The sequence below is a fragment of the Hydrogenophaga sp. genome, from assembly GCF_025699295.1.
Lineage (GTDB): Bacteria > Pseudomonadota > Gammaproteobacteria > Burkholderiales > Burkholderiaceae_C > Hydrogenophaga.
This window is the reverse complement of sequence record NZ_JAILWB010000022.1, coordinates 1-57,671: the sequence shown is the minus strand read 5'-3', so window position 1 is coordinate 57,671 and position 57,671 is coordinate 1. Positions and strand designations below refer to the sequence as shown.

Genomic DNA, 57,671 nt, shown 5'->3' with positions numbered 1-57,671 from the left:
CATGGGCGAATTGTTCAACCAGGCCAACAATGGCCAGCCAGTGAGCTTCGATCCGGCGCAGTTGCTCGAGATCCAGAACGGTTACCTCAAGGAGGTGGCGGGCTTGTGGAATCAGGGGCCGAACGTGAAACCCGCGGGTGATCGCCGTTTTGCCTCGGACGCCTGGGCCAGCAACCCCGTGGCGGCCTTTGCCGCCGCGGCCTACCTGCTCAACGCGCGCACACTCATGTCCCTGGCCGACGCGGTGCAGGGCGACGCCAAGACCCGGTCGCGCGTGCGCTTCGCCGTGCAGCAGTGGATCGACGCGAGCGCGCCGAGCAACTTCCTCGCCTTCAACGCCGAGGCGCAGCAAAAGGCCATCGATACCCAGGGCGAGAGCATCGCCAAAGGCGTGGCCAACCTGCTGCACGACATCAAGCAGGGCCATGTGTCCATGACCGACGAGAGCGTGTTCGAAGTTGGCAGGAACGTTGCAACCACCGAAGGCGCGGTGGTGTTCGAGAACGAACTGTTCCAGCTCATCGAGTACAAACCCCTCACCGCCAAGGTGTACGAGCGGCCCTTCCTGCTGGTGCCGCCGTGCATCAACAAGTTCTACATTCTCGATCTGCAGCCCGAGAACTCGCTGATCCGCTACTGCGTGGAGCAGGGCCACCGCACCTTTGTGGTGAGCTGGCGCAACCCCGATGAATCGCTGGCGAACAAGACCTGGGACGAATACATCGAGGACGCGGTGATAAAGGCCATCGCGGTCACGCAGGACATCACCAGCGCCGAGACCATCAACGCACTGGGGTTCTGCGTCGGCGGCACCATGCTGGGCACGGCGCTGGCGGTGCTGGCTGCTCGGGGCGAGGAGCCCGTGCACAGCGCCACCCTGCTCACCACGCTCCTCGATTTCAGTGACACGGGCATCCTCGATGTGTTCATTGACGAGAACTTCGTCAAGTACCGCGAGATGCAGTTCGCCCAGGGTGGGCTGATGCCCGGACGCGACCTGGCCACCACCTTCAGCTTTCTGCGTCCGAACGACCTTGTGTGGAACTACGTCGTGGGCAACTACCTCAAGGGCGAGACACCGCCGCCGTTCGATCTGCTGTACTGGAATTCCGACAGCACCAATCTGCCGGGCCCGTACTACGCCTGGTACCTGCGCCAGATGTATCTGGAGAACAACCTGATCAAGCCCGGCAAGGTAAAGGTCTGCGGCGAGAAGATCGACTTCCGCAAGGTCAAGCTACCGGTCTACATCTATGGCTCGCGCGAGGACCACATCGTGCCTATTGGTGGCGCCTACGGCAGCACGCAGGTATTCCCGGGCAAGAAGCGCTTCGTGATGGGTGCCTCGGGGCACATCGCTGGCGTGATCAACCCCGCGAGCAAGGGCAAGCGCAGCCACTGGATCGGCCCGGCCGGCAAATTCCCCGCCGACGTGAAGGACTGGATAGCCAGTGCCACCGAACACCCGGGCAGCTGGTGGACCGACTGGTCCGCCTGGCTCAAGCCGCTGGCGGGCAAGCAGATCGCCGCGCCCAAGACCTATGGCAGGGGCAAGGCCTATGCCGCGATCGAGCCCGCGCCGGGTCGGTACGTGAAAGCAAAAGCCTAGGCATCACTCAAGGATTTCCGTTCGGGCTGAGCCTGTCGAAGCCTCACCAGCACCGCTGGATGCCCTTCGACAGGCTCAGGGCGAACGGGAGAAACGGCTCATCATCAAGGAGAACCCCATGGAAGACATCGTCATCGTTTCAGCCGCCCGCACCGCCGTGGGCAAATTCGGCGGCTCGCTCGCCAAAACGCCCGCCACCGAACTGGGCAGCATCGTCATCAAGGAGCTGCTGGCGCGAAGCGGCCTGCCGGCCGATGCCATTGGTGAAGTGATCATGGGCCAGGTGCTGGCCGCGGGCGTGGGCCAGAATCCGGCGCGCCAGGCCATGATGAAGGCCGGTCTGGCCAAGGAAACGCCCGCGCTCACCATCAACGCCGTGTGCGGCTCGGGGCTCAAGGCCGTGATGCTGGCGGCGCAGGCCGTGGCCTGGGGCGACAGCGAGATCGTGATCGCCGGGGGCCAGGAGAACATGAGCGCCGCGCCGCACGTGCTCAACGGCAGCCGCGACGGCCAGCGCATGGGCGACTGGAAGATGACCGACACCATGATCGTTGACGGCCTGTGGGACGTCTACAACCAGTACCACATGGGCATCACGGCCGAGAACGTGGCCAAGGAACATGGCATCAGCCGCGACGCGCAGGATGCGCTCGCCCTGGGCAGCCAGCAGAAGGCCAGCGCCGCGCAGGACGCGGGCAAGTTCAAGGACGAGATCGTGGGCGTGAGCATTCCGCAGCGCAAGGGCGACCCCGTGGTGTTCGACGCCGACGAGTTCATCAACAAGAAGACCAGCGCCGAAGCACTGGCGGGCCTGCGCCCGGCCTTTGACAAGGCCGGCTCGGTCACGGCCGGCAATGCTTCTGGCATCAACGACGGCGCCGCCGGCGTGGTGGTGATGACCGCGAAGAAGGCGGCATCGCTGGGGCTCACGCCGCTGGCACGCATTGCCGCCTTTGGCACCAGCGGCCTGGACCCGGCCACCATGGGCATGGGCCCGGTGCCTGCATCGAAGAAGGCACTGGCGCGCGCGGGCTGGAAGGCCAGCGACGTGGATCTGTTCGAACTCAACGAAGCCTTCGCCGCTCAGGCCTGCGCCGTCAACAAGGCGCTGGACATCGACCCGACCAAGGTCAACGTCAACGGGGGCGCGATCGCCATCGGGCACCCGATCGGTGCATCCGGCTGCCGGATTCTGGTGACGCTGCTGCACGAGATGCAGCGCAGTGGTGCGAAGAAGGGTCTTGCCGCCCTGTGTATCGGTGGTGGCATGGGGGTTTCCCTCGCGGTCGAACGCTGAAATCACGGTTAAATCAAAACGGACTGCCGGAGGGGAGGGCCTTCCGGTCGCCACATCGCCCAAGAGGCACAAGGAGCACAGGAAAATGAGCAAGAAAGTCGCGTACGTCACCGGCGGCATGGGTGGCATCGGCACGGCCATCTGCCAGCGGCTGCACAAGGAAGGTTTCACGGTCATCGCGGGCTGCGGCCCCACGCGCGACTTCAAGAAGTGGCTGGACGAGCAGAAGGCGCAGGGTTACAGCTTCCACGCCTCAGTCGGCAACGTCGGCGACTGGGATTCCACCGTCGAGGCCTTCACCAAGACCAAGGCCGAGCACGGCACCATCGACGTGCTGGTGAACAACGCGGGCATCACGCGCGACCGCATGTTCCTGAAGATGTCCCGCGAGGACTGGGATGCGGTCATCGAGACCAACCTGAACTCCATGTTCAACGTGACCAAGCAGGTCGTGGCCGACATGGTGGAAAAGGGCTGGGGCCGCATCATCAACATCTCGTCGGTCAACGGTGAGAAGGGCCAGGCGGGCCAGACCAACTACTCGGCCGCCAAGGCCGGCATGCACGGCTTCTCGATGGCGCTGGCACAGGAACTCGCCACCAAGGGCGTGACGGTCAACACCGTGAGCCCGGGCTACATCGGCACCGACATGGTCAAGGCCATCCGCCCCGACGTGCTCGAGAAGATCGTGGCCACGGTGCCGGTCAAGCGCCTGGGCGAGCCCAGCGAGATCGCGTCCATCATCGCCTGGCTCGCCAGCGAAGAGGGCGGCTACGCCACCGGCGCGGACTTCTCCGTCAACGGCGGCCTGCACATGGGGTGAGCGCTTCGGTGCCTGCGGGCACTGCGCCTCCCGGAAACCCGCTGCGGCGGGTTTTTTTCTGCGCGCTGGGATAATCGCGGCATGTCCCTGACCTCATCCACCCCGTCCCCCTGGCGCCTGTCCGTGGCGCCGATGATGGACTGGACCGATCGGCATTGCCGCTACCTGCACCGCCTGCTCTCGAAGCACACGCTGCTGTACACCGAGATGGTGACCACCGGCGCGCTCATGCACGGCAGCGTGCAGCGCCACCTGCGCTTCAACGCCGAGGAGCATCCGGTGGCGCTGCAGCTCGGTGGCAGCGACGCGAAGGAGCTGGCCGAGGCGGCGCGCATGGGCGAGCAGTGGGGCTACGACGAAATCAACCTGAACTGCGGTTGCCCGAGCGACCGCGTGCAGCGCGGGGCTTTTGGTGCCTGCCTGATGGCCGAGCCCCGGACCGTGGCCGAGGGCGTGAAGGCGATGGTGGATGCGGTGTCCATCCCGGTGACGGTCAAGCACCGCATCGGCATCGACCGCGTGGAGAGCTACGACTTCGTGCGCGATTTCGTGGGCACGGTGAGCGAGGCCGGCTGCAGCGTGTTCATGGTGCACGCGCGCAACGCCTGGCTCGATGGCCTGTCACCCAAGGAGAACCGCGAGGTGCCGCCGCTGCGCTACGAGCTGGCGCACCGGCTCAAGCAGGACTTTCCCGCGCTCACTTTCGCCATCAACGGCGGCTTCACCACCAACGCCCAGATCGCCGAACAGCTGCGGCTGGTCGATGGCGTGATGGTGGGGCGCGAGGCGTACCACAACCCCTGGTTGCTCACCACCTGGGACGAAGCCTTCTTCGGCGCAGCGCCCTCCACCATGACGCGTGAAGCCGTGGAAGAGCAGATGGTGAGCTACATGGAACGCGCTTTCCTGGAAGACGGTTGCCCCTGGTATGCCATTGCGCGCCACATGCTGGGCCTGCGCCATGGCTTGCGCGGTGCGCGGCGCTGGCGCCAGATCTGGAGCGACCACCGCCTCAAGCCGCTGCCACCGCGCGAGGTGTGGGCCATGGCGCAGGCGAATGTAGGTCTGGAAGCAGAAGCGGCCTGAAAATCCAGGGGCGTCAAGGGCCGGCTCCGCCGGCCCAAGACGCCGACCCCCCTTCCCAGCGCCGCAGGTGCGCCAGAGAGGGGGAAGCCGCAAAGCGGCGCAGGGGGGAGTCCCTACCTCAAGCCGCCGCTTCCAGGCCGTTCTGGAAATGTTCGCGCATGCGCTGCACGGTGAGCGCAGGGTTGCGCTGGGCCAGCGCAGCGACGATGGCGCGGTGCTCGGCCAGTGATTCCTGGATGCGCCCGCTCTTGAGTAGCGAGTTGTGGCGGTTGAGCTTCATGACCTTGCGCAGGTCGGCCACCATCTGCTCGCGCCAGCGGTTGCGCGCGAGTTCGAGCACGCGCATGTGGAACTGTTCATTCAGCGAGAAAAACCGGTCGCGGTCATCGACGGCGGCTTCCAGTTCATCGTGCAGGGCCTGCAGCGTGCCGATCTCATCGGCCGTGGCGCGCTCGGCCACCACACCGGCGGCGTCGGCCTCCAGCAGGGCGAGCAGGTGGTAGACGTCGGCCAGGTCCTTCTCGGACACCTCGGTGACGTAGGCGCCGCGCCGCATCTTCATCGTCACCAGGCCCTCGGCAGCCAGCACCTTGAGCGCTTCGCGCAGGGGTGTGCGGCTGATGCCGTATTCCTCGGCAATCTTGAGTTCGTCGATCCAGCTGCCGGGCTCCAGCTCGCGGCGGAAGATGCGCTGACGCAGCAGTTCGGCCACCTCTTCATACAGGGCGCGGGGCGCGAGTGACTGGGCAGACATGGTCGGTATGGGGACAATCAATGGGCGGCAGACCCGGCCGATTGTATCGCAGTCGGAATATTTTGCATCAATAATTATGAATGATGTAAAATGCCAGAGGTTTCAGAACCCGCCAACCGATCCATTGCCATGAGCCAGAAACAGCCCGAATTCGTCCCCGCCACCCTGGAAGACTGGGTCCGTGCCGCCCGCAATTCCGCGCCCGGTGGGGATGTGGGCGCGCTGGACTGGGTCACGCCCGACGGCATCCGCGTCAAGCCGCTCTACACCGCCGAAGACACGGCCGGGCTGCCGCACGCGAACACCTTGCCCGGGTTCGAGCCCTTCATCCGGGGCCCGCAGGCCACCATGTACGCGGTGCGCCCGTGGACGATCCGCCAGTACGCGGGCTTCTCCACCGCCGAGGAAAGCAATGCCTTCTATCGCAAGGCGCTGGCCGCCGGCGGGCAGGGTGTCAGCGTGGCCTTCGACCTGGCCACCCACCGCGGCTATGACAGTGACCACCCGCGCGTAACCGGCGACGTGGGCAAGGCCGGCGTGGCCATCGACAGCGTGGAGGACATGAAGATCCTGTTCGACCAGATCCCGCTGGACAAGGTCAGCGTGTCCATGACCATGAACGGCGCGGTGCTGCCGGTGCTCGCGGGCTACGTGGTGGCGGCCGAGGAGCAGGGCGTGGGGCAGGACCAGCTCAGCGGAACGATCCAGAACGACATCCTCAAGGAGTTCATGGTCCGCAACACCTACATCTTCCCGCCCGAGCCGTCGATGAAGATCATCGGCGACATCATCGAGTACACGGCGAAGCACATGCCGAAGTTCAACTCGATCAGCATCAGTGGCTACCACATGCAGGAAGCCGGCGCCAACCAGGCGCTGGAACTGGCCTTCACGCTGGCCGATGGCAAGGAGTACGTGAAGACGGCGATCGCCAAGGGCATGGACGTGGACGGTTTCGCCGGGCGCCTCTCGTTCTTCTGGGCGATCGGCATGAACTTCTACCTGGAGATCGCCAAGATGCGGGCCGCTCGCGTCTTGTGGTGTCGCATCATGAAGGGCTTCAACGCAAAGAACCCCAAGAGCCTGATGCTGCGCACCCACTGCCAGACCTCGGGCTGGAGCCTTACCGAGCAGGACCCCTACAACAATGTGGTGCGCACGGCCATCGAGGCCATGGCGGCGGTGTTCGGCGGCACGCAGTCGCTGCACACCAACTCGTTCGACGAAGCCATCGCGCTGCCCACCGAGTTCAGCGCGCGCATTGCGCGCAACACGCAGCTCATCATCCAGGAAGAGACCCATATCACGAATGTGGTCGACCCCTGGGCCGGCAGCTACATGATGGAGAGTCTCACGCAGGAAATGGCCGACAAGGCCTGGGCCATCATCGAAGAGGTCGAGGCCATGGGCGGCATGACCAAGGCGGTGGACAGCGGCTGGGCCAAGCTCAAGATCGAGGCGGCCGCGGCCGAGAAACAGGCGCGCATCGATTCGGGCAAGGACGTGATCGTCGGCGTCAACAAGTACAAGCTCGCGAGCGAAGACCCGATCGAGGCGCGCGACATCGACAACGTGGCCGTGCGCGAGGGGCAGATCGCGCGCCTGAAGCAGATCCGGGCCACGCGCGATGCGGCGAAGGTGGCCGCTGCGCTGCAGGCTCTCACCGATGCCGCCGACAGCGGCGAAGGCAACCTGCTCGATCTGTCGATCCAGGCCATGCGCCTGCGCGCCACCGTGGGCGAGGTGAGCGACGCGCTGGAAAAGGTTTACGGGCGCCACCGCGCCGATACGCAAAAGGTGACCGGTGTGTACGCAGCTGCCTACGATTCCGCCGAGGGCTGGGAAGCCCTAAAGACCGAAATCAACGCCTTTGCCGAACAGCAGGGTCGCCGCCCGCGGGTGATGATCAGCAAGCTCGGCCAGGACGGCCACGACCGCGGCGCCAAGGTGGTGGCAACAGCCTTTGCCGACCTGGGTTTCGACGTCGACATGGGCCCGCTGTTCCAGACGCCCGAGGAGTGCGCGCGCCAGGCGATCGAGAACGACGTGCACGCGGTGGGCGTCTCCACACTGGCCGCTGGCCACAAGACTCTGGTTCCGGCCATCATTGCCGAGCTGAAGAGGCAGGGCGCGGACGACATCATCGTCTTCGTCGGCGGTGTGATCCCGCGCCAGGATTACGAGATGCTGTACGAAGCCGGCGTGAAGGGCATCTACGGCCCGGGCACGCCGATTCCGGCGAGCGCCAAGGACGTGCTGGAGCAGATTCGCAAGGCGTTGGGCGCGGCCTGACACGGCGATTCGAATGCATGCCGCGCCGACACATTCACGCCTCGCCCGAGGTATGCACCGTTCGGGTCGAACCCTTCCCCTGTTCGGGCTGAGCCTGTCGAAGCCCTCACCCGCACCGTTCGCGTGAAACCCTTCCACGTCTACCTTCTGCGGTGCCGAGATGGCACCTACTACGCCGGGCACACCGACGAGTTGGAGGCACGTCTGTTGCAGCACCAGATCGGCGACTCCGGATACACCGCCACGCGCAAGCCGGTCGAGTTGGTGTGGCAAGGTGAGTTCGAGACGCGGGAAGAGGCATTGGCTTTCGAGCAGCGGATCAAAGGCTGGTCGAGGGCGCAAAAGGAAGCGTTGATTGCCGGGGACTGGGAACGGGTTCAGGCGTTGGCCCGTTCGAAGCAGGGCCTGGAGGGGCTTCGACCAGCTCAGCCCGAACGGGAAGTTGTTGCGCCCGAGTCAGCCCGAACCGCTCGTCCTGTTCCTATCGAAGGACTTGTTCACGACATCGTGCATGGCCAGGCGATGCCCCAGCGCCGCGCCATGGCCAAGGCCATCACGCTGTTCGAATCCACCCGCGCAGACCACCGCGCGCAGGGCGACGAGTTGCTTACCGCCTTGCTGCCGCACACCGGCAAGGCGTTCCGCCTGGGCATCAGCGGCGTGCCTGGCGTGGGCAAGAGCACCTTCATCGAGGCGCTGGGTCTGTACCTCATCGAGCAGGGCCATCGCGTGGCGGTGCTTACGGTCGATCCATCCAGCACGGTGTCGGGTGGCTCCATCCTGGGTGACAAGACACGGATGGAAAAGCTCTCGGTGCACGAGCAGGCCTACATCCGCCCCAGCCCGAGCAGCGGCACGCTGGGCGGTGTGGCCGAGAAGACGCGCGAGGCCATGCTGGTGTGCGAGGCGGCGGGGTACGACATCGTGATCGTCGAAACCGTGGGCGTGGGCCAGAGCGAAACGGCCGTCAGCGGCATGACCGACATGTTCGTGCTGATGCAGCTGCCCAACGCGGGTGACGACCTGCAGGCGATCAAGAAGGGCGTGATGGAGCTGGCCGATCTGGTTGTCATCAACAAGGCCGACCTGGACCCGGACGCTGCCACCCGCGCACGCGCGCAGATCACCTCGTCATTGCGCTTGCTGGGCCTGCAGGGCCACCCCGAACACGCCCACCACAACGAAACCATCTGGCACCCGCAGGTGATCCAGCTCAGTGCGCTGCTCGGGCGCGGGGTGGACGCCTTCTGGGCCGAAGTCTCCCGGTTCCGGAGGCTGCAGACCGGCAACGGCAGGCTTGCCGCACAGCGCCAGCAGCAGGCCCGCGCCTGGATGTGGGAGCGCATCGACGCCGGCCTGAAGCAACGATTCCGCGCGCATTCCCAGGTGCGCGGCCAACTCGACGGCGTCACGCAGCAGGTGCTCGCGGGGCAGTTGCCTGCTTCCACCGCGGCACGCCGCCTGCTCGACCTTTTTGACTGAAACCGCATCCCTTCTGGAGCACACGACCATGCAGGACATCCTGGAACAACTTGAGAAGAAGCGCGCCGCCGCCCGCCTGGGTGGCGGCGAGAAGCGCATCGCCGCACAGCACGCCAAGGGCAAGCTGAGCGCGCGCGAGCGCCTGGAGGTGCTGCTGGACGAAGGCACCTTCGAGGAATGGGACATGTTCGTCGAGCACCGCTGCACCGATTTCGGCATGCAGGACAACAAGATCCCGGGCGATGGCGTCGTCACCGGCTACGGCATGATCAACGGCCGCCTGGTGTTCGTCTTCAGCCAGGACTTCACCGTGTTCGGTGGCGCACTTTCAGAGGCACACGCCGAGAAGATCTGCAAGGTGATGGACCAGGCGATGAAGGTCGGTGCGCCGGTGATCGGCCTGAACGACTCGGGAGGCGCCCGCATCCAGGAAGGCGTGGCCTCGCTCGGCGGGTATGCCGACGTGTTCCAGCGCAACGTGATGGCCAGCGGCGTGGTGCCGCAGATCAGCATGATCATGGGCCCCAGCGCCGGCGGCGCGGTGTATTCGCCTGCCATGACCGATTTCATCTTCATGGTCAAGGACTCGAGCTACATGTTCGTGACCGGGCCCGAGGTGGTGAAGACCGTGACGCACGAGGAGGTGACGTCCGAAGAGCTGGGCGGTGCCATCACGCACACCACCCGAAGCGGCGTGGCCGACCTGGCCTTTGAGAACGACGTGGAGGCGTTGCTGATGCTGCGCCGGCTCTACAACTACCTGCCACTGAGCAACCGGGAAAAGGCGCCCGTTCGCCCCAGCGGAGACCCGATCGACCGCATGGAGTTGAGTCTGGACACGCTGGTGCCCGAGAATCCGAACAAGCCCTATGACATGAAGGAGCTGATCGTCAAGACGGTGGACGACGGCGATTTTTTCGAACTGCAACCCGAGTACGCGAAGAACATCCTGATCGGGTTTGCCCGCATGAACGGGCAGACGGTCGGCATCGTGGCCAACCAGCCGCTGGTGCTGGCGGGCTGCCTGGACATCAAGTCGAGCATCAAGGCGGCGCGCTTCGTGCGCTTCTGCGACGCCTTCAACATCCCGGTGGTCACCTTCGTCGACGTGCCCGGTTTCATGCCCGGCACCTCGCAGGAATACGGCGGCATCATCAAGCACGGCGCCAAGCTGCTCTATGCGTACGCCGAATGCACCGTGCCCAAGATCACCGTGATCACGCGCAAGGCCTACGGCGGCGCCTACGACGTGATGAGTTCCAAGCACCTGCGCGGCGACGTGAACTTTGCCTGGCCCAACGCCGAGATCGCCGTGATGGGCGCCAAGGGCGCGGTGGAGATCATCTTCCGCGAGGAGAAGAAGGACCCGGCCAAGCTCGCGCAGCGGGAGGCGGAGTACAAGGCCCGTTTTGCCAACCCGTTCGTGGCCGGCGCGCGCGGCTTCATCGACGACGTGATCCTGCCGCACGAGACACGCAAGCGCATCTGCCGTTCACTGGTGATGCTGAAGGACAAGAAGCTTGAGAACCCGTGGCGCAAGCACGGAAACATTCCGCTGTGAAAGAGTCCACCCCCGCGCCGCGCTTCGCGCGTCACCCCCTCAAGGGGGCAGTGCCAGCGGCCCGGCAAAGCCGGTTCCGCGGCACTTCTGGAATGTCGCGCCGGACGTGTTCCGGCATTGAATGCAAAGGACGTTGAAATGTTCAAGAAGATCCTGATTGCCAACCGCGGCGAGATCGCCTGCCGCGTCATCGCCACCGCGAAGAAGCTGGGCATCGCCACCGTGGCGGTGTACTCCGACGCCGACAAGGAAGCGCGCCACGTGCAGATGGCCGACGAGGCCGTGCGCCTGGGTCCGCCACCCTCGCGCGAGAGCTACCTGCTGGGCGACGCCATCATTGCGGCCGCCAGAGAGAAGGGCGCCGAGGCCATCCATCCGGGCTACGGCTTCCTCTCCGAGAATGAAGACTTTGCGCGCAAGGTGGAGGAGGCTGGCCTGGTCTTCATCGGTCCCAAGCATTATTCGATTGCGGCCATGGGCGACAAGATCGCGTCCAAGAAGCTGGCGAACGAGGCCCGGGTCAGCACCATTCCGGGCCACAACGAGCCGATCCAGTCGCCCGAAGAGGCAGTGACCATCGCGCAAAAAATCGGCTATCCCGTGATGATCAAGGCCAGCGCAGGCGGCGGCGGAAAAGGCTTGCGCGTGGCCTTCAGCGACAGGGAGTGCCATGAGGGCTTCACGAGCTGCCGCAACGAAGCACGCAACAGCTTCGGCGACGACCGCGTCTTCATGGAGAAGTTTGTCCAGGAGCCGCGCCACATCGAGATCCAGGTGCTGGGCGACTCGCACGGCAACGTGATCTACCTGAACGAGCGCGAGTGCTCGATCCAGCGCCGCCACCAGAAGGTGATCGAAGAGGCACCGTCGCCCTTCATCAGCGAGGCCACCCGCAAGGCCATGGGAGAGCAGGCCGTGGCCCTTGCCAAGGCCGTGAAGTACCAGAGCGCGGGCACGGTGGAGTTTGTGGTCGGCAAGGACCAGGACTTCTATTTCCTGGAGATGAACACCCGCCTGCAGGTGGAGCACCCGGTCACCGAATGCATCACCGGGCTGGACCTGGTGGAGCTGATGATCCGCGTGGCCGCTGGCGAGCCGTTGCCGTTGACACAGGCCGGGGTAAAGCGCGAGGGCTGGGCGATCGAATGCCGCATCAACGCCGAGGATCCGTTCCGCAACTTCCTGCCCAGCACGGGGCGGCTGGTGCGCTTCACGCCGCCGCCGCAGTCCATGTGGCAGGCCAACACAGTGGATCGCCTGGGCGTTCGTGTGGACACCGGCGTGCAGGACGGTGGCGAAATCCCGATGTACTACGACTCGATGATCGCCAAGCTCATCGTGCATGGCAAAGACCGCAACGAGGCGATTGCGAAGATGCGCGAAGCCCTCAACGGTTTCGTGATCCGTGGCGTGCAGAGCAACATTCCGTTCCAGGCGGCCTTGCTGGCGCACCCCCGCTTCGTTGCGGGCGACTTCAATACCGGCTTCATCGCCGAGCACTACGCGCAGGGTTTCCGTGCCGAGGACGTGCCGCATGACGACCCCGACTTCCTGGTGGCGCTGGCGGCCTTCGTGCGGCGCAAGAGCCGTGAGCGCGCGGCCGGTCTGAGCGGTCAATTGCCCGGATACGGTGTAAAGGTGGGACACGACTACACCGTGATCGTGCTGGACAAGGCCGGTGAACACCGGCAAGTGCGCGTGCACGTGGACGAGATCCTGGGTCAGATTGGCGCGGCGGTGGTCAGCGTCGGCGACCGGCGCTACGGCATCCAGAGTCCCTCCCGGCTGAACGACGTGGTGATCAACGGCGAGTGCAACGGCAGGCCATTTACGGCGCAACTCGAACGCGGCACGCCACGCAATCCACTGGCGCTGGTGGTGCAGCACAACGGCACGCGCATCGAAGCCATGGTGGTTTCGCCCCGCATGGCCGAGCTGCATGCGCTCATGCCGTTCAAGGCACCTCCGGACATGAGCCGATACGTGCTCTCGCCCATGCCCGGCCTGCTGGTGGACGTGGCGGTGCAGGTGGGGCAGAAGGTGCAGGCCGGTGAACGCGTCGCGGTGATCGAGGCCATGAAAATGGAGAACGTGCTGTTCGCGGCGGCCGATGGTGTCGTGGCCAAGGTGCTGGCGGGCAAGGGCGAGTCACTGGTGGTGGATCAGCCCATCGTCGAGTTCGAATGAAGGGGTTGGCGGGCTCGCTGGCCGTTGCACTCGCTGACGCGACAAGCCGGCCGTACTCGGTTACCCTGCGGACTCCACGGCTTCATGGAGCGGCGCACATGGCAGACGAACGCGGTCAGGGTCCCAGTGGTCTGGCTTTTGCGCTGGCCTGGGTGCGAAACCCCAGGCGGATGGGGGCCATTGCGCCCGCATCCAGAGCCCTCGCTCAGGCCATTGCTGGCGAAGTGGCCCGCGTCGGGCCCGAGTTGCTGGTGGAGGTCGGCGCTGGCACTGGTGCCATCACCCAGGAACTGGCGGTGGTGGGGCCGCCGCCCGATCGTTTCTTTGTGGTCGAGCGCGACCTGGGGCTGGTGCGACACCTTCGTGAGCGCTTTGCTGGTGCCGAGGTGCTGCACGCCTGTGCCACCCGGCTTGACCTGCTGCCACTGCCGCCGGCGGCCTCGGTGATGCTGGTGTCTTCGCTGCCGCTGATGTCCATGCCGCGCCAAGAGGGTCGCCATTGCGTCACGGCCATGCTGGCTCTGCTGGAACGCATGCCCAACGCGCGGTTGCTGCAGTACACCTATGCCGCGCGCCATGTGCGGCCCTTCGATCAACTGCCCACCGGCTGGCGCTGGCGGCGCGTCTCCACCGTCTGGGCCAACCTGCCGCCAGCGACCGTCTGGTCGCTCGAACCGGCGGCCCACTTCACCCAAGGCATTCACTGAACATGACTGTTTCCTCCCGCCCCTTCCGTGTGCTCGGCGTGCAGCAGATCGCCATTGGTGGCCTGGACAAGCAACGGTTGCAGACCCTCTGGGTCGACATGCTGGGCCTGGAACTCTCCGGCAGCTTCCGCAGCGAGCGCGAGAACGTGGACGAGGACATCTGCGCCATCGGCAGCGGGCCGTTCAAGGTCGAGGTCGACCTGATGCAGCCGCTGGACCCGCAGAAGAAACCTGCGGTGCACGCCACGCCACTCAACCATGTCGGGTTGTGGATCGATGATTTGCCCGCGGCGGTGGACTGGCTCACGGCCCGTGGTGTGCGTTTCGCGCCGGGGGGCATACGACAGGGTGCGTCAGGTTTCGACATCACCTTCCTGCATCCCAAGGCGAGCGACGAGTTTCCGATCGCGGGAGAGGGTGTGCTGATCGAGCTGGTGCAGGCTCCAGCCGAAGTGGTGAAGGCTTTTTCCCGTCTGGCCGGCGCGACCGCCTGAACGCCGCCGCCTGGGGCGAAGACCGGAGGAGGGCGCCTTTTCGGGCCTTGTTCGGCCCACTGGCGTGCCGGCGGAGAACGTAATCTTGTGGCATGAGAGGGCCGTGCCTGCCGGCGTGGCCCGCGTTCCCTTGTTGCAGGAGTTCGCCATGCACCCGTTCCCTGGCCAGCCATCGAAAGAAGCCCCCAGCGCGTCCGCCTGGCGCGAACGCCACATGGCGCCCGCCTGGCCCGTCGAACTGCTGGAGCCGTTCTGTCTGCGCATGTCGAGCCGGGGCATGTGCGTGAGCCGCGCGTTGATGATCTGCGACCGGCGCTACGCGCTGGAGCAGCTTTCCCACGCCCACAACATGGCCGACGACACCCTGCGCCTGATGGCCGTGCAGTTGTTCCGGCATTTCGAGGCCAACCAGTCGGGCATCACCGGAATGCACTGAAACAGGGTTCTCCCGGCTCAAGGTGCGAGCTGCAAGGCCGATAGCCCGTTGTAGATTTACAGGAGCAGTTCAGTCATGTCCGCACTTCATCCTTTGTCGGCCGGCATCTGGCTGATGCGGCGCCTGCGTCTGCGTGCCAAGCTGGGCCTCCTGGCGGCGGCTGCCGTGCTCCCGCCCGCCATCACATGGGGGTTCCTTGAACAGCAGACCGTTGGCGCCACCTGGGTAACCCTGGTGGGGCTGGGCTGCCTGGCCTATCTCATGCTGTGCTTCTATGCCAGCTTCCAGCGCGATTTCCGCCAGGTGCTTGCTGCGATGGAACAGACCGCTTCAGGCAATCTGAGGTCGACGGTGCAGTCGCATGGGGGCGACGAACTGGCCGACCTGGCTCGGTTGCTGGACCGCACCAATGGCCAGCTTTCCTCGATGGTGGCCGAGGTGCGCAGCAACTCGGCGCTGGTGGCGCACGCTGGCAAGAGCCTGGCCGCGGGCAACCGGGATCTGGCCGATCGCACCGAGCAACAGGCAGCCAATCTGGAGCAGACCGCGGCCAGCGTGCACGAGCTCTCGGGCACGGTGCGACAGAATGCCCACACAGCGGGTGAATCTGATCAGCAGGCCGCGCAGGTGCGCGATGTGGCGGAGTCGGGTGCGCAGTCCATGGGGCGGGCGGTGGAGTCGGTCGAAGGCATCCAGAAGAGCGCCCAGCAGATGAACGACATCATCGGTGTGATCGACAGCATCGCCTTCCAGACCAACATCCTGGCGCTCAACGCCGCGGTGGAAGCCGCGCGTGCTGGCGAGCAAGGGCGCGGCTTCGCCGTGGTGGCCAACGAGGTGCGCACGCTGGCGCAACGCTCGTCCGCCTCGGCCCGGGAGATCCGCGAACTCATCGAGGCGTCCCGCAGCCAGGTGGAGGCGAGCGTGGGCCAGATCCGCACGGCAGGCAACAGCATGAGCCAGATCGTCTCCGGTGTGCGCAGTGTGGCGGCCAACATGTCTCTCATATCCGCTTCCAGTGCCGAGCAGAGCACCGGCCTGAGCGAGATTTCATCGGCCGTGACCCAGCTCGATCAGATCACCCAGCGCAATGCGCAGATGGTGGAACGTGCGGTGACTCAGGCCGAGCAGCTCGAACAGCGCGCGGCGCATCTTTCCCGGGCGGTGTCGTCCTTCGCGCTTCAGCAGGGCACGGCCGAAGAGGCCATGGAGCTGGTGAGTCGTGCGCGGGCGATGCGCGGGCAGCGGGCTCGCGAGACCTTTGTGCGCGACATCACCAACCCTTCGAACGGCTTCCATGACCGCGACATGTATGTGTTCGCGCTCGATGGTGCGGGGGTCTACCGCGCGTTTGGAGGCAAGCCCGAAAAGGTCGGCAGCCGCGTGCAGGACATTCCCGGCGTGGACGGGCAGGCATTGCTCGACGCCATCGTCGCGCAGGCCGAGCTGGGTGACGGCTGGGTCGAATACGACATTGCCAATCCTGTCAGCGGTGCGATCCAGGCCAAGATGTCCTACGTGGTGAAGGTCGACGACCTGTACGTCGGCTGCGGCGTCTACAAGACAGTGGCTGCGCGCCAGCCCGCCTGATTTCAGGGGTCAGCCGTCCGTGTTCGCGCGCCGGGCTCGCGAGCGGGCGAGGGCGGCTTCGATCACCGCGCGCTTCTTCTCCAGTGCTGCTGCGTCGGTGATGTGTGAATGCTCGGCCAGATCGGCCAGCTTCTCACTCGCCCTGGCTTCCAGCCGCACCTGGTTCTCCACCAGCTCGCGCGCCAGCCGCAGTTGCCGGCTGGCGTAGCGCTCGCGGCCCTGGCGCGCCTGGTCTTCGGTCCAGGCCTGCCACCCGGTGCGATCGCCGCTCACGATCTCCAGCGAGATGCAGTCCACCGGGCACACCGGCAGACAGAGTTCGCAGCCGGTGCAGTAGGGCTCGACCACCGTGTGCATGCGTCGGGAGATGCCGACGATGGCATCGGTCGGACAGGCCTTGATGCAGAGTGTGCAGCCGATGCACCAGTCTTCATCGATCACGGCCACGGTCAGAGGGCCTTCGATGCCACAGGAACGGTCCAGTGGACGTTCGGGCAAACCGGTGATCGCAGCAAGGCGGGCCACGCCCTCGGCGCCGCCTGGCGGGCATTGGTTGATGCCGGCCTCGCCGGCCGCGACGGCCTGTGCATAGCTCGCGCAATCCGGGTAGCCGCAGCGCGTGCACTGCGTTTGCGGCAAGGCGGCATCGATGCGCCGGGCGAGTTCGTTCATGCCGATGAATATACCGGCGCCTCGCGCGCTGGCGCGCGCGTCCTTCAGGCGCGGGTCGATTTGCGGGGCGCCGTCTTGCGTGCCGCGCCGGGGGTCTTTGCGGCCGCTCGGGGCGCCTTGGCCGCTGACGTCCGGACCGTGGCCGTGGTCGCGGCTTTGGCCCCTGTTGCGGGCTGGTGGGCCCGGATGAAGCTCTTGACCACGGGGTGTACCAGGTCGCGCCAGCGCCGGCCGCTGAAGATGCCGTAGTGGCCGGCACCCTGCGCCTCGTAGTGCATCTGGTGTGTCCTGGGCACGCCGGTGCACAGTTCGTGCGCGGCTGCGGTCTGGCCCGAGCCGGAAATGTCGTCGAGCTCGCCCTCGATCGTGAGCAGGGCGGTGCGCTGGATGTCCTGCGGACGCACGAGCTCGAGTTCGCCGGCTTCGTTCTTCACATACCAGGTGCCGTGGACCAGCTTGAACGCCTGGAAGACGGTCTCGATGGTCTCGAGGTAGTAGTCGGCGTCCATGTCGAGCACGGCGTTGTACTCGTCGTAGAACTTGCGGTGGCTCTCGGCGCTTTCGTTGTCGCCCTTGATCAGGTCCTTGAAGTAGTCGTAGTGGCTCGACGCGTGGCGGTCAGGGTTCATGGCCACGAAACCGGTGTGCTGCAGAAAGCCCGGGTAGACGCGCCGACCCGCGCCGGGGAAGTTGTCCGGCACGCGGTAGATCACGTTGTTCTCGAACCACTCGTGGCTGCGCTGTGTGGCCAGGTTGTTCACCGCAGTGGGGGACTTGCGCGCGTCGATCGGGCCACCCATCATGGTCATGGACAGTGGCGTGGTCTCTCCGCGGCTGGCCATGAGCGAGACAGCGGCGAGCACCGGCACGGTGGGCTGGCAGACGCTGATCACATGGCAGTTGCCGTAACCCTGCTGCAGATGGCGGATGAACTCCTGTACATAGTTGACGTAGTCGTCCAGGTGGAACTCGCCCTCGGACAGGGGTACGAGGCGGGCGTTCCTCCAGTCGGTGATGTAGACCTTGTGGTCCTTGAGCATGGTGCGCACGGTGTCGCGCAGCAGTGTGGCGTAGTGGCCCGAGAGCGGGGCGACGATCAGTACCACGGGCTGCCCCTTGAGCTTGGCGAGGGTACCGGTGTCGTCCGAGAAACGCTTGAACCGGCGCAGCTCGCAGAAGGGCTTGTCGATTTCGACACGCTCGTGAATGGCCACGTTGACGCCGTCCACGTTCACCGTGTGAATGCCGAACTCGGGCTTCTCGTAGTCCTTGCCCAGGCGGTGCATCAGGTCGTAGCCGGCGGCGATGCGCTGCGCACCGGGCAACTGCGCCAGCGGCAGCATCGGGTTGTTGTAGAGCTTGGCAGCCACTTCGGCCAGGTCCGCAAACGGTTCCATGATGGAGCGCTGGGTTTCGTAAATCTGGTAAAGCATGGGCGTACGATTTCGTTATGTTGCGGTGCAATATAGCAGTATGCGCCTGGCGTCGTCAGGGTGAAAACACCTAACATTCCAGGGCTTCTGTCGCCTTCGTGAAAGAATCCGGCCAGTACATCGCTCGGTCGTCGGATGCGGCCGACCTTCCATCCGTCCCACGCCCGTGCCGCCCGCTGTTGCAGGCGTGTCCGGTCCTCACCGCCATCACCGGCAGGAACCTGCATGAACGCCTTAGCCACCGCTGCAACTTCGTCGAGCCCAGCTGCAGATCAGCTTGCCGACCTGGCCAGGGTTCTGCCGGCCACAGAGCGCCTGCCGGTGCTGTTTCTGGGGCATGGCAGTCCCATGAACGCCATCGAAGACAACCCGTGGCGGCGCAGCTGGCAGGCGCTGGGCCAGGAGCTGCGTTCGCGCGGCACGCAACCGCATCTGATCCTGTGCGTTTCGGCGCACTGGCTGACTCTGGGCTGGCAACTGACGGCCATGAGCAATCCCCGCACCATCCATGACTTTGGCGGGTTTCCACAGGCCCTGTTCGATCAGCAGTACCCTGCGCCGGGTTCACCGGAGATGTCGCGCGCCATCAGCGCGGCGGTGCGGCAGCCGGACTCGGGCGACGCGCTGGGTCTGGACGCGGGCGACTGGGGTCTGGATCACGGCGCCTGGTCAGTGCTCAAGCCGATGTTTCCCGAAGCAGACATCCCGGTGATCCAGCTTGGCATGGACTACCGCCGGCCAGCGGCCGAGCACTTCGACATCGGACGCCAGCTCGCGCAGTTGCGCGAGCGCGGCGTGCTGATCGTGGGTAGCGGCAACATCGTTCACAACCTGCGGGCCATGCGCCGTGACGCCGCAGATAACCAGGCCTATGACTGGGCGATCGAGTTCGACCAGACCATGGCCGACCACATCGCGCAGGGCCGCCTGGAGGCGCTGCACGCGTTCCAGCAACTCGGTGCTGTCGCGCAGATGGCCCATCCGAGCTGGGAACACTATCTGCCGCTGCTGTACGCGGCAGGCGCCGCAGATGCCGGCGAAGAGCCCCGCTCATTCAACCAGGGCTTTCAGGGCGCGTCGATCTCGATGCGATCGGTCATGTGGGGATGAGCCCACGAAAAAGCCGGCCACGCGGGCCGGCTTGTCGCACGGGAAATCAGCCGCCTCAGACCACCCTGGCAATCGCCTTGCACACGTAGTCGATGTTCTTGCTGTTGAGCGCGGCCACGCACATGCGGCCGGTGTCGGTGCCATACACGCCGAATTCGGTGCGCAGACGCACCATCTGATCCTTGCTCAGGCCCGAATAGCTGAACATGCCGATCTGGCTGGTGATGAAGCCCATGTCCTGTTTCACGCCGGCTGCCTTGAGCCCGTCCACGAGCTTCTGGCGCATGGCCTTGATGCGCACGCGCATCTCGCCCAGTTCCTTCTCCCAGAGGGCGCGCAACTCCGGGTTGTTGAGCACCGCGGCGACCACCGCACCACCATGAATCGGCGGGTTGGAATAGTTGGTTCGGATCACGATCTTGAGTTGAGACAGCACGCGCGAGGCCTCTTCGGCGTTCTCACACAGCACCGACAGCGCCCCCACGCGTTCGCCGTACAGGCTGAAGCTCTTGGAAAAGGAGGTGGAGACAAAGAAGGTGAGGCCAGCCGCGACGAACTTGGCGATGACGGCGCCGTCCTCGGCGATGCCGTGGCCAAAGCCCTGGTAGGCCATGTCGAGGAAAGGTGTCAGGCCACGGGCCTTGACAGCAGCAATCACCTCGTCCCACTGCGCGGCGGTGATGTCGTAGCCGGTGGGGTTGTGGCAGCAGGCATGCAGCACAGCGATGGTACCGGGTGCGGCCGCGTTCAGGCTGGCGAGCATGCCGTCGAAGTTGACGCCGCGCTTGTCGGCGTCGTAGTAGGCGTAGGTGTCGACCTTGAAGCCGGCGTTGGTGAACAACGCGCGGTGGTTCTCCCAACTCGGGTCGCTGATGAGCACGGTGGCGCCCGGGTTGAGGCGTTTGAGGAAATCGGCGCCGATCTTGAGGCCACCGGTACCGCCGATGGCCTGTACCGTGGCCACGCGACCCGACTTCACCGGCTCGGACTCGCTGCCAAAGACAAGTCCCTTGACGGCCGCGTCGTAGGCCGCGATGCCATCGATGGGCAAGTAGCCGCGTGCCGATGGCTTGTCCATCATGGTCTTCTCGGCGGCCTGCACGCATTGCAGCAGGGGCAGTTTGCCGTTGTCGTCGAAATAGACGCCCACGCCGAGGTTGACCTTGTTGGGGTTGGTGTCGGCGGCAAACTGCTCGTTCAGACCCAGAATCGGGTCGCGCGGTGCCATTTCGACGGCGGAGAAGAGGGACATGCTGAGGTTCCTGGGTTGAGGGGCTGGAGCAAGGGGCATTTTAGCGGTCGGTCCGCCGAATGGCCGGCGCGACCGCATTGGGACCGTGAGGCCGTGCAGAGCAGCCAGCATGGGAGCAATACGGGCGCCTCCGTCCATGGCGGGAGGGCCCGGAAGCCGGATAGCCCGCGGCTATGATTCGAGCTTTACACAGCAGGCTCAGGCAGCCATCGGACGCGACATCATGAAAATCACAGTGGTGGGAACTGGGTATGTGGGCTTGGTCAGCGGTGCCTGTCTGTCGGAGGTGGGCAACGACGTGTTGTGCCTCGACGTGAATCCGGACAAGATCCGCGTCCTGGAAGAGGGTGGGATTCCCATTTTCGAGCCGGGTCTGCAGGAGATGGTCCAGCGCAACGTGGCCGCCGGGCGCTTGCGCTTCACCACCGATGTGGCGCGCGCGGTGCACCACGGCACCATCCAGTTCATTGCCGTGGGTACCCCGCCCGATGAAGATGGCTCTGCCGACATGCAGTACGTTCTGGCTGCGGCGCGCAACATTGGCCGCCTCATGACCGACTACAAGGTGGTGGTCGACAAAAGCACTGTGCCGGTAGGCACGGCCGACCGGGTGCAGGAAGCGATCGCGGATGAGTTGCGCAAGCGCGGTGTGCAAACACCGTATGCGGTTGTGTCCAACCCCGAGTTTCTGAAAGAGGGCGCCGCAGTTGAGGATTTCATGCGACCCGACCGCATCATCGTTGGCGCCAGCGACGAACAGGCCGTCCACCTCATGCGCGCCATCTACGCGCCCTTCCAGCGCAACCGCGAACGCCTCATCGTCACCGATGTGCGCAGCGCCGAACTCACCAAGTACGCGGCCAACGCCATGCTCGCCACGCGCATCAGCTTCATGAACGAACTGGCCAACCTGGCAGAGGTGCTGGGTGCCGACATTGAAATGGTGCGCCAGGGCATGGGCTCCGACCCGCGCATCGGTCACCACTTCCTGTACCCGGGCGCTGGCTACGGCGGTTCGTGCTTTCCCAAGGACGTGAAGGCGCTCATCAAGACTGCGGCCGATCAGGGGGGACTCGACCTGAAAGTGTTGACCGCGGTGGAGGCCGCCAACGACGCACAAAAGCACGTGCTGGGACGCAAGGTCAAGCAGCGCTTCGGTGAAGACCTCGAAGGCCGGCACTTCGCGGTGTGGGGTTTGGCCTTCAAGCCCAACACCGACGACATGCGCGAGGCCCCCAGCCTCGAGTTGATCGCCGATCTTCTGGCATCGGGCGCCACTGCCACCGTCTACGATCCCGTGGCCATGCACGAAGCCCAGCGCGTACTGGGCAAAGAGCCGCGCATCCGCTACGCCAAAACGCCCAACGAAGCCCTGGAGGATGCGGATGCGCTGGTCATCGTCACCGAGTGGAAGGAGTTCCGCAGCCCGGACTTCGACCTGATCAAGCAGCGTCTGAAGCAACCACTGATCATTGATGGTCGCAACCTCTATGACCCGGCGCTGGTGCGCGGAATGGGAATCGATTACCTGGCGATCGGGCGCTGAGCGGCACGGGCGCAGCATGATGGTCACCCTGGAGTTGACCCGGTCCGGTGGACATATCATTTTTGATGCCCCAGAGGGAGAATCCAGACTTCCGCTTTTCGCTTTTGATTGGCTCGGCCCTTCCGACAAGGAGGTACCATGAATAAGGCAAGCAGTGTTCGACCGAGAACCATGGCACATGCGGGCTTGGAGCAAGTTGGCAGCAGTTTGCAGGCTGCCAACTCAAACTTGGGCAGAGCACAGACCACTTCTAAGTTAATCCGTTGAACAAGAAGATGAACCGTGTCCTGAAATACGCTTTGGTGCTGCTTCTTGGCGCCTGCGGCTCGCAAAAGACTCTGGACCCGGCAGCGCTGGCACAGCTCTATGCTGAGCCGCTGCCAGCTCCGGAGAAGCCCTTGCGTGTCTTTCATATTGGGCACAGCCTGGTTGGCAAGAACATTCCGTCGATGCTGGAGCAACTTGCGGGGGCCGGTCATGATCATCGATCCCAACTGGGTTGGGGTGCCAGCTTGCAGTCCCATTGGGAGCCTGACATCCCAGTCAAGGGCTCCGAGGTCGAGAACGCGCACGACAGATACCAGGACGCCAAGGCCGCGATTGCCAGCGGCAGCTTCGATGCTCTCGTCTTGACCGAGTCGGTCGAGATCAAGGACGCCATCAAGTATTTCGACAGTCCGGAGTACGTCCGCCGTTGGGCGCGCGACGCCCGGAATGCCAACCCTGCCATACGCGTTTACTTGTACGAGACGTGGCATCCGCTCGACGACCCCGATGGTTGGTTGACTCGCCTGGATCGCGATCTGGGTGCCTATTGGGAGGGCGTGCTGCTGGCCCAGGGCTTGGCCCATGGCGACACTGGAGGGCCTGTGTACGTCATTCCGGCCGGGCAGGTGATGGCTGCATTTGTTCGACGCGTGGAGCAAGCTGGAGGGCTACCTGGCCTGAGCGCACGAGAGGACCTTTTCCATCGCGCACCGGATGGAAAGCAGGACATGATCCATGCCAGTGACCTGGGCAGTTACCTCGTGGCATTGACCCACTACGCGGTCCTGTACCACCGCAACCCCATAGGATTACCGCACCGTTTGTTACGGGCCGATGGATCTCAGGCCGATGCTCCCTCCGAAGCGGCGGCGCGAGTCATGCAGGAAGTGGTCTGGGAGGTTGTCACCCGATACCCCAAGACCGGAGTGAGGCAGGCACCGTGAAGACAGGGTGGCGCGGAATGCGGCTCAGCCGTTTTTGCCGAGAACGCCCTTGATGCCCTGCTTTACACCGCGCCAGCCCTCCTGAAGGCTGCGTGCGGCCTGCTCGACGGGCATGGCGATCTTGCCTTTGAAGTACTCGTCGGGACGCGCCTTGAAAATCGTCGAATGCACATCACCGGTCCAGTGGGCAGGAGCTTCCTTCGTGTAATAGTAGGCTGCAAAGCTTTTGCGCACGGCGCCCTCTGGACAACGCACTGCCGCGACGCCATGAAAACTGATATTTGAGGTCTCGAAGACCACGCAGCGGTTGAAGATCGGCATAAACGCGTGATGGCAAGTTTTCACGTCCTTGTCCCAAAGCTCGATTTCCCCTCCCCACTTGCTTTGCCAGTCCTTGTTGAAATACACAAGAATGTTCAAGCGCCGATGAAGCTGTCGATCCGGGAGGTAGTTGAAATCGACATGGACATCGAGGTGCCCTCTGGGGCCCGTTTCGTGAATGCCGCCGCCTGCGAGTTCGGGATCGGCTATGAGGCGGGGAATATCCATCACATAAGACACGAGCTCCAGAAATTCAGGTGCTGCCAGTTGAGTATGCAGAGCGTGTATGGGGGCTGGAAAGAGGCTTGAATCGGTGACTTGGACCTTGTTCTTTTCGTTCACTGCAGTGAACTTGTGTCCAAGCCGCGACACCTCCTCGAAGCTTGGAAATGCCGCATGCACGTCCTCCGCGAACTCGGGTTCGAGAAAATTGTCGATGGCAAAGAATGGGAACGGATTCGCAGTTCGAACTTGGGCACGAAGCGCTTCGCGGTCAATGGGGTTGATCATGATGAAACTCCCGGAAGTGGGAACCATTTCGGTATTGGTCCTGATCCCGTTCTCACAGATGGATAGGGCTTTTGGCAACAAACACGGTGCTTCATGGTAGCACCAGTAAAACTTCACGGAACTGGCGAACGACTGCTCGGCCAGGATATTGAGCATCAGGGATTGCCCAAAGAGACCCGATCAGCGCCTCTATACTGACTGTCATGGCTTTACTTTCTCGGCCACCCCGCTCCATCCTCAAGCGCCGCAGCAGCATCTCGACTGCCGCGCAGGCCGTGTTCGATGCGGCCGCCGTCATGGGCCTGGCCTATTACCTGATCCGGCAGCACGTGGGGCCACTCAACGCCGATTACACGGTGCTGCTGCTGCTGCTGCTCGGTGGCATGGCGGTTGCCTATGACCAGTTCGGCCTGTACCGCAGCAACAGCAATCGCACCCGTAAGGCCCTCAACCTGTTCAAGGCCTGGACCTTGGTGTTTGCCTTCCTTCTGCTGGTTGGATTCGCCGCCAAACAGACCGACGTCTACTCCCGCCTCATGGTCGGCAAGTTGTACGTATTGGGCTTTTTCGTCCAGATCGTCCTACACATGGGCTTTCGGGAACTGCAGATTCGTTTCATGCGTCGCGCCGTCGAACCAGACAGCGTGCTGATCGTCGGCACCGGCCGGCTCGCCCGCTACCTGCAGAACAAGATCTCCAACAACCCCTGGCTGGGTCAGCGGGTGATTGGTTGCCTGGCTCTGCCACACAGCGAGCCTGGGCGTCCAGACGGCGCCATGAACAGAATGCAGGAGCCATCGGATTTTGGCAGCCTTCAGGAGTCGAGCGTGATTGGCCCCTTCGAAGAAATGCTCAAGATCATCGATCAGCATGACATCGACACGGTGTACTTCGCGATTCCACTGGATGCGTCCGACCTGATCGAGGGCATGTACTTCAATCTGCTGGACAAGCACGTGGCGGTTCATTGGGTCCCTGACATCTACTCGATGCTGCTGGTCAATCACAGCGTGCGCGAAATCGCTGGCCTGCCGGTGCTTACGCTATCTGAAACCCCTCTGACCGGAACCCGACGGCTGTTTAAGGCATGCGAGGATTTCGTGCTTTCTGCTCTCATACTTCTGGCCGTCTCTCCACTCCTGCTGATCATCGCTGTGGCCATCAAGCTCGACAGCCGGGGGCCGGTGTTCTTCAAGCAAGCACGCAATGGCTGGAGCGGCAAGACCTTCAGCATCTGGAAATTTCGCAGCATGTACGTCCATGCGAGCGCCGGCGGCCAGATAAAGCAGGCTTCTCGCGATGACCCGCGAGTAACCCGTGTAGGGGCCATTCTGCGCAGGACCAGCCTTGATGAGCTTCCGCAACTGATCAACGTGCTTCGTGGCGAGATGTCGCTCGTGGGGCCGCGGCCCCACGCTGTGCAGCACGACATGGAGTACTCCCAGCGCATCAACAGCTACTTCGCCCGCCACAACATCAAGCCAGGCATCACCGGCCTGGCCCAGGTGCGCGGCTTGAGAGGCGAGACTACCGACATAGAGCAGATGCAGCATCGCGTGGAGGCCGATATCGAATACATCAATAACTGGTCCCTCTGGCTTGACTTCACCATTCTTTTGCGCACTTTGGGCGCATTGACAGGACGAAATGCCTACTGATGAGTTGTTGATCAACCCGGTCAATGGGGCCCAGACCCTATGGACCTACAAGCCTAGCCAGGCTCGCTTGAGCATTGTTGGCCGCCGCTGGATGGCTCGCCTGTTTCGAGGTGCTTTCCCAAGCTGGAAGACACTGGTGCCTGCATCGCCACAGACTCGTTGGCTGGCATATTTTGTCTACTTGCCGGACGGGCAACTGACCGCAGGGCACCGGTTCACGCTCGACCGGCTCGCCGCCGAGCGCGCGAGCCTGATGGTGATCTGCGCTTGCCCGGACGGCCATGCGGTTCTTGACGAGCTTCGCGCACGCTGTGACGCACTGTACTGGAAAGATATGCCGGGGTATGACTTCTCGGCCTATGCGCTGGGTCTGAGCGAGCTGGTACTGTGGTCGCCAGGCGCGGACGTGCTGTTCATGAACGATTCGATCTTCGGGCCATTCGCTCCATTGGAGCCGTTCATCCAGGCAGCTCCGTGGAGGGTGACTGGATTTACCGCCAATGCCACGCGGGCTACGGAAGAAAACCACGTCCAGTCCTACGCCTTCGTTATCAAAAACCTGCAAATGGATGTATTGCAGGCTGCCGCCCCCTCCATGTCCATGTCATGGGCCTACAACGACATCGAATCCGTCATCCTGCTTCAGGAAACCCGGCTAACGCGAATGCTCGCGCGTCATTTTGACGTAGGCGCCTATTGGTGCAGCATCCAGCGGGAGAAGAGCGATCTGTGCCTCTTTCGCCCCAGGGAGCTGATAGAAGCTGGGTTCCCATTTTTAAAGCGCTCCCTGCTGGGCAAGTTCGCCACGCGTTTTCAGCAGTTGGATGATATGAAGGCCTTGTTGAATTCGTTGGGACATCCGCTGCCTTGAATTGTGCGCTCTGGATTGGCCTGATCTCCGGGCTTCCAGTTGCTTACGGGTATTTCAACAAGGTGCTCCGCGCTCAAGCCCGAAGATGCGGCCTCCCATTGAGATGTCGACGGATCGGTGGTCACAGGTGCGCTCGGATGACCTCGCTACGGTGTTTGAACACCGCTACGTCATTGAACGGTTCGCCATCCAGAGTCGCCCGATCAATCAAGGAGCACAGTCGGGCGCGATCGTGGGCCAGCGCCTCCAGCGCAGCGGCCAGAGCGCTGATGTCGTTCGGGTCTGTAAGAACCCCGCCACCATGCGACGCAATGAGGTCCCTCGGGAAAGGGCTGTCGTAGCCGATGATTGGTGTTCCAGATACCAGGGCTTCAATAAGGTTGCGCGGAGATTCGGGGGTCTTGTGGCAGAAGACCAGCACGTGTGAGCAACGGAGCGTATCCAGCAACACAGCGCGGTCTCTCACGAATCCAGGCAGTTCTACTCGGTCTCCCAGTCCATGGCGCGCGACCTCGGCCCGCATGACAGGAAGTGCCTCCCCATCCCCCAGCCAAGTTGCCTGGAAATCAACCCCACTCTTGTTCAGCTCAACCATGACCTGAATCCAGTCATTGGGCCCCTTCATGGCGTCGGCGCGTCCAACATAGCAGATGCGAAAAGGGCCTTGTGCTGCACTTTCCATTTTGGCCGCCAGTGCGGTTGCCGGAATCCGATCCTTTTCGCTGAGATGGATGTCATGCACGATCTCTGCAGCTTCGGCGTAACGTGCGTAAGCGGCGTACGTTTCCGCGCCGTGGAAAAGGCCTACAGTGGCCCTGCGGATCAAGGCACGCTCCAGCATCGCCATGGGCCTGTGCGTCAGCGCAGCCACCCACCTATTTTTTACTGTCTTGCCCGAATGCGCCTGTTCCCGGACCACTTCGGACTCCACCCGGTCTGTCCAGATGGCGAAGCGCCGCTTCTTCCTGTGCGCCTCCATTGCGGCCACCGCACCCCAATCGCCAATCAGTCCGCCAATGGAGAAGGACAGGTAGCGCGCACGGTCGATGAGATCCCGGATTTGCCGCCGGATCGCGGCTTGGTGTCGTAAAAATTGATCAAGCCGGTAGGCCGTCGGCAGACTCACCACCTCCACGCGCGAAAGGTCCACTTGTGCTGTTCGAAGTGGAATCCAGCTCGGTGGTGCCACACCATGCTCGACTGGGAACATGACAATCACATGCGAGAAATTCTCGGCCCACAACCTCAAGCCATTGCAGGCCTGATCTTCAAGAAGGTAGCCGTTTTCGCTGCTGTACAGGGGTACGGGCGCGTACAGCAGCAATGTGTCGTTTTCATCGCTCATCGCTAGAGGTCTTTCGGATGAGGTCGATGGTCTGTGTTGATGTCATACGTTGCCGATCACCCAGGTGAGAAGGTGCCCATTACGCGCCAGGCATTCCCCCCTGATGCCAGGCGTTGTGCCCGTTCGTGCCTGGACGATTCGAAAGTTTGTCGGAAAGCCCATATGCGGCAGCAGGACGCGCACGTCCTGAAATTCGAGAGTGTGCCGGGTTTGTGGGTACTGCCACTTGTAGAACGCCTCCTTGGCTGAAAAGAGCCATGTGACCCAGCGGCCCCGCAGGACGGCGGGTTGGGTGTTCACGAATGCAGCCTCTTCGGGCGTGCAGATCGTGTCCCATAGCGCCGGCTCCATGGGTTGGTCCTCTTCCAGATCGATGCCGACCGCCTGCCAAAGTGATTGAGGACACACGACCGCTACGCAAGCACCGGCCGAGTGCGTGATCGAGCCAGCGAGGCCCTTAGGCCAGACCGGCGACCTGTCAGGGGCGCTGGGGATGGCCACGGGCGCCCAGCCGATCTGTGCCATGGCTTGCCGGGCCGCCTCGCGGCCGGCTGCGAACTCGCGCTGACGACGGGGTACGGCGCGGCTGACGGCCGCGAATTCCTCGGGATACAAGCGCCGGGGGTCGCCCTCGACGCCCGTGCAAGCGATGCCAATACCTGGTCCCAGCCGGTCGGCCAGACTCTGGCGCAGCGTGGTGTGTAGTGACAAGTACGGTTCGGCGCAGGCGATGGCGGCCATCATTCCTGTGGCTGCTTGCCCGCCCGCATGGCCCGGCGGCGCGACATGGCGTCGGCGCGCATCTGCGCACGTTCGGTGGACTCCGCAACCGCTTCTGGTGTGCCACGTGGCTTGTCATCCAGGTGAGCGGCCAGGGCTGCCAGCGTGGGAAACCGGAAGATGTCGGTGATGCTCAGGCGAGTGGAGCTCAGGGCCTGCTTGATTTCGCGGTGAGCCTGCACCGCCAGCAGCGAATGGCCGCCCAGCGCGAAGAAGTTGTCCTTGGCGCCGATCTTCGGCACGCCGAGCACGCGCGACCAGATTTCGGCAATCTTGCTCTCGATCTCGTTCTCGGGTGCAACGAAGACTTCGGTGCGTTCGCGCAGGATGGATTGTGAGGGAGCAGGCAGGGCCTTGCGGTCGACCTTGCGGTTGGGTGTGAGCGGAAACTCGTCCACGGTCATGAAGTGCGCGGGCAGCATGTGTTCGGGCAGGCGTTCGGCGGTCCACTCGCGCAGTCCCTCAGCCGGGAAGCCTGGGTCTGCCCGCAGGTAGGCCACCAGGCGCACGTCACCGGGTTGGTCCTCGCGGGCCACCACCACGGCCTGGCGCACGCCGTCGGCCGACTCCAGCACCGCCTCGATTTCGCCCAGCTCGATGCGGTAGCCGCGGATCTTGACCTGGAAGTCCGCACGGCCCAGGAAGTCGATGCGGCCATCCGGGCGCCAGCGTGCGAGGTCGCCGGTGCGGTACATGCGTGCGCCGGCGGGGGCTGCGTGCTCGGGTTTGACGAAGGGGTCGGCCGGGAAGCGCTCAGCAGTGAGGTCCTCGCGCTGCCAGTAGCCGCGCGTGACGCCGTCGCCGCCGATGTAGAGCTCGCCGGGCACGCCCACGGGGACGGGCTGCTGGTGGTCATCGAGCACGTACATCTGCGTATTGGCAATCGGCCGGCCAATGTTGACCACGGGCTCGGTTGGGCTGGCGGTTTCGGTGGACGACCAGATGGTGGTCTCCGTCGGGCCGTACATGTTTTCGATGGAGGCTTTCGTGACCTGACCCAACTCAGCGACCAGCGTTCCGGGCAGGGCCTCGCCACCAATCATGAGGTGCTGCACCTGGGCCAGCGCCACCCGGGCCTCGTCGTTCATGGCAATCATGCGCGCCATGCTGGGGGTGCACTGCAGGTGCGTCACGCCATGGCGCTGGATTTGCGCGGCGATGGAGAAGTCGTCTTCGGCCACTGTTGTGGGCTGGTTGGTGCGACGCAGCACCTCGGCCAGCGGCACCAGGCTCTCCAATACCTGCTCGGTGGGGATGCCGTAGTCGATCAGGCAGGCCACCTCGCTCACGCCAATGCGCTTGAGTTCTTCGACTCGGGCAAGGCAGTCGTCCACGGTTCCGAACAGGCCGGAGTCCTCGAAGTAGCGCAGGAAGGCGAAGTCGAGGATCGCGTCCATTTCCTCGTCGTTGAGCGAGCGCAGGTCGAGATCGAACGGGTTGTTCACACCCGCGGGTTTCTTGAATGCCGGGAAGGCCCAGGCATACTGCTTGATGAGGCCGGCGGCGCTGCGCAGGTAGTCCTTCATGGGATCGCGCGCCACCGTGCGAGCCTTCTCGCGGTCGCTGGCGAGGTAGGTGTGCAGCATGAGCGTGACGGTGAATTGCGCCGGGTCGTGGCCGGCGTCGCGCAAAGCCTGGTGGTAGATCTTGATCTTGCTGCCGACCTCGTCCACGGTCTGCCCCAGCAGGTGGGTGAGCACGTTGGCGCCGATGGCGCCGGCTTCTTTCCAGGTTTCGGGGTTGCCGGCCGTGGTGACCCAGACCGGCAGCTCCTTGGACACTGGCCTCGGCTGCGTGACGACGTTAAAGGGTTCGCCGCTGGCGGTGGGGAAGGACACCGCTTCACCACGCCAGAGTTTGCGCAGCTGATCGATGGTGTCGAACATCGCCTTCTTGTTGTGCGGCGGCGTGTTTTGCGGACGCAGCACGAAATCATCAGGCTGCCAGCCCGAAGCAATCGCCAGCGCTGCACGACCATTGGTGAGATTGTCGATGACGGCCCATTCTTCGGCGATGCGCGCCGGGTGATGGAGGGGCCCTACGCAACTGCCTGCTCGCACGCCAATGTTCTGCGTCACGGCAGCCACCGCCGCGCCGGTAACCGACGGGTTGGGGTAGGGGCCACCAAAGGCGTGGAAGTGGCGTTCGGGCGTCCACACGGCGCAGAAGCCATGGCGGTCGGCGAACTTGGCGCCTTCGAGCAGCAGCTCGTATTTCCTGGGGCCGGCGCCGTCGTCATTACCCCAGTAGTAGAGGCTGAAGTCCATCTTCTGAGCCGAAACGGGCGCGCGCCCGCTGGCCACGAGCGCCCGGTTCTCGTCGCTCGAGAGCACGAGTTTGAAACCGCGTGCCAGGGTATAGAACAACTCCAGCACGGAGATGTCGAAAGACAGGCTTGTGACTGCCAGCCACACTCCTGGAGGGTCGTGGCGAATGCGGTCGTCCATGCCGCGAAAGAAGTTGGCCACGTTGCGATGCTCGACCATCACGCCCTTGGGGCGACCGGTCGAGCCCGAGGTGTAGATCATGTAGGCAATATCGGACGATTGCACTCTGCTGTCGGGATTGCTGTCCGGCTGGGCCGCGATCTGCGCGTCCTGGTCGATCACCAGCACCTGTGCCTGGTGGATGGGCAGGCTGGCCACCAGGGTCGACTGCGACACGATCACCGGTGCACCGCTGTCCTCGATGTAGAGCGCCACGCGGTCGGCGGGGTAGGCCGGATCCAGTGGCACATAGGCACCGCCGGCTTTCTGAATGGCAAGCGCGCCGATGAGCAACTCCAGCGAGCGCGACGTGTAGAGCCCCACCAGGGTACCGGGCTTCACACCCATGCCGCGCAGGCGGTGGGCCACGCGGTTGGCGCGGGCGTTGAGTTCCATGTAGGTCAGCGCTGTGCCCTCGAACACGACGGCAGTGGCTTTCGGCGTGCGCTGAACCTGTGCCTCGAAGAACTGGTGCACGCAGGTGTGGCGCTCGTAGTTGCAGGCCGTGTCATTCCAGCCGTAGAGCACCTGCTCACGCTCGGCCGGCGACATGATGGGCAGGCGTACCAGGGGCGTGCTCCAGGACGGCTCATGGCCCAGCGCCTCCAGCACACTCAGCAGGCGCTGCACGAGTTGCGCGGCGGCTTCGTCGGGCAGCTTCGTGGCGTCGTGCCACAGCGTCAGGTTGCCGTCCGCGGCGAGCTGCACCGTGACAGCGCAGCCTTCGATGCAGCCAGCGTCCTGTGACAGTCCGATCTGGGGCACGGCAAGGCCTTTGATAGCCGGGTCGCGTGCCATCAGGTCCAGTGCGAATGCCGGATGGCGGCGCGCCTCGCCCAGGGCTTCGACGCATTGTTCGTGGAACGCAGAGAAAAGCGTGTCACCTGCCGCGGAAAGACGCAGCGGTACCCAGGTCGACAGGTACCCTGGCGCCCGCGGTGCGGCTGCGTCGCGGTAGGCGAGATCAAATTCGGACTTGCCACTCACGCGGGCCACCCAGGCGGCCACAGCCGCCAGCAGGCGGTCGCCAGCAAGTCCCGAGGGCGCCTTCACGGTGGTCTGTCGCCACTCGGCCGGGCCAGAGGCGGTGGCGGTCGAGGGCAGATCAATGGCCTGCGGCGTCTGCAGGCAGCGGCGCCAGATGTCTTCACCTGCTGCCACCTGTGCCAGGGCGTCGGTCAGGGCCTGCGCCGTGCCCGCATCCAGCAATGGCAGGCGGTCCCCTGTCCTGGCAGTGGTCGAAGGACAGACGGTCTGGCCATGTTCGTCGCGCAGACCCGTCAGGCGAACTGGTGTCGACGCGGTGCCCACGACCAGGCCAGCCGGCGTGGCCTCGACCACTTCACCGGGCGCCGCGCTGCCAGCCTGGGCCTCGATGGCAGCTTGCGAGACGAGCAGTACGCGGCCACCGGCTTCCAGCTTCGGACAGGACAGCGGGTTCCAGTACGTGCCGTGGTCCAGTGCGGCCACCAGGGCCACCAGCGCTGCGGCCGGTTGTGTGAAATCCAGCCGGGCTGCGGCGGCGGGCCGGTCCAGCCGTGCGTGGTAGCTCCGTTGGCTCAGGTCCTGCGGCACGCGCTTCAGACCGGGGCCACGCAGGTCGGTCAACAGCTCGGCAAAACTCTCCATGGCGGCTTCGTAGCAGCGCGTGTTCAGAGTGAGCGCCGTTTCATTCGGACCCATGTCGAACAGCTTCTGCTTGACGATGTCGCCTTCGTCGATGCCACCTTCGATCATGTGCCAGGTCACGCCATGGCGCTTCTCGCCCTGCAGGATGGCCCACACCGGTGCGTTGAGGCCGGCGTGTTTCGGCAAGGGACCATCATGGAAGTTGATCGCCCCATGCCTTGCCTGGTCCAGCACGGCTCGTGGAATGACCGACAAGTTGGCGATGCTGAACAGCCAGTCGAAATGGACGCCGGCCAGTCGGTCGCCCAGGCGTTCACCGGGAGCCTCCACTGGAATGCCCTGGTGCACGGCCCAGGCCCGGATGTCGGCGTTGCGGGTGACCACTGCTGCGATCCTGTCCCCTCCTTGCAGTACGCGATCGGCACACTGGATCAGCAGGGACTCATTGCCCATCACCACACAGGAAAAGCCGCTCATGTATTGCTCCAAAAATCGTGAGAAGACGTCAACGGTGCGCGCTGCCCATGGGCTTGCGCTGCCACAGCTTGCGCAGCGCGTGTGACACCAGGTCGCCCAGGAAATGGTCCGGTCGCTCCACGCGCTTCCTTCCAAAGACCCGCCGCGCCCTCAGGATGAGGGAGCCTGCGACAAAAGACAACGTTGCCAGGGCGGCGTAGAAGGTGCCGTGGTTCTTGGTGTAGTACCACAGACGCGAGTCAAACCAGTAGCCCGGCGTGCGCTTCCAGCCCTTCATGCCGGTGGAGACCGAGCCGATGTGCATGACGCGGCTCTCCAGCACGTAGACCGTGCTCCATCCGGCACGGCGGGCGCGAAGGCACAGATCGGTTTCTTCGAAGTACAGGAAGAAGCGCTCGTCGAACATGCCGATCTGGTCGAGCATGTCGCGCCGCATCATCAGGCTGGCCCCGGCCACCCAGTCCACAGGCTGGGAGTGCTCAGGTGGGGGCAATGCCACGATGTAGTTCCTGAGCAGGCGCGAGATGGGGCCGGTGCAGGCCGCGCCCTCGAATTCGCTCTGGATGGTCGGGAAGCGAAAGGCGGTCTGGTGGTAGGCGCCGTCCTGGCCGTGGATGCGACTGCCCGCCAGGCCAACCCTGGGGTGGGCAACCATGTGGTCGATCAGTGTGCGCACCGCGCCTGGCTCGGGGAACGCATCCGAGTTGAGCAGGTACACGAAATCGGGCACGGTGCCATCGGGCAGACCATGGCGGATGGCGACGTTGTTGCCGGCGCCGAAGCCGCCGTTGTGATCCGATGCGATCACCTGCACCCGGTCCCAGCCCCTCGCCTTGACTGTGTCGCGGATCTTTTCGTACGAGCCGTCGCCCGAGGCGTTGTCGACCACGTTGATCACGCCGTCGATACCTTCCATCTCCCGCACGGCCACTTCCAGCGCCTGCAGCGTCATGTCCGCGGTGCGGAAGTTCAGCAGCGCCGTGAGCAGCTTGGGGGGGCGTGTGGCGCTCATCTACGCACATCCTGAGACTCGGCAGAGTCGATGCAGGCCTTGATGTGGCTGGCGAGCACCCGCACGTTGGGTTCAAGCACCATGGAGTCGTGGTCACCAGGCACTTCGATCACGCGAAGGTCGGGCACGTAGCGCGTCCAGTCGTTGTCTTCATAGACGACATCTCGGTCGCTGTTGACCCAGCGTCCTCCGGTGATCCTCCAGCGACGGTCCAGCGGCGGGCGGAACAGCACCACAGGGCCATTCCAACCATGCACCTCGTAGCGCGGCAGCGCGCTGCGGAACGCTGCCTCGATCGCGGCATTGTGCAACTGGTGCGGATTGTGCGTGACCCCCGTGTCGGCTCCGTGACGCAAGCGCCGCAGTTCCCACTCCAGGCGGCGCTTCGCCCATTGCCACAGGAAGCCCGGGCCGTTGCGGCGCGCCTCGGCTATCTTGATCAGGAGTTTGTCGATGCGGCTCAGTGGCGGGCCGACGGGCAGGGGCGTGTCGAGCATCACCAGCAGGGCGATTTGCTCACCGGCGGCTTCGAGCTGGCGGGCGATTTCGTAGGCCGTGATGCCGCCGCCGGAGAAGCCACCGAGCAGGTAGGGCCCGTGGGGCTGCACCTGGCGCATTTCGGCGATGTAGTCGGTGGCTGCCTCGACCAGGGTCTCGTGCGGGCTCTGGTCGCCGTAGAGGCCGCGAGCCTGGAGTCCGTAGAAGGGGCGTCCCACGCCGATGAGGCGAGCCAGGTGCCGCAGGTTGAGCACGTTGCCGAACATGCCCGCCACCAGGAAGAAGGGAGTGTGTTCGCCGCCTTCCCCGTCGTGCATGGCCACCAGGTGGGTGAAGCGGCGCTTGGGCAGCAGGGCGGAGTTCGCACCGGTGGCCGGGGCGGCTGCGTCGGTCGACGCGTCCCCCGTGCGTTCGCGGATCATGGCGGCGCACAAGGCGATAGTGGGCGCCTCGAACAGAACCGAGATCGGGAACTCGACCCGGTAGGCCTTCTTGACCATGGCGAACAGGCGCACAGCGATCAGCGAATGGCCACCCAGGTCGAAGAAGCTGTCTTCGACGCCGACCTGGTTCACGCCCAGCAGCTCCTCCCAGAAACCCACCAGGGTGCGCTCCACGTCATTGCGCGGCTCCACGTAGTCGCTGTCGAGGTCTGGGCGCTGGAATTTCTGACCCGAGCCAGCGTCGGCCACCACGGACTGGTCCGCCTGTCGCACGAGCGCATCCAGGTTGATGGACGACACCACGACCTGGGGCAAGCCGGTGGCCAGCGCGCGGCCAAACGCCTCGGCTCCCTCAGCCGGGCGGATGCCCAGTGAGATGTTGTGTTGCAATTGTTCTTCGGCGGCCGAAAGCCGAACCTGCGCATCGGTTCGCACGGCGTCGTCGAACACCAGTTCGCGCGCATCAAGCCGGCTGTGAGATGCCGCGAAGCCGCCTTCCTGCAGGCGCTTGATGGAAAAGCCCTGCACCTCCACGCAGACCTCGCCCTGCGCGTCGCACAAGATCACGTCGAACACCGCAAATGGCGCGTCGGCGCGGTTGTCTCCGGCATTGCGGACCCAGCTCCAGATGTCCGCCGGCAGTGGGCGGTGAACCCGCACTTCGCGGTACGACACTGGCACCCACAGGTGGTCGGGCGCGTAGCCGGTGATCAGGTTCATGGCCCATCCGGTGGCCAGGTCCAGCAGGGCAGGGTGCAGCAGGTAGCCTTCCGCCAGATCGCCATGGAATGCACTGGGCAGCTGCAGGCGGGCGACGCCTTCGCCCTCGCCATAGGCCACCGACTGCAGCACGCGCCAGCGTGGACCGAAGTTCAGGTGCTGTTCCTGTGGTGAGCGCAGACCAGCGGGATCGTCAGCGCGGTTTCGCGCGCAACGCGCCAGCACCGCAGCGGTATCGATGGCGGATGGCGTGGGCAGGGTGCCGGGTACCAGCGTGGCCTGGGCGTTGAGCTGGAAGCCCTGGCGCCCTTCGAACACGACATCGCTGCGCACCTCCAGCGCATAACCTTCGTCGCTGCGGCCGAGCTTGACGCGCACCGCGCGGGTTTGCCCGTCATTGACCTCCAGTGGACGGAAGAAATACAGATCGCGGATGGCGAACGGGCCGTGCTCGCCGTTGCCGCGCAAGGCCTGCGCAGCCAGTTCCAGGTAGCCGGTGCCTGGCAGCAGAGCCTGGCCGCTGGCGGTCCGATGGCCGTCCAGGATCCAGCGGTTCTGGGTACGCCACTGGGCGGTGAACAGGCGGTGTCCGGCGGCGTCAAATGTGGCCTCGTCCAGCAGCGGGCTGCCCGCAGGATGGCGTGGTGCCGGCGCGGCCTCGCCCAGACGGCTGGCCATGGCCTTGGCGGCCATGCCCACCTCGTTCCAGATGCCCCAGTTGATTGCCATCACCCGCGTGCGCCCGCCCGCTCGGCTGTGCGCGTAGGCGTTGAGGTATTCGTTGGCAGCCACGTAGTCCACCTGACCTGCGGGTGCCGTGATGGTGCTGGTTGAGGAGAACAACACCAGCAGGTCGATGCTGCCATCGGGGAAGAGTTCGTGCAGGATCTGCACCCCGTGCACCTTGGGTGCGAAGACTTCTTCCGCCGCGCCGGATGTCTTGGTCAGCAGTGGCCCGTCGTCCACCACGCCAGCACCATGCACCACCAGGTGGATGCGTCCGAACCGCTGGCGGGCCTGTTCTGCGGCAGCCTGCATGTCCTTGACGTTGCACACATCGGCCGCGATCACCAGCACCTCGGCACCCAGGCTCTGGAGCCTGCGCACTGCCTGGATGCGCTGCACTTGCGCACTTTGCGCATCCTTGCCGCGCAGGAGGGCGTCCCAGGTGTCGGGCGGGGGCAAGGGTTGTCGCGTCAGCAGAACCAGGCGCGCACGCTTTTCACGCGCCAGGCGCTCAGCCACTGTCAGGCCTATGCCACCCAGACCGCCCGTGATGAAGCACACGGCGTTGTCGGGCAGTTGCGGCATTTGTCCGCTGTCTGGCAGGGCCAGCAGGGCATGGCCCAGTTCAAATCGCTTGTCACCCCGCAGCGCAGCGATGCGGTTGCCGGGTGGGGCAAACAGGTCTTCCAGCACGCGATCGGCGAGATCCCCAAAGGCGTCGGGCTGTGGTCTGGATCGCCAACCTTTGTCCGGCACCGGGAGAACCACGTCGAGCACGGTGCAGGTCAGGCCGGGCAACTCTCGAGGTGCCACTCGGGCCGGCCCCATGAGGGTCGCCTTTTCGGGGTAGGGCAGGGCCTCGTCCCGCACGCGGACGGCACCCGTGCTCAGCACGGTCAGGTGCAGTGGCTTGGGCAGGTTTTCTTCCGCCAGTGCCTGTACCAGGAACATCAGGCTGAAGAACCCTTGCTCGATGTTGCGGTGGAAGAAACTGCTGCCCGGGCGGAAGCGCTCTGCGCGCGTGACCTGCCAGGCGTGCACGATCTGCTGGGGCGGGTTGCCCGTGGCCATGAGGTCGCGCGCCAGCTCGTCGTAGCCCTCGCGACCGCGTTCCGGCGCCAGCAGGTATTCGTGCTCGCTCACACGGGCGAACATGTCGCCCGCACGTACCAGCGTGACACGGTGTCCCGCTGTTTGCAGGCGTTGCACCAGCGCGTCGGCCAGGCCAGCCTCGTCCATGAACACCAGCCAGCTTTGCGCCAGCGTGGAGGCCAGGTCCTGGGTTACATCGAAATTCACGCCAGCCTGACGTGGGCGCCAGCGCGGCTGGTAGCCCCATTGGGCCACCTCGTCGGTGCGCGTCAGTTGCACCGGTTCGGATGGCTCGTGGCGGGCCACGCCGGGCTCGATGAAATACGGTTTGCGCTGGAAGGCGTAGGTGGGAAGAGGGATGCGGTGGCGACGGGCCTCACCCCAGATCGGCTCCCAGTCGACCTGCACGCCGGTGGCCCACAGGCGGCCCAGCGTACCCAGGAACCACACGTCGTCAGCGACCGCGTGTTCCGCGTGGCGCAGCGAATTGATGACCTGATTCGAAGGTATCGCATTGGCCTGCGCCAGCGAACCCAGTGTCTTGCCAGGCCCCACTTCAAGATACACCCGCTGGCCTTCGCCTTTCAGTGTGGCCATGCAATCAGCGAAGTGCACGGTGTTGCGCAAGTGACCAACCCAATACAGTGGGTCGATGGCTTGTGCCGCACTCAAGGGCTTGCCATCGCGGTTGGAGATGATGGGCAGCGCAGGGGCGCTCAAACGGATGCCGCGCAGGTAGGCCTCGAAGCGACCCAGAATGGGTTCGAGCATGCGCGAGTGCGCAGCGATGTCGATCTGGATGCGTTGCGGTTCGATCTCGCGCGCGCTCAGGCTGGCTTCCAGTGCGTCCAGTGCGTGCTGAGGCCCGGAGACCACGCAGAGCTCCGGCGCGTTCACGCTGGCCATGTCCAGCTCGTCGCCCAGCAGGCCACGAACTTCTGCAGCCGGCAGCGGCACGCTGAGCATGCCGCCCAACGGCACAGTGTCGAACAACTGCCCACGCAACAACACCAGCCCGATGCAGTCCTCGAAGGACATGACGCCCGCGAGGCAGGCGGCGGTGTTTTCGCCCATGCTGTGGCCCACCAGGGCCGCCGGTTTCACACCCCAGGAGATCCACAGCTGCGCGAGCGCGTATTCCACGATCATGATCAGCGGCAACTGCACCGAAGGACGCTTGAGTTGTTCCACCGCCTCGGCGTGCTGGTCAGTCTCGGGCAACCAGAGGGCCCGGATGTCATAGTCCAGCTGGCGCTGCAGAACCGCAAGGCCGCGGTCCATCCAGTCCTGGAACACCGGCTCGGTTGCATAGAGCTCACGCGCCATGCCTGCGTACTGCGCGCCTCCGCCTGGGAACATGAATACCACCTCGGGGTCGTCGCCCAGGTGGCTGTGGGTGAACACGCGGCGGGTGTCGGTGCCCTCTAGCAGAGTCGCGGCTTCCTCGTGGGTTTCGGCCACCAGCACGCGCCGGTGTTCGAAAGCGCGGCGGCCCTGCTTGAGGGTGTAGGCCACGTCGGCCAGCGGCTGCTCGGGATGGGCGCGCAGGTGCGAGGCCAAAGCTTTGGCGTTCGCGTCCACCGCCGCGCGCGAGCGACCCGAGACCACCAGCAGCTGAAAAGGCCAGTCTGACGGCTCGCTCGGCGCTGCGTCGGGCGCTTCTTCCAGCACGGCGTGTGCGTTGGTGCCGCCCACGCCCAACGAATTCACGCCAGCGCGGCGTGGCCCCTTGTGCGACACCCACGGGCTCAGCGCATGGTTGACCTGGAACGGGCTGTCATCAAAGTCGATGGAGGGGTTGGGGCGCTCGTAGCCCAGGCTGGGCGGGATCTCGCGGTGCTTGAGCGCCAGCGCCACCTTAACGAGGCTGGCCACGCCGGCGGCGGTATCGAGGTGGCCGATGTTGGTCTTGACCGAGCCAATGCGGCAGAACCCGTTTTCCGGCGTGGTTTCCCGGAACGCCTGGGTCAGCGCGGCCACCTCGATGGGGTCGCCAAGATAGGTGCCGGTGCCATGGCATTCCACGTAGTCGATGGTGTCGGCCGATACCCCTGCCACGGCCTGCGCCTCGGCAATGGCCTTGGCCTGACCGTCCACGCTGGGGGCAAGGTAGCCTGCCTTGGCCGCGCCATCGTTGTTGACAGCAGTTCCCTTGATGACGGCCCAGATGTGATCGCCATCGCGCAGGGCGTCTTCCAGGCGGCGCAGCACCACCACACCTGCGCCCGAGCCAAACACGGTGCCCTCGGCCCTGTGGTCGAAGGCATGGCAGTGCCCATCGGGCGAGAGAATCTCGCCCTCCTGGAAGATGTAGCCACGCGCATGAGGCAGCTCGATGGTCACGCCACCGGCCAGGGCCATGTCGCATTCACCGCCCAGCAGGGCCTGGCAGGCATAGTGCACTGCCACCAGAGACGTGGAGCATGCAGTCTGGATGTTGACGCTGGGTCCCTTGAGGTCAAAGATGTGGCTGACCCGGGTGGACAGGAAATCCTTGTCGTTGCCGGTGTGGCGCAGCAGGAACATGCCTGTGCTGGCGACCAGATCGGGGTTGGAGCAGATGTTGAAATAGAAATAGCTGCCCATGCCGCATCCGGCATAGACGGCGATCGAACCGGGGAAAGACTCTGGCGGGTGGCCAGCGCTCTCCAGTGCTTCCCAGGCGACCTCCAGAAACTGCCGATGCTGGGGGTCCATGATGGCCGCTTCCTTGGGACTGAACCCGAAGAAGTCAGCGTCGAATTGCTCGAAACCATCAAGTACCGCCGCGGCTGGCACATAGTTGCGGTGCCGCATGCGCTCTGGGCGCTCACCTGCGGCCAGCAGCTCGGCCTCAGTAAGGCGGCGGATGGATTCGATGCCCTGGCGCAGGTTGGACCAGTAGGCTGTTGGGTTGACCGCACCCGGCAGGTGCGCCGACATGCCGACGATGGCGATGTCGTTCGATGCGTCTGATCGTGTGTTCACACTGTTCTCGCAGGTACGTTACCCGGTATATACCTCCCCCCACGGGTAAGTAATTATGACTCGACCATTTGTGGTGACGGTGTGTGCTCGGTCACACTTTTGGGGATTCCGGTGGTATCGAAAATGTGCTGTCTCCAAACTGGCTGTCTCCAGACTTGCTGTTTCTGAAGTTGGTGTCGCCCAGAACGCCATACTGACTGCGGTCGTTCAGGACTTCGTCGACCAGATGAACATCGATCAGCCGTGCTTCCGCAGCAAACCCATACACCAGGGTGGTATCGCAGAGGATGTTGATGCTGCGCGGAATGCCATGAGCGGCCTTGGCGATCTTGGCTGTGGCCAATGGCGTGAACAACTGGCGTTCCCGACCGGCCACCTTCAGCCGGTGATCGATGTAGTCGCCAACCTCCACCGAATTCAGGGGAGAGATGTAGAAATCGGCTGCCACCCTCTGGGCGAACTGCTGTAATTCAGGGCGCTGGAGCAAGGTGCGCAACTGGGGTTGCCCGACGAGCACCACTTGCAAGAGCTGGTCCTTGTCCGCGTTGATGTTGGAGAGCATGCGCAGCGACTCCATCGCCGCCGGATTGATGTTCTGGGCTTCGTCGACGATGAGCACCACCCTGTTCTTTTTGCTGTACTCGCTGATCAGGAAGCGTTGAAAGGCGTCATACCGCGCAATGGGTGTCAGCCCCTCGTAGGGTTGGCCAAACGCCAGCATGATCCACTCGGTGAGATCGGTAAGGTCGGGGTGTGTATTGGTCACCAGTCCGACCTTGACCTCGCTTCCCAACTCATTCAGAAGACGACGGATCAGCGTGGTCTTGCCACAACCGATTTCTCCGCAGATGACCGTGAAGCCTGCTCGGTTGTGGATGGCGTACTCCAGCATGGTATAGGCCAGCGAATGACGCTTGCCCATGTAGAGGAAGTCGGGGTCGGGCTGGATGGAAAAGGGCTTCTCGCGAAGACCGTAGAAAGACTCGTACACGCTCTACCACTTCCGCGCCATGAAGGCGTTCATCCGGCTGACAGCGCCCACTCGCCAAGCTCGCCGTATCGCTGGGTTGATGATTCGAGAGGGCAGTCTACCTTATGCTTCAGAAGCGACCGATGCCGCTTCTTGCCCGTGTTGCGGGCGTCGGCCATGCTTGATTGTTCAGTTTCGAGCCTTCAGGCAGTCCTTGACAAGCATCCTGATTCCAGTGGGGTAACTGATCAGGTAGCGTTTCCAGAGCCTGCCTGGCTCCTTGCCCAGCCGGTAGAGCCATTCCATCCCGGCTCGTTGCATCCAGACGGGTGCTCGGCTGCTGCTGGGTCCCAGGATTTCGAACGTCCCACCGATGCCCAACACCACCAGATGAGGCAATCGGACACGCAATTGGAGTGCAAGCCGATCCTGTTTGGGCACGCCCAGCGCGATGAATACGACGCGTACATTCTGTTCTTCCAGCTCCTTGGAGAACTGACTCAATTGCGCATCACCGAGGTCGACCTTGCCATCGAACAGGTAGCGGCAGGCTTCCCTGGCCGCCGGCTCATAGCGTGCCAGCGTGGCCAGGGGTTTTTGTCCTCCAATGATGGCGTAGGCGGGAATCTGGGGGGCCCTCAAGTAGGCGTCCACGAGGTCGACGCCGGTGGTTCGTCCGGCAATGACGATGCCCTTGTATCGAGAGGCCCAGACCAGGGGCATGCCATCGGCCGTGATGATGTCGGCCTGCCGGATCAATGCATGGTAGGAGGCATCGCGAGCACATCGGGCCAGCATCTCCGTGTTCAGGGTCACGAGCCATGCACCTTGCCCATTTTGGGCGCGCTGCAGGAGGTCGTCCAGACAACTCAGCATGCCGTGTCTGACCAGGTCAAACCCGCAAATGGTGGAATACACGCTCATTTCAGCACCCATTGTTTTGTGGGCACGTACACCTCGTCGGCAAAGGTCGGCGCGGCGCGTGCCATTGTGAGACCAGGGGTGCCCGGAACGGTCCGATCGATCATTGCTTTTCTCGGTCGGGAATACCGATGCCGCCCTGGGGTTGGCTGCCCGGGCATTTCTGCATGACCAGCAACCAGTGGCCGTACCACAGCGTGTCGAACGTTGCCCGCCGGCGAACCACCATGCCTTTTTGCGCCATCCATTGCTCTACTGTCGCCGGATCGGCGTGATGCACCCATTGCCTCGCCATGACCAGATCATGCAACTGATTGGCGGCCGCTCGCCACCGCGGTTTGCAGACCATGTCTTTGATGATCAGTTTCCCCCCCCTTGGCACCGCGTCACACAGGTCGGCCACGAACGGTTCCTTGTAGGCATCCGGAATGTGGTGCAGGACGTCGATCACCGTGATCACTTCAAATCCGAGCCGAGGGATGCCCTGGTTCACGGATCTGCTTTCAAAGTTGATGGTGCGGCCAGGGGGATGTTTGAGCGCCACTTGCCTGGCGACATCGATGGCGGGTTCGGACAGATCAAATCCATGGCCGTGCCTGATGCGCCCCAAGTCGGCCAGCAGATTGAGTAAAAGACCATTGCCGCAACCGACATCGAGAACCCTCGATTCTTCGGGCACCTCGTTGATGACTTCATGCAGTGGGCAGATGTAGGACCTATAGCTCTGCATGAACCGGACCATGCTGGTTCCAACATTCGCATAAAGTTTGGAGGCCGCGTTCATGATCGAGCGCGGTCCAAGGGCTGTATCAGTGTTCATGTTGCCAATGAATATGAAGCGAAGAAAAAGAAGTCAGCTTTGCTGCGTCTTCAATGTGGATTCCGTCTGGAGCGCAGCCGATCCGAGAGCCAGGCAGCACCCACCGCCGCCAGGATGGCTATCTGCCCGGCGAACGCAAGGTGGTAGCGCTCCTGAGACACCACCACACTGTGGATAGCCGTGAAGTACAGAATGCTCAAGACAAAGGGTGAGGTCAGCGTTCGGCCCCAGCCTTGCTGACGGACAGTCGCACCCACGCCTATCAGCGCCAAGCCAAGAATCAGCATCCATGTCAGCTGCGTAAAGCGTTTGAGCCCGTGTACCCAGGGCTCCCCCAGTGCCTGCTTGATGCCGTCGGCATTCCATCCCACGCCCACGGACTCGTTGGCATACAAGAGCACCACCTTGCGCACGGCCCGAGTGAGGAAGCCGAGCGGATCCTGTTGTATATACGCTTTCGCTTGTCGTCCCATGGTTCTGGCTCTTTCGTTCTCCGGCAACGCGCCAAATTCTTCCGGTACGTACATATATCGACCGTCGGTGCCAGGCGTATTGCCCATCCAAAGCGTTATCCCGCCATTGGTGGAAATGAGAACGGGTTCGCCGTAGAGCTGGTAATTCCGCCAGGTCCAAGGCGCAATCACGACGGCCATGACGACTCCGACAGAGATCAGAAGTTGAAGCTGAGATCGGATGGTTCCCCAAGCCATGCCGGCGCTTGCCGCTGCGCAGAAGGCAAACAACAGCGGCAGCAGCAGCGCCTGGGGGCGCACCAATGCAGCGAATCCCAGCAGAAGGCCAACCCCCAACCCCTTGCGGAATGGCCGAACGTTCTCATTGCTCCAGACGTCCAGCGAGAGCAGCGTGAGAAACAAAAAAGGCAATTCGCTGGCAAGTATGGTCGGATACATGACCAGCGTCGGCCACAAAGCAAGGGTCAGCGCCGTGAGCGTTGCGATCCGAGACCCCCAGAATCGGGCGGCAAGGCGGGCGCAGACGACAATCAGACCCAGTGACAGCCCGATATTCACGGCCACGATAGGAAGGTGGTTGAAGCCGAACAACCAGTACACCACCGCGTGCAGGAAGGTCGTGCCGGGGGGCCAGAACGCCGTAGGTTGGTCGATGTTCCAGCCGAACGTTCCATGTTCGACCAGAGTCCGCGCGAAAGCATCGTAGGCTTTGCCATCTGACAGCGGGATAACCGGGATCCACCAGGCCCAGAGCAACCGAAGTCCCAGCGCGAGTAGAAGTATCCAGATCAGATGCTGCGCATCGACAATGCCGGGTCTTCCTGAGGAGGGGTGTGCTGCGGTCATGTGATCAATGGAGCAAGTTCTGAAAATGACGGGTGTTTAGGGGGTGGGCCGAAACTTACTTCACATGTGTGACTTGATGTTCAAATCGACAGCATCGTGGACGCAAACAGAATGCCAGCAATCGCAAGGCTTGTTGCCCATGTCTCAGGATCCTTGACCGCAAAAAAGATGGGGTCCTCATCCATGTAGCCTCTCGCCGTGACAACCCAGAGACGCGTCACCCATAGAAGCATCAGTGGGGCGATGAGCCAGAGTATCTCCGGCGATCGATAGAGTTCCGAGACCTCGGGGCTGTGGATGTAGAGCGCGAGCACCAGGACAGAAAGGTAGCCGCTGGCAGCCCCCAAGCTTTGAAGCACGACCACGTCTTCGGTCGCATATTCGCGACCACGAAGTTTTCCAAGAGATGCGCCGGTGGATGCTTCCTTTTTCCGCAATTCGACCAATTCGGCGACCCGCTTGACCAAGGCCAGGGATAGAAAGATGAACATCGAGAATGCCAACAACCAGAAAGACAGGTTGATGCCCGTTGCCAGTGCGCCCGCGACAATGCGCAAGGTATACAGGCCAGCCAGCACGATCACGTCCAGACTGGCCACTCGCTTGAGCCACAGCGAATACAACAGAGTCGTCACCAGATAGGTGCCGAGCATGAGCTGAAAGCCAATCGGCAGAAACCATGCGACACCCAGCCCTGCCGACAGAAGCATCAGCAATGCCACTGAGCCTGCTCGCGCGTCAATGGTACCGGCCGCGAAGGGGCGCAATCTTTTCTTGTGATGGTGCCGATCAGCGTCGAGATCGAGCAGGTCGTTGATGATGTAGGTGGCCGATGCGCAGGCGCCGAAGCTCAGGAACGCCAGTGCAGCTGCAACCAAAGCATGTCCGTTCAGCAATTCGTGCGCCGTGATGATCGGAACGAACAACAAAAGGTTCTTGAGCCATTGTTGCAAGCGGATAGCGCGAGTCCAGGTTTGCCAACTACTTCCCGGATCTGGGATATCCCGGTGCGGTATCCCTATCGCAGCCACTTGGCGGACGAGACGGGACGGGGCGTTGACAGTCACGGCCGCACCGGACTTTCTCCAGACAGACAGATCCGCCCACCCGTTGGCGACGTACTCGAACTGGCCGACACCAAACTCGCGCTCCAGCAAGGCGGCCTTGTTGTGTCCACTCAGGTTCTGATCTGCGGTGGTCGCCAGCACTGAGTCGAAGATGGGCAAGTGCTCTGCCACGTGCCTCGCCAGAATCTCATGGCTTGCCGTGACCAGGATCACAGGTCGAGTGGCCTGCCTGGCGCTTTGGATCAGATCGATCACTTCCGAGCGGTATGGGAGCACAGACACATCGATTTGCCCCCATTGCGCCAGTTGGTGTTTCAAGTGGCTCCTGCCCAGGAGCAACCACCAGGGCAGCAGAAGGACCAGCCAGGGCCGCAGTTTTAAAGCGGCCAGCAGAGACTCGAATGTCAGATCAGTGCGAATCAGTGTTCCGTCCAGATCGACGCACAGAGCATTTTTGGCCGACATTTCAGCGGCATTTCGCTTCATCACAGCAGTATATTCGGCCAAAATTTAAGAAGTTCTCAGTCAGATGGCAAAAGCGTGAACTGCTCAATACGGTTGCCTATCCTGAGCAAGTCGCCGCCTCACTTGCACCGAATGCGTTGCTTGAAGCGGTCCCTTGCTGACAGCTTGGCGTGGGCGAGCTGTGTGGCACCAGCGTCGATGCACGACTTGCCTCAGGTGCTCTGGATTCGCCGAAACACCCCTATGCAAGTCGCCGATTGCCCAGTATCGATCCGACGCGAGCCGTCAGTCCGATTTCCACCCACCTCCATGAGAAGACCGCAACCACCACGGAAGCAGCGACGACTACCGAGGCAAACAACGGATAGCTGGTGTAAAGAGGAAGGCCGGAGGTGCTTTCCAGTTTGGCCGCCAGCAGGACCATGATCGCCATCACGGGGATGTGCGCGAGGTACAGCGAAAAAGACACCCGCCCAAGCAGCATGGGTAACCAAGTTCGGGTCCAGGTTCCGGTCGTTTGCAGTGAGGAGATCATCACCAGGCCCAGCGCAGCGCAATAACCCATGAAGATGTGACCTGTGGTGAATGCGAGCAAAGTGAGCATGAGCATAAGCATGGATATGGATCGACTCCAGCGAACAAGCCCTGTGGGCAACGTGCCCGTGAGAAGGCTGGTCAGCGCTCCCAAGCAGAATCCCATCAAACATCTAGCGAGTGCCCCGGGCCCACTGATGACGTCCAGCGTGCCATGGTGACGAATGAAAGACCACACGCACGCCAGAAGAATCACCACCAAAACGCGGAGGCCTGACCTGCTCAGCGGCACCACGGCCATGGCGAGCAGTGGCAACAAGAGATACGCGGCCATTTCCATGGCAATGGACCACAGCGGCACGTTGTATTGGATTTCCAATCCCAAGATTGACTGCGCCATGGTGACATGCAGCAAGATGCTCGCAAGATGTTCGCCCATCTCGTACTTTGGCCCCTCTCCCCTGATGCCGACCAAGAACCAGACCAAGATGGCCAGGGCCAACCAGACGACGTACGGGGGATAGATCCTCAGGAGCCGGCGTCGCCAGAAGTGAAGCAATACCTCGCGGGACGGATGGGCCAACGACACGCCATAGCGGCGCATCAGAATGAATCCGCTCAGAATGAAGAATATATCGACAAACAGGTAGCCGCGCTGAATCAGCGCGGTGAGAGGCCCGAGCGAAACGTTCGGCGAGGTCAGTGCGCAGTGGTAAAGAACCACCATCAGCGCAGCCAAGCCTCTCAGTGCGGTGTGGGCAGTGATCTCTCCGGCCTCGGGGCGAATGATCTCCATAAACAGGCCCCTCTGAAGTTTACGAATCATTGTTTCATCGTCATTTGCTCTTGCGATGGTTTCTGCATGTTGCCATATATCTCCTTGATGAAAATCTCGCGAAATAGGCTTTTGGCGGCACTTTTGGTCAGGTGATCACCATCGTAATAAGCTGGTATGCCTTCTAGTGCAACCCGACACTCATAATTGCCACACATCGCTGGTATGGGGTCTATCAGGTGAACACGAGGATGGCCCCTGAACTGGTCAAACACTGATCTTGCGCCAGACTGCCTCGCACGAACTGCTTCAATTGATGGGGGGGCAGGAGGTTCAATACCCCAGCGCTCCTTGAGAATCAAGGCATTGGGGACGTTCCAGCCCACTTCGGGCACTCCCTCAATAATTATCACATTACGCCCACTATCGAGCAATTGCTCAATGGTGCGGCGAAATCCGCGCTCAAAGATCTGGTGAGGATTGCTGCCGGTTTTGTCCAAGGCATCTCGCACAAGCAGCAAATTGTATTTTTCGGTTTCCTTTTTTCCGTCAATATCCGTGCCAGACTCGTAATAGGCCCACCGTGCATGCAGAATCACGGTCTTGACATCGGTTCTTCTCAATACCTCACTGAGAACTGCTTCTGTAAAGTCCGTGCATCTGGGTTCGATCAGACGGAATACGCCCGATAAAGGCGGGCATATCATATTCATCATCAACCCGGATTTTCCTGCAAGGCGCGCAGAGTCGCTAATTTCAGTGGAAATGGAGAGCGCATGAGAGTCACCCATTAAGATGAAATCATAGTTGCTTGTTTCTCTATTGATGGCGCCGATCGGGCACAAGCCAAACTCCATCCAAAGCGGGGTGCAGTTTGAGGGGGTTTCGGCTCTATCATTTGCGGCATCTACAATCGCCTGCTGCTCGCTGGGCAGGCGGAACTTCCAGCTATCGAAGCTTGCAATGCCGATGGCCAATGCGGCGACAAGGGTCATTGTGCCCCCAGAGTATCCAAGTATTTTGTATGTACTGGCTGTGCTGGAGCGAAACGGCTGCTCAATGAATCGCCAGGAGAAAATAGCGCACGCTACCGAGATGGCAATAACCAAGATCGCCATCGAATAAGTCAGTGTGGCAGTATTGGAGAGGTACTTGGTAAATACTGCGACAGGCCAGTGGACGAGGTACAGCGAATAGGAGATTTTTCCGACGAAAACCAACGGACTCCACTGCATGAATGACAGTGCACGCACCGGCTTGCCATGGCCCAATGCAATAAGCATGGCTGCACCGAGACAAGGCGCGAGCGCGGTCCAGCCTGGAAACGGCATGGATTTTGAGTAGAAAAAGAGCGGGTATAGAAGAAGGGCAATCCCGAGAATCGCAATGATTTCACGAAATGGGCTGGATCCAATGCGAATTTGGGATGAGTAGATTGCCAGTACTGACCCTATCCCCAACTCCCATGCCCGAGTTGGCAGTAAATAAAAGGTGGCGCTCGGCTTCAAGTACACCATATATGTCGCCAGTAGAAACGACAGCAGCGTAACTGCAAGAACGATTTTGCCTATATGACGGGGAGTGTACTTGTAGATGACAAGAATCAGCAGCGGGAATAGAATATAAAACTGTTCTTCTACAGCAAGAGACCACGTGTGCAGTAGCGGGGCTGACTCTACGGCTGGGCCGAAATACTCAAGCGCAGACTTCCAGAACCATATATTGGATGAGAAGCCAATGGCTGCCGCTGCTGATTTCCCAAGGGCATTCACCTCCTCTGGCTTGAAGACCACCCATCCAAAAATCATCGTGATGCTGACCACCGCAATGAGCGCCGGTATTATCCTTCTGGCGCGACGCTCATAGAACTTCATTAGGGAAAATTGTTCTTCCCAAACTTCTCTGATGATAATTTTTGATATCAGAAAACCAGATATCACGAAGAATACGTCGACGCCGACAAATCCACCTGGAATGAAACTTAGGCCCGCATGAAACAATACGACAGGAATAATCGCAAATGCGCGAAGGCTGTCTATATCTCGCCGGTAACCCATGTTATCCCCGTGGGTGGACAAAGTTGTCGACATGGATTTGGCCTTCCTGCTTTCTCAAATGGACAAGTTCAAGGGTTTATTGATGCCTGCGCGTGGGGACTGGCGTCGGTCGGGCAGTACTGGTAAATCGGGTCGCGGACGTCACAGGGGAGTGGCCGGCCGAGCAGAGGGCACTGCCGTTTCTGCCCCGTTGGTCGGGGTGAGCAATACCATCAGTTTCTGCGCTTCGATTCTGGCATCGTGAGCTTTGCGCACTGAGGTCTTACCGGCGTTCGCCATTGCGGCCATTTGCGTGGGCTGCAATGCGAGGCAGGCCTTCATCGCGTTCGCAAGAGCGGTTGCATCGCCCGGCGGGACCAGCCAGCCGGTGTGCCCATCCCGAACCAGCTCCGGTACGCCGGCGACCCATGAGGCGATCACAGGTCGTCCGAGCGCAAGGGATTCCATGATCACCACAGGCAGTCCCTCGGCGAAGCTCGGCAGGATGAGGGCGCGCGAACCGATCAGCCATTCGCGGATCGTTTCTCCGGACTGCCAGCCTGTGATGTTGACGAAACGCTCGATGCCGAGTTCGTGGCAGCGTTGTTCGATGGCGCCTCGCAGTGGGCCGTCGCCGACCATCACCAGCCGGCAGGCGTGGCCCTGGGCGATCAGCCGGGCCAGTGCGTCGATCAGGACGAGGTGCCCCTTTTCGCCCGACAGCCGCCCCACCGTCACGAACTGATCAACGTCGGGCACGTCCGTGTGTTCATGTTCGAGAAAGTCGGCGCCAATGCCGCAGTGGACAACGTGAATCTTCTGCCAGTCCTCGAACGGTATCCAGCGCATCATCTGGGCGCGGCCGTACTCGCTGACCGCCACCACGAACGTGGCGCGGCGGATTTTCTCGGACAGCTTGATGGCCACGGCGTTGTCCGTTTCCACCGTGCCATGCGCGGTGAAGCTGAAGCCGATTCCACTCAACTCGGCAGCCAGCATCGCCACTTCGGCGGGATTGCTGCCGAAGTGGGCGTGCAGGTGGGTGACGGCTGACTCGCGCGCCCATTTCGCGATCAGGGCGGCCTCCAGCAAATAGATCCAGTGCACCGGTATGGGGCGGTCGCCGTGCCACCCCATCCGCGTGGCGAGCGCGAGAGCGCGCAAAGTCCGCCGCGGTGCCCGCAGGAGGACCTCCAGCATGGCTCCGAGCATCGAGGGGAGCCCGCTCGCCAGCACTTGGCGGGTGCGGCTTGCCTCGGCTTGGTCCGCCGGGTCGGGCCAGTCTTCGTTCGAGCCCCGGATGGCGAAACGCTCCACGGGGATGCCTGCGCTCTCCAGTGCTTCGATTTCGCGGCGAATGAAGGTGTGGCTGATCTTGGGGTATTCGCTCAGCACATAGCCGATACGGTGCTCGGGCATGGTCTGCTGCTCAGATGGTGATTCGATGAACGCGGACCCAGCGGATCAGGGCGTACAAGGCCCAGATGCGGGTCCAGTAGAGGCCTTTCGCGCCCGCGCTGAAAGCTCGCCACAGTCTTTCGACCGCCTCGGGCTGCAGGCCGGCGGATGCCACCAGCGGCGCGTCCAGCAGCGTGGCGCCAACTTCTTCGCCCAGCGAACTTTTCAGCCAGCGGTTGAATGGCAGTTCGAAGCCGGACTTAGGCCGTTCGAACATTTTGGGGTCCAGCCCCTTGAGGCCGGCCTGTCTCAAGGCGCGCTTGGTCTTCAATGGAAAAAAACGGTCACCGGTATCCATGCGGCTGACCACTGAGAGCAGTTCCTTGTCGACGAAGGGCAGTCGCGTCTCTAGCGACGCGGCCATGCTGGCTGCATCGGTGTCGCGCAACAGGCGCTCGCCCAGGAACATGCGGTGCTCCATGGCGCTGATGGCGTCGAGTGGCACTCGTGTCTTGATGTCGGCCAGCATCGCCGCGCGGCGAATGGTGGGCAGCCCGTCCGGCAGAAACTCGCTCCGGATGCTCTCGTGCAGCAGGTCGAGCTGGGTCTGCGGGAGAAACAGGGCGTAGGCGATCTGGTAGAGACCGAGCAGCGAGCCGCCTTGTTCGATCATGGCAGGCAGCTTGGCCCATCGGGTCTGGGGCGAATAGCCGTGACTCGGCTGGCCGAAGAGCCCGTCGGCGATATAAGCCGCAAGTTTAGTGAACGCGCCAGGCAGCGTGTCCAGCGCTTTCAGCCCGGCATGCAGGCGGGGCAGGTCGGAAAACGACTGGTAGCCGCCAAACAGCTCATCGCCACCGGTGCCCACGAGCGCCACCTTGAAGCCGGCATCGCGCACGGCCCGCGACATGAAGTAGGAGTTCAGGCCATCGAAACTGGGTTGGTCGAGGCTGTCCAGGGCTGTTTCCAGGTGATCGAGGAACGACTGCTGCGTCAACAGGATTTCCTGATGGCGGGTTCCGATCGCATCAGCGACCTGCCTGGCGAAGAAGGCTTCGTTGCGATCCGCTTCTTCGAAGACCAGTGTGAACGAATTGATTTCGGCGGCGCCCGCGCGTTTGGCCAGATTGGCCACGGCTGAGGAGTCGATGCCGCCTGAGAGGAAGATGCCCAGGGGCACGTCACTGATCATGTGGGCGCGGACCGACTTCATCAGCGCGGCCTCAACCTCTGCCTGTGTGGCGGCGGGTCCCCCCGTCGCTTCGGGATGGCGCCAGTAGGTGAACCGGCGCAGCAAGCGCCCCTGTCCGTCGAGCCACATGGCTTCGCCGGGCAACAGCGACTCGATGCCTTTCACCGCAGTTTCCGGTGCGACCGTGAAGCCGTTCCACAGCACCGAAGCGACCGCTTTGGGGTTGAGGCGGGGGTCGTGGATCAGCCTCGAGGCCAGCAGAGGGCGGACCTCAGATGCGAAGGCAAACGACCAGTCTCCTGCTCCAGAGGGATTCGCCGCGAAGTACAGCGGCTTGATGCCCATGGGGTCGCGCGCAATCAACACCTCGCCGGTGGCCTTGTTCCAGAACGCAAACGCGAACATGCCCCGCAGGTGTGGGAGCGCACTTTCACCATGGGCGGCCAGCATCCGCAGCAGCACGGCTGTGTCACCGGAGGACTGCAAGGCCGCAGGCGCATCCGGCAGCTCCGTGCGCAGGGCCTGGAAGTTGTAGATTTCGCCATTGAGAACGGTTGCATCCCCGGTCGCTGGATGGACCATCGGCTGGGCACCCAGCGGTGACAGATCCAGGATCGACAGCCGCCGATGCCCGAACATGGCGCAGTGTCCGCTTGGATGGAGCGGCGATGTCCAGTAGCCCTCGCCATCGGGTCCACGCTGCCGCATGGCGTCCGTCATGCGGCGCAGAGCCGCCTGATTGCTCTCGGTTGGCGCACCGATGATTCCCGCGATGCCGCACATCAGTGGCCATGCTCCATGGATTGAAGCGCCTTCTCCTTGCCCATCAGCAGGCTGCGCCACTGGTACTGCCGCAAGAAGCGTCGGAAGGCCGGGTTCTCGTAGCGTGGCTTGCGCTGGAGCGCCGCCTTGATCCATCCCCAGAGCATGGCCGCGCTGCCGACGATGTAGGGCTTCTGGTTGACGCGAGAGAGTGCGCTGGCGGCCATGAACAAAAGGCCGGTGCCCATGAAGTACTGGCCGTAGCCATGACGCATCCTGCCCACGTAGATGCTGTCCTGGCTGGACCCCATGGGCCTTAGATGGACAAAGCGCAAGTCCGGCTCGTCCCAGCTGCATGCCATCCAGCCCCGCATGCGGCACAGGTGGTTGTCGATACCGTCCCACATCACTTCCCTGACAAAACCGCCGATAGCCTGAAAACACGTCGTGCGGTAGAACTTCGTCATGCCCAGGGACGTGTCGTCTCCATGTCGCTCGGGTTCGAGCTGGCCGTTCTCCATGACATAGGCCTTGCCGCTGCAGGTGGCCAGACGCGCGTTGGCGTTCATGCGTGCAATCAGAATCTCGAAATACCTGGGTGGAAGACGCAGGTCGAGATCCAGCTTGCACAGGAATGTGTAGTCGGTGGGCTCAATAGCTTCATAGCCCGTATAAAAGGCGTCGATGACGCCTGGACCTACCGCCCGATGCCCGCGGTCTTTTCTTGTGACGATCTGAATCCAGGCATGTTTCGCGGCGTACTCCTGCAGGATCTCCGGAGTGGCATCGGTCGATCCATCATCGACAATGACCCATTTCGTCGGCAGAGTCGACTGGGCAATTACCGTGTCCAACGTCTCACGCATGTAGCGGGATTCGTTGCGACAGGGGGAAATCAACACGTACGTGTTTTCACTTTTCATGCTGTCCAATCTCAGTTGGTTCTCTGGGGTACAGAGCGCCTAGGACATGCCGGGCAGCAGGCCAGTCATGCGCAGAAGGAGGCCACTCGATCTGAATGTGCCAGCGGCATTCTTTCCATACCCGCTTTGAAGATCAATCCGCCGAAGGCTGTACGGATCACTGTCTTTCGGGTTGATGCCGTAGCGCGTGGTCACTGCAAACTCGTAGCCTGCCTGTCGCACACACGCACTGACTCTCTCATCATAGTCGCCGTTCGGATAACAGAATGAACGTACTTCGTGATCTATTTGCGCTTCCAGCAGATCTCGGGAATGCCTGATTTCGTGGTGGAGCGCCTCATCGGAGACCAGCGGCAGGATAGGGTGGCTTTTGCTGTGCGAACCGATCTCGTGGCCGCCCGATCGCATCTCCCTGATCTGGTCCCAGGTCATCATCCCATCCCAGTCCGGGCGGATGTGAGACCCCGTGAGCTGTTCCAGTCGACCCACGTGCCCAGCTCGCTCCCCAGGTTCGAGCAGTTTGGCGGCAGCTATCGCGGCATTCACCGGGTCGGAAGCATGGCCCTGCACACCCAGTCCGGAAAGCCAAGTCTGCAAGGCGGAAGCATCACGCTGCTGGAGCTTTTGCACGGCATACGCGATTTTGTCGTGCCAGAGCACTTCATTGCCTTCAATGGCGTCGGTGACGACAAAGAAGCTTGCGCGAACGTTCAGTGCATTCAGCACGGGCAAAGCAAAGAGGTAGTTGTCAAGCTGGCCATCATCGAAAGTGATCGCCAGCAGCGGTTTCTCAGGTCGCTGATCGGACTGGTGCAGTCTTGCACTTTCGTGCAGGCTGCCAACCGAATAGTGCTCCTGGAAAACTTCCAGGAAACGCCTGAGTTCCTCCGGCGTCACCGCTATTCCCGGCAACGGATATTGCGCCAGGATCGAGGCGGGCAATACGCGGTGGAAGGTCGCTATGGTGAGCTTGTTTCTCGCTCGGAAAGCAGGGCACGTGAGATGACTGGCATGCAGAATTTCCGCAGCCGTGTCACGCACGAAATGCTTGAATTTTCTCAATGTGGACTCCGTGCACCTTTGAAGCGTGGGTGGGAGGGGTGCGAGCTATTTGTATTCGATGATTCGTGCGGACTCGCCTTTGATCCTGGTCCAGTGAAACTTCAGGATGCCCACGGTTTCTGCAAACTTTCCAGCGAGCATGAACCATGCCGTGAAGCGCGAACCGGTTTTCCACCAGAGACGACAGAATTGAAGCGGGTAGATGGCGAACAGCGCCAGCCACGCCGGTCCCCAAACTAGCGCCAGAATTACAGCAATGGCGGGAATGCCCGCACCCCACGCCAGTGCCCTGCGTGTCTCGGCGACGCAATGGCGCTCGGGAGGGTGTCCGTGCAGCCAGGAGCCTTCCGCATAAGCATGCCCCGCTCTCATGCTGCGTTTCCACCACTGACCGAAACGCGTGATCGCCGCGTCGTGCAGCGTCATTTCATGGTCCAGGCGGTGGATCGACCAGCCCTTTTGGCGAAGGCGGACGCAGAGCTCCGGTTCTTCGCCCGCGATCATGCCATCGCGGTAGCCGTTCACCGATGTAAAAGCGCTTGCGCGCATCACGGCATCTCCGCCGCATTGGCGGGCTTCGCCGACGGGTGTGTTCCATTCTTGGTCGCATAGCTGGTTGTAGATGGTTTGCGTTGGAAACCGCTCCCGTCGGCGACCGCAGACCACGGCACAACCCGGATGGTCGCGCAAGAACGCGGTACTGGCCTCCAACCAGCCGGGCACGACTTCACAATCACCATCTACAAACAGGATGTATTCGGTAGCCGGTTGATGTTTCAGCAGGTGGAATGCACCTTGGTTCCGGGCTCGGGCAGCCGTGAACGGGGAAGACAGATCAAGCTCGACCACGCTGGCGCCCATCTCCGCCGCCATGCTTCTTGAATGGTCGGTCGACCCGGAGTCGACGTAGACGATCTGCCAAGCGAGGTGCCGCACGGAATCCAGGCACAGCCGGAGTCGCTCACCTTCGTTTCTGCCGATTGCCACCACTCCCAAGGATGCGTCGATCTGAGTGGGTTTCATGGAGTTGATAGCTCGGTGCGCTCGAGATACCGCTGTTTTCTCCGCAGCGCATCTTTATTCAAGGATGGGGCGGACATCGAGCCACCACAATTGGTGTGCCATGACAGGAGCCATTGACGGCGAAACATGTTCCCCCCGGTCTTGTTCGGTACAAATTTTCTTGCTTGAATTCGATAAGATGGATCAGATAACCGCAGCCCCATGGAGGGTGAGGCATCAAGGTGCTTGCTTGATGGAAATTTAATCATTGATCAATATCTGCTCGTCGCAGGTTGCTGGTCTTTGCCACAATTCGTCTCGCCTCATCTGACGCCCAGTGGGCAACAGGGACTCCAATTGATCTTGTTGATTATCTTCTCCAAGCGGCTTGACGCTCTGCCACAGAAATACGTTCTCCATGTGCTCGGTCTTTTGTCACATGGAACCGATCGTGGTGGTACCAGGGACGGTGTGACGCCGCGTGCTCGCAGCGTTGTATCAGCGGCGCGCCACCCGCCGCTCACTTGGCGATCTGGCCACCATCCTCAAAGCGCCGGCGGACTGCTCGTCACGCGTTGAAATTCGACCACCGGGTGTTGCGGAGAACGGAGTGGCAACTCATCTGCATCAAACGTAAAAAATTGTGACGCACTGCAAGAATAGATGTGCAGCCTTGAGTCTCGGAGGTGGCGCGTGCGTGGCCTCGACGCGCGTTCGCAATTGCACAACTTCTTACGTAGGTTAACCTGAAGTGATAGGTCGCGGCAGCCAGGTGGAGATACTCCGTTCAGCTGGTGGCTTCGGCCGCTTGTTCTGTTCGATCTACTTTCCATACGGCTGGGTAAGCGACACTGCATTCCGACCGCGCTTCTGCCCAGTTTCATTGAGTAGTTTTGCGGGTGGTTGTGCGGCGAAGGTGTCGATTGACAGACTCACCGCCGCGTCTTTGATGAACCCTATATGACTACTCCATCCATTCCAACGCTCGCGTCGCGAGTTCACCCATCCGGTTTGCCGCTGGCTTTCCTGTGCTTGGCTGTGCTGAGTGCCTGCGGCGGTGGCGGTGGCGGTGGCGGTGGTGAGAGTTCAAGCGGGGGCGCCATCATAGGTGATGCCATCGCCCAGACACCCGCGCCGAAGCCACCGGCGCCAGCACCAGCACCAGCACCTGCACCTGCACCGGCACCGGCACCGGCACCAGCACCAGCACCAGCACCAGCACCAGCACCAGCACCAGCACCAGCACCAGCACCGGCACCGGCACCGGCACCGGCACCGGCACCGGCTGGGGCCCCTACTGCTGTTCTGCAGGCAAGCCGCTTGAGTGGTGTTGCTCCGCTGGCCGTCA

The 57,671-nt window shown here is 62.8% G+C and carries 40 protein-coding genes and 1 pseudogene (1 of these 41 running past the window's edge); 18 read left to right on the top strand and 23 right to left on the bottom strand.

Annotated elements, in window-relative coordinates:
• The 4 genes from phaC to dusA form a co-directional block, all read left to right on the top strand.
• Positions 1–1,609, top strand: the 3' portion of a protein-coding gene (gene phaC / locus K5880_RS20000; protein WP_297656599.1) for a class I poly(R)-hydroxyalkanoic acid synthase. 233 nt of this gene lie to the left of the window's left edge; the window shows 1,609 of its 1,842 coding nt (coding positions 234–1,842); its start codon lies off the left edge, out of view; the stop codon is at positions 1,607–1,609.
• A 118-nt stretch (positions 1,610–1,727) separates the two neighbouring features.
• Positions 1,728–2,906, top strand: a complete 1,179-nt coding sequence (locus tag K5880_RS19995) for an acetyl-CoA C-acetyltransferase (RefSeq protein WP_297656595.1) — start codon at positions 1,728–1,730, stop codon at positions 2,904–2,906.
• Positions 2,907–2,991: 85 nt separating this feature from the next.
• Complete coding sequence (gene phbB, locus K5880_RS19990) at positions 2,992–3,729, top strand: acetoacetyl-CoA reductase (protein WP_297656592.1); 738 nt, start codon at positions 2,992–2,994, stop codon at positions 3,727–3,729.
• 81 nt (positions 3,730–3,810) lie between these two features.
• The gene (gene dusA, locus K5880_RS19985; protein ID WP_297656587.1) at positions 3,811–4,815 is read left to right on the top strand and encodes a tRNA dihydrouridine(20/20a) synthase DusA; all 1,005 of its coding nucleotides are present in this window, start codon (positions 3,811–3,813) and stop codon (positions 4,813–4,815) included.
• A gap of 118 nt (positions 4,816–4,933) precedes the next feature.
• Here the strand turns inward: dusA and K5880_RS19980 are convergent, their stop codons facing one another.
• Positions 4,934–5,569, bottom strand: coding sequence for a GntR family transcriptional regulator (locus K5880_RS19980; RefSeq protein WP_297656584.1), 636 nt, complete (start codon positions 5,567–5,569; stop codon positions 4,934–4,936).
• A 129-nt stretch (positions 5,570–5,698) separates the two neighbouring features.
• Between K5880_RS19980 and scpA the strand changes: the two genes are divergently transcribed.
• The 9 genes and pseudogenes from scpA to K5880_RS19935 all read left to right on the top strand — a co-directional run bounded on the left by scpA (position 5,699) and on the right by K5880_RS19935 (position 16,318).
• Positions 5,699–7,861: a methylmalonyl-CoA mutase gene (scpA, locus tag K5880_RS19975; protein ID WP_297656581.1), complete on the top strand. Its 2,163-nt coding sequence runs from the start codon at positions 5,699–5,701 to the stop codon at positions 7,859–7,861.
• A 123-nt stretch (positions 7,862–7,984) separates the two neighbouring features.
• Positions 7,985–8,194 (top strand): annotated as a pseudogene (locus K5880_RS19970) (GIY-YIG nuclease family protein); the annotation flags it as partial.
• A 150-nt stretch (positions 8,195–8,344) separates the two neighbouring features.
• Entirely contained in the window at positions 8,345–9,343 is a 999-nt protein-coding gene (meaB, locus tag K5880_RS19965; protein WP_297656674.1) for a methylmalonyl Co-A mutase-associated GTPase MeaB, read from the top strand.
• A gap of 28 nt (positions 9,344–9,371) precedes the next feature.
• Positions 9,372–10,904, top strand: a complete 1,533-nt coding sequence (locus K5880_RS19960) for an acyl-CoA carboxylase subunit beta (RefSeq protein WP_297656578.1) — start codon at positions 9,372–9,374, stop codon at positions 10,902–10,904.
• Positions 10,905–11,042: 138 nt separating this feature from the next.
• Positions 11,043–13,091 (top strand): acetyl/propionyl/methylcrotonyl-CoA carboxylase subunit alpha, encoded by a 2,049-nt coding sequence (locus K5880_RS19955; RefSeq protein WP_297656575.1) that lies wholly within the window; start codon positions 11,043–11,045, stop codon positions 13,089–13,091.
• 98 nt (positions 13,092–13,189) lie between these two features.
• Positions 13,190–13,798, top strand: coding sequence for a methyltransferase (locus tag K5880_RS19950; RefSeq protein ID WP_297656571.1), 609 nt, complete (start codon positions 13,190–13,192; stop codon positions 13,796–13,798).
• A 2-nt stretch (positions 13,799–13,800) separates the two neighbouring features.
• Positions 13,801–14,292 (top strand): VOC family protein, encoded by a 492-nt coding sequence (locus K5880_RS19945; protein ID WP_297656568.1) that lies wholly within the window; start codon positions 13,801–13,803, stop codon positions 14,290–14,292.
• Between the two features lie 148 nt (positions 14,293–14,440).
• Positions 14,441–14,728: a hypothetical protein gene (locus tag K5880_RS19940; protein WP_297656565.1), complete on the top strand. Its 288-nt coding sequence runs from the start codon at positions 14,441–14,443 to the stop codon at positions 14,726–14,728.
• Between the two features lie 75 nt (positions 14,729–14,803).
• Complete coding sequence (locus K5880_RS19935) at positions 14,804–16,318, top strand: methyl-accepting chemotaxis protein (protein ID WP_297656563.1); 1,515 nt, start codon at positions 14,804–14,806, stop codon at positions 16,316–16,318.
• Positions 16,319–16,327: 9 nt separating this feature from the next.
• Here the strand turns inward: K5880_RS19935 and rsxB are convergent, their stop codons facing one another.
• Positions 16,328–16,990 carry an electron transport complex subunit RsxB gene (rsxB, locus tag K5880_RS19930; RefSeq protein WP_297656560.1) on the bottom strand — a complete coding sequence of 221 codons (663 nt, stop codon included), beginning with the start codon at positions 16,988–16,990 and terminating at the stop codon, positions 16,328–16,330.
• 44 nt (positions 16,991–17,034) lie between these two features.
• Positions 17,035–18,423 (bottom strand): polyhydroxyalkanoate depolymerase, encoded by a 1,389-nt coding sequence (gene phaZ / locus K5880_RS19925; protein WP_297656557.1) that lies wholly within the window; start codon positions 18,421–18,423, stop codon positions 17,035–17,037.
• Between the two features lie 225 nt (positions 18,424–18,648).
• On the opposite strand from phaZ, the gene ygiD reads away from it, so the two are divergent.
• Positions 18,649–19,533: a 4,5-DOPA dioxygenase extradiol gene (gene ygiD, locus K5880_RS19920; RefSeq protein ID WP_297656554.1), complete on the top strand. Its 885-nt coding sequence runs from the start codon at positions 18,649–18,651 to the stop codon at positions 19,531–19,533.
• A gap of 55 nt (positions 19,534–19,588) precedes the next feature.
• On the opposite strand, the gene K5880_RS19915 is transcribed toward ygiD, so the two are convergent.
• Positions 19,589–20,785 (bottom strand): amino acid aminotransferase, encoded by a 1,197-nt coding sequence (locus K5880_RS19915; RefSeq protein WP_297656551.1) that lies wholly within the window; start codon positions 20,783–20,785, stop codon positions 19,589–19,591.
• Positions 20,786–21,008: 223 nt separating this feature from the next.
• On the opposite strand from K5880_RS19915, the gene K5880_RS19910 reads away from it, so the two are divergent.
• Together K5880_RS19910 and K5880_RS19905 are read left to right on the top strand one after the other, a co-directional pair.
• Positions 21,009–22,331 carry a UDP-glucose/GDP-mannose dehydrogenase family protein gene (locus tag K5880_RS19910; protein ID WP_297656548.1) on the top strand — a complete coding sequence of 441 codons (1,323 nt, stop codon included), beginning with the start codon at positions 21,009–21,011 and terminating at the stop codon, positions 22,329–22,331.
• Between the two features lie 263 nt (positions 22,332–22,594).
• Positions 22,595–23,542, top strand: coding sequence for a hypothetical protein (locus K5880_RS19905; RefSeq protein WP_297656545.1), 948 nt, complete (start codon positions 22,595–22,597; stop codon positions 23,540–23,542).
• Positions 23,543–23,566: 24 nt separating this feature from the next.
• On the opposite strand, the gene K5880_RS19900 is transcribed toward K5880_RS19905, so the two are convergent.
• Positions 23,567–24,373: a 2OG-Fe(II) oxygenase gene (locus K5880_RS19900; protein ID WP_297656542.1), complete on the bottom strand. Its 807-nt coding sequence runs from the start codon at positions 24,371–24,373 to the stop codon at positions 23,567–23,569.
• A gap of 203 nt (positions 24,374–24,576) precedes the next feature.
• Between K5880_RS19900 and K5880_RS19895 the strand changes: the two genes are divergently transcribed.
• Both K5880_RS19895 and K5880_RS19890 read left to right on the top strand, forming a co-directional pair.
• On the top strand, positions 24,577–26,031 hold the full coding sequence (locus K5880_RS19895; RefSeq protein WP_297656540.1) for an undecaprenyl-phosphate glucose phosphotransferase: 1,455 nt from the start codon (positions 24,577–24,579) through the stop codon (positions 26,029–26,031).
• On the top strand, positions 26,021–26,902 hold the full coding sequence (locus tag K5880_RS19890) for a rhamnan synthesis F family protein (RefSeq protein WP_297656537.1): 882 nt from the start codon (positions 26,021–26,023) through the stop codon (positions 26,900–26,902). Before K5880_RS19895 ends, K5880_RS19890 begins: the two co-directional genes overlap by 11 nt.
• Before the next feature lie 121 nt (positions 26,903–27,023).
• Here the strand turns inward: K5880_RS19890 and K5880_RS19885 are convergent, their stop codons facing one another.
• From K5880_RS19885 to K5880_RS19800, 18 genes are all read right to left on the bottom strand, one after another.
• A complete protein-coding gene (locus K5880_RS19885) occupies positions 27,024–28,247 on the bottom strand; it encodes a glycosyltransferase (RefSeq protein ID WP_297656534.1) in 1,224 nt (407 codons plus the stop codon).
• A 42-nt stretch (positions 28,248–28,289) separates the two neighbouring features.
• Entirely contained in the window at positions 28,290–28,991 is a 702-nt protein-coding gene (locus K5880_RS19880; RefSeq protein WP_297656530.1) for a 4'-phosphopantetheinyl transferase superfamily protein, read from the bottom strand.
• On the bottom strand, positions 28,988–33,619 hold the full coding sequence (locus K5880_RS19875) for a MupA/Atu3671 family FMN-dependent luciferase-like monooxygenase (RefSeq protein WP_297656528.1): 4,632 nt from the start codon (positions 33,617–33,619) through the stop codon (positions 28,988–28,990). Before K5880_RS19875 ends, K5880_RS19880 begins: the two co-directional genes overlap by 4 nt.
• A 28-nt stretch (positions 33,620–33,647) precedes the next feature.
• The gene (locus K5880_RS19870; RefSeq protein WP_297656525.1) at positions 33,648–34,631 is read right to left on the bottom strand and encodes a glycosyltransferase family 2 protein; all 984 of its coding nucleotides are present in this window, start codon (positions 34,629–34,631) and stop codon (positions 33,648–33,650) included.
• On the bottom strand, positions 34,628–41,077 hold the full coding sequence (locus K5880_RS19865) for a type I polyketide synthase (protein ID WP_297656522.1): 6,450 nt from the start codon (positions 41,075–41,077) through the stop codon (positions 34,628–34,630). Before K5880_RS19865 ends, K5880_RS19870 begins: the two co-directional genes overlap by 4 nt.
• A 91-nt stretch (positions 41,078–41,168) precedes the next feature.
• The gene (locus K5880_RS19860) at positions 41,169–42,068 is read right to left on the bottom strand and encodes an AAA family ATPase (RefSeq protein ID WP_297656519.1); all 900 of its coding nucleotides are present in this window, start codon (positions 42,066–42,068) and stop codon (positions 41,169–41,171) included.
• Between the two features lie 168 nt (positions 42,069–42,236).
• Positions 42,237–42,971: a WecB/TagA/CpsF family glycosyltransferase gene (locus K5880_RS19855; protein ID WP_297656516.1), complete on the bottom strand. Its 735-nt coding sequence runs from the start codon at positions 42,969–42,971 to the stop codon at positions 42,237–42,239.
• A 100-nt stretch (positions 42,972–43,071) separates the two neighbouring features.
• Positions 43,072–43,788 carry a class I SAM-dependent methyltransferase gene (locus tag K5880_RS19850; protein WP_297656512.1) on the bottom strand — a complete coding sequence of 239 codons (717 nt, stop codon included), beginning with the start codon at positions 43,786–43,788 and terminating at the stop codon, positions 43,072–43,074.
• A gap of 50 nt (positions 43,789–43,838) precedes the next feature.
• Entirely contained in the window at positions 43,839–45,107 is a 1,269-nt protein-coding gene (locus tag K5880_RS19845; RefSeq protein ID WP_297656510.1) for a glycosyltransferase family 39 protein, read from the bottom strand.
• 80 nt (positions 45,108–45,187) lie between these two features.
• On the bottom strand, positions 45,188–46,660 hold the full coding sequence (locus K5880_RS19840) for a UbiA family prenyltransferase (protein WP_297656507.1): 1,473 nt from the start codon (positions 46,658–46,660) through the stop codon (positions 45,188–45,190).
• Positions 46,661–46,880: 220 nt separating this feature from the next.
• Positions 46,881–47,969: an acyltransferase gene (locus K5880_RS19835; RefSeq protein WP_297656504.1), complete on the bottom strand. Its 1,089-nt coding sequence runs from the start codon at positions 47,967–47,969 to the stop codon at positions 46,881–46,883.
• 26 nt (positions 47,970–47,995) lie between these two features.
• Positions 47,996–50,038, bottom strand: coding sequence for an acyltransferase family protein (locus K5880_RS19830; RefSeq protein WP_297656502.1), 2,043 nt, complete (start codon positions 50,036–50,038; stop codon positions 47,996–47,998).
• 108 nt (positions 50,039–50,146) lie between these two features.
• Complete coding sequence (locus K5880_RS19825; RefSeq protein ID WP_297656500.1) at positions 50,147–51,403, bottom strand: glycosyltransferase family 4 protein; 1,257 nt, start codon at positions 51,401–51,403, stop codon at positions 50,147–50,149.
• A gap of 10 nt (positions 51,404–51,413) precedes the next feature.
• Positions 51,414–53,357 carry an asparagine synthase (glutamine-hydrolyzing) gene (gene asnB, locus K5880_RS19820; RefSeq protein ID WP_297656497.1) on the bottom strand — a complete coding sequence of 648 codons (1,944 nt, stop codon included), beginning with the start codon at positions 53,355–53,357 and terminating at the stop codon, positions 51,414–51,416.
• The gene (locus K5880_RS19815; protein WP_297656495.1) at positions 53,357–54,259 is read right to left on the bottom strand and encodes a glycosyltransferase family A protein; all 903 of its coding nucleotides are present in this window, start codon (positions 54,257–54,259) and stop codon (positions 53,357–53,359) included. The genes asnB and K5880_RS19815 overlap by 1 nt, the downstream gene beginning before the upstream one ends.
• A 39-nt stretch (positions 54,260–54,298) precedes the next feature.
• A complete protein-coding gene (locus K5880_RS19810; RefSeq protein ID WP_297656492.1) occupies positions 54,299–55,321 on the bottom strand; it encodes a polysaccharide deacetylase family protein in 1,023 nt (340 codons plus the stop codon).
• Positions 55,322–55,366: 45 nt separating this feature from the next.
• Positions 55,367–56,344 carry a glycosyltransferase family A protein gene (locus tag K5880_RS19805; RefSeq protein ID WP_297656489.1) on the bottom strand — a complete coding sequence of 326 codons (978 nt, stop codon included), beginning with the start codon at positions 56,342–56,344 and terminating at the stop codon, positions 55,367–55,369.
• Positions 56,345–57,425: 1,081 nt separating this feature from the next.
• On the bottom strand, positions 57,426–57,605 hold the full coding sequence (locus K5880_RS19800; protein ID WP_297656486.1) for a hypothetical protein: 180 nt from the start codon (positions 57,603–57,605) through the stop codon (positions 57,426–57,428).
• Positions 57,606–57,671: the final 66 nt, after the last annotated feature.

Coding starts and splice junctions, on each gene's coding strand:
- phaZ (WP_297656557.1), bottom strand. CDS start 18,423: ATGCTTTACCAGATTTACGAAACCCAGCGCTCCATCATGGAACCGTTT.
- K5880_RS19840 (WP_297656507.1), bottom strand. CDS start 46,660: ATGAAGCGAAATGCCGCTGAAATGTCGGCCAAAAATGCTCTGTGCGTC.
- K5880_RS19890 (WP_297656537.1), top strand. CDS start 26,021: ATGCCTACTGATGAGTTGTTGATCAACCCGGTCAATGGGGCCCAGACC.
- K5880_RS19855 (WP_297656516.1), bottom strand. CDS start 42,971: ATGAGCGTGTATTCCACCATTTGCGGGTTTGACCTGGTCAGACACGGC.
- K5880_RS19955 (WP_297656575.1), top strand. CDS start 11,043: ATGTTCAAGAAGATCCTGATTGCCAACCGCGGCGAGATCGCCTGCCGC.
- K5880_RS19915 (WP_297656551.1), bottom strand. CDS start 20,785: ATGTCCCTCTTCTCCGCCGTCGAAATGGCACCGCGCGACCCGATTCTG.
- K5880_RS19980 (WP_297656584.1), bottom strand. CDS start 5,569: ATGTCTGCCCAGTCACTCGCGCCCCGCGCCCTGTATGAAGAGGTGGCC.
- K5880_RS19805 (WP_297656489.1), bottom strand. CDS start 56,344: ATGAAACCCACTCAGATCGACGCATCCTTGGGAGTGGTGGCAATCGGC.
- K5880_RS19950 (WP_297656571.1), top strand. CDS start 13,190: ATGGCAGACGAACGCGGTCAGGGTCCCAGTGGTCTGGCTTTTGCGCTG.
- phbB (WP_297656592.1), top strand. CDS start 2,992: ATGAGCAAGAAAGTCGCGTACGTCACCGGCGGCATGGGTGGCATCGGC.
- K5880_RS19960 (WP_297656578.1), top strand. CDS start 9,372: ATGCAGGACATCCTGGAACAACTTGAGAAGAAGCGCGCCGCCGCCCGC.
- dusA (WP_297656587.1), top strand. CDS start 3,811: ATGTCCCTGACCTCATCCACCCCGTCCCCCTGGCGCCTGTCCGTGGCG.
- K5880_RS19935 (WP_297656563.1), top strand. CDS start 14,804: ATGTCCGCACTTCATCCTTTGTCGGCCGGCATCTGGCTGATGCGGCGC.
- K5880_RS19895 (WP_297656540.1), top strand. CDS start 24,577: ATGGCTTTACTTTCTCGGCCACCCCGCTCCATCCTCAAGCGCCGCAGC.
- asnB (WP_297656497.1), bottom strand. CDS start 53,357: ATGTGCGGCATCGCGGGAATCATCGGTGCGCCAACCGAGAGCAATCAG.
- K5880_RS19880 (WP_297656530.1), bottom strand. CDS start 28,991: ATGATGGCCGCCATCGCCTGCGCCGAACCGTACTTGTCACTACACACC.
- K5880_RS19885 (WP_297656534.1), bottom strand. CDS start 28,247: ATGAGCGATGAAAACGACACATTGCTGCTGTACGCGCCCGTACCCCTG.
- scpA (WP_297656581.1), top strand. CDS start 5,699: ATGAGCCAGAAACAGCCCGAATTCGTCCCCGCCACCCTGGAAGACTGG.
- K5880_RS19835 (WP_297656504.1), bottom strand. CDS start 47,969: ATGGAGATCATTCGCCCCGAGGCCGGAGAGATCACTGCCCACACCGCA.
- K5880_RS19945 (WP_297656568.1), top strand. CDS start 13,801: ATGACTGTTTCCTCCCGCCCCTTCCGTGTGCTCGGCGTGCAGCAGATC.
- K5880_RS19910 (WP_297656548.1), top strand. CDS start 21,009: ATGAAAATCACAGTGGTGGGAACTGGGTATGTGGGCTTGGTCAGCGGT.
- K5880_RS19900 (WP_297656542.1), bottom strand. CDS start 24,373: ATGATCAACCCCATTGACCGCGAAGCGCTTCGTGCCCAAGTTCGAACT.
- K5880_RS19870 (WP_297656525.1), bottom strand. CDS start 34,631: ATGAGCGCCACACGCCCCCCCAAGCTGCTCACGGCGCTGCTGAACTTC.
- K5880_RS19850 (WP_297656512.1), bottom strand. CDS start 43,788: ATGAACACTGATACAGCCCTTGGACCGCGCTCGATCATGAACGCGGCC.
- K5880_RS19825 (WP_297656500.1), bottom strand. CDS start 51,403: ATGCCCGAGCACCGTATCGGCTATGTGCTGAGCGAATACCCCAAGATC.
- K5880_RS19875 (WP_297656528.1), bottom strand. CDS start 33,619: ATGAGCGGCTTTTCCTGTGTGGTGATGGGCAATGAGTCCCTGCTGATC.
- K5880_RS19830 (WP_297656502.1), bottom strand. CDS start 50,038: ATGTCGACAACTTTGTCCACCCACGGGGATAACATGGGTTACCGGCGA.
- K5880_RS19995 (WP_297656595.1), top strand. CDS start 1,728: ATGGAAGACATCGTCATCGTTTCAGCCGCCCGCACCGCCGTGGGCAAA.
- ygiD (WP_297656554.1), top strand. CDS start 18,649: ATGAACGCCTTAGCCACCGCTGCAACTTCGTCGAGCCCAGCTGCAGAT.
- K5880_RS19815 (WP_297656495.1), bottom strand. CDS start 54,259: ATGAAAAGTGAAAACACGTACGTGTTGATTTCCCCCTGTCGCAACGAA.
- K5880_RS19845 (WP_297656510.1), bottom strand. CDS start 45,107: ATGACCGCAGCACACCCCTCCTCAGGAAGACCCGGCATTGTCGATGCG.
- rsxB (WP_297656560.1), bottom strand. CDS start 16,990: ATGAACGAACTCGCCCGGCGCATCGATGCCGCCTTGCCGCAAACGCAG.
- K5880_RS19940 (WP_297656565.1), top strand. CDS start 14,441: ATGCACCCGTTCCCTGGCCAGCCATCGAAAGAAGCCCCCAGCGCGTCC.